This window comes from Desulforamulus ruminis DSM 2154, from assembly GCF_000215085.1.
Taxonomy (GTDB): domain Bacteria; phylum Bacillota; class Desulfotomaculia; order Desulfotomaculales; family Desulfotomaculaceae; genus Desulfotomaculum; species Desulfotomaculum ruminis.
Genome location: NC_015589.1, coordinates 2,824,879 through 2,880,282, shown reverse-complemented (window position 1 = coordinate 2,880,282; position 55,404 = coordinate 2,824,879). Strand labels below are relative to the sequence as shown.

Here is a 55,404-nt window from a genome sequence, read left to right as displayed (position 1 = left end):
TGACTATATTCTCAAAGGCATTGAGCAGTCCGAACAGACAGAGAAAAAAGCCAATGCTGGTATATTTGTCATAGTGGCTACCGTGCTTAATTTTATCGGCTTGGTCGTATCTGCCGCAGTTTGGTATGAAGAACAAGTGCCGATGGCTCTTGTGATTGGGCTGATTTTTATGGCACTTGGTTGTATGGTATTTGGCATCGGGATTCTCAATTCTTCGGAAAGTACAAAGAAAAATGCAAAATACTACTTTGGGTCAATCAATATTTGGTTGTTGTCATTTATTCCGCTTTCATTTATCTACAATGTTTTGCTTACAGGCATGATCGCACCATATCCATTAATTGTTTCCCCTATCATTGCGTTCCCCGTATTTTGGGTGATTTATATTGCAGTATGTCTGGGTGTTGACCTAGTCATTGCAAGAGCAAAGCGTAGGGTATGAGGACGATACCTCACCGTGGGAAGTGCATGGGGAGGATTTTGGGGGAGAAAAAGATAACGCCAAATAAAAAGGACTGAGCCCTGTACAATACAGAATTCAGTCCTCACAAGCTGCTTAATTAAATGTCTAACATTTGGGGTGCAGTTCACTGAGCGGGTGGTCATGATTTTGTACCCTTAAAAGGGTTTACCCAGCGGTAGGGTTATGAATATTTTCGTAGTATAGGGCTGGAAAGCATATGCAATAGAGTAGTGATAAAGGCGGTGGCAAAGGCCAGGGAGAAAGTCGGCAGGGTAAGACCTCTTACAAAGAAATCGGTCAATACCACAAGAAAAGCATTGATGATCAGGGTAAATAAACCTAGGGTAACAAGGTTAATGGGCAATGAAATCAGCAGGAGCAGGGGACGGAGAAACAGGTTTAACAGCCCAAGGAGGAAGCCTGCCCAAAAAACCCCCTCCAGCCCGGAAATAAAAATGGCAGGAAAGAGCAGCGTGGCGATGTAAATGCCAATCATATTGATAAAACATTTTATCATAAAATTTAACATGATGACCTCGGCTCATTATTTAAAGTCAATGGAGATTCGGCTGTCACCAAAGGAGACTGCCATCAGTTGCCACGGGCCTATCTGGCGTAATTCCTGCAGTATATTCATCAGGGACCTCATGATGATACTGGGTAGTTTCTGGCGGGGAAAGGCCCGGGTTCCTAGTTCAACCAAATCGTTTAGGGACCAGAGTAAATCATAAAAGACGAAAAGCGGGACCGGCAGAATAAAGCGAAAAGACCGGTGGCGAACTCCCAGTAGCATGAAATGCGTGCGTCCTTTAGTCCACATAGATTTCCACCTTGGTGGGCCCTTCCTTGGGATCGTCGGCGTCCACGTCAACCAGTTTTCCATCCACTAAGCCCTGGTCAATCAGATGCAGCAGTTCATCAAAGTCAAAGTCAGATAAATCAATCCCCTTTTTCTTCATTTCTTGATGCGCTTCTTCGGGAATGAACTTCATGCCGACCCCGGCAAATTTGGTTGCAATCTTCAGTAGTTTCAATGGAACATTGACATTTACTTTGTTGTGATGACCATTGGTGACACGAATGCGTAAAAAGCGGTTGGTGTTGGTGGAATTTTCAACGCATTGATCCTTTAAGTCTCCCAGTGCATTTAATAATTCCAGACCTTCGGCAGCAGTAAGCTTACCTTCTTGAATCATTTCTAAAATTTTAATTTTTTCATCGCTCATGAAACAGCCTCCCAATCCTTTATCTTTTCATCTTGCGCAGTTGCTGGGTTGCCTGTTCGGGGGTAATTTCCCCTTTTTCTAAGGCCCTTACAATCTCCTGGCGACTTAAGTTTTCCTGCCGGTTTTCTTCTTTATCCACTTGGTATCCCAGTGCCTGGAGAAGCCCGTCAAGGCGGTTGCGCACGGTTGGATAGGAAATTCCCAATTCTTTTTCCACATCTTTTATATTGCCACGGCATTTAAGAAAGGCTTCAAGGAATTGAAGCTGATCATTTGGCAGGCGGCAAAATTTGCATGGAGAGAATTCCCCTTCAATTTTGGTCTGGCAGTGATCGCAAGCCAGCTTGGTGATAGTCAGGCGATGGCTGCAGACGGGGCAGAGGGTTAACATTTTATGGCTAATAACGATCACCTCTCTAATATTTACGTTTATAACATAACATGGTTAAAAACAAATATCAATATAAAAATTAAAATAATTAATTTTTATATGTTATTTAATTAAATAAATTAATATTTTTATAATTTTAATACCGATAAATGGATTTTGCTTGTTTCTCTTTTACTCGTCAAAAGCCCTCCTACGGGTTATTTTACTCTACCATAGGAGGGCTTTTGCTGGGTTTCTGTGACTGTTTTGGGTTAACTTTTTAGGCTTAGAGATGCTTTTCAATAATATCCGAAAATTGTTCCAGGGAACGGGCGCCCACCACCACTTCCAGGATGCGGCCCGAGCTATCGACTATGATGGCCTGGGGTACGCCAAAAATGTGCCGAGCAAAGCTTCCGTCATCCTTCAGTTGAGGGAAGGTGGACCCTTCTTCCTTGAGGATTTCCCGGGCTTGTTTCTCCCGGGATGGATCCAGCAGCACGCCAATGACGGCAACCTTTTTACTTTTATATTTTTTGTTTAATTCCTCCAGCACCGGCAGTTCCCCGATGCAGTACCCGCAGGTAGTGGCCCAGAAGTTAATCATGGTTAGTTTATGTTGAGTAACCATGGAAGAAGCGGTAACGCTGCCCCCTGCCAGGGTGGGCAGAACAAATTCCGGCAGGGTATCCCCCTCATTTAGAGAAATCGGTCCTTTAGGAAGTGTCGGCTGACCGGGCGTTTTAGGTTCCTGGGGAGCGGAACCGCTGCCGCTGTTGGGGGACGCAGGCGCTTCAACGGCGGTGGAGTCTGCGGACACCGGATCCGGTGTGGTGGCGGGGGTTTTCACTTCTCCGGGATTTGCGGTGGGGGTTTCCGGTGCCCCCGGTGTTGCGGCCTTGCCGGGCTCCGTGATGCCAGGGGTGTTTTGTGACGATTCCGGTTGGGAAGGAGCATTATCGCAACCGGACAAACCAATGGAGAATAAGACGGCAAATATTAAAAGGGCAATTTTTTGTCTCAAACCAAGACCTCCTATCCATGAACAACTAATATTTGGTAATAGATTTTCGACATGAATAAAAGCTTTCCTTTATTAATAAATTGTTAAAAATTAGAAACCGGTGGATAGAACGAAAAATCCATAATAAAAGAAAAAATGAGCCAGCTTGATTTATTTTACGATTTCCTTACTTTTAGGGCAATTTTTTAGAAGGAAAGTTAAAACAGAGATAGAAAATAATAAGTTGGTGTTTTTTATCGTATCTTTAGGAGGACATCGTGAGTTTATATACTTTTGACGGACAAGGCTTAAAAAGGATGATTCTGGGTGGGACTCTGCTGCTGGCCCAACATAAGGCGGAGATCGATGCGCTGAATGTGTTTCCTGTTCCTGACGGGGATACGGGGAATAACATGTATTTGACACTGCTTGCGGCAGCCAAAGAAATACAGGATATGGAGTCTGTACATATTGGTGAAATTGCCGAAGCGGCGGCTCAGGCCTGCTTAATGGGAGCGAGAGGAAATTCCGGTGTCATCCTGTCGCAACTGGTCCGTGGTTTTGCCAAGGCCCTGGCAGGAAAGGAACGGGCCAATGCCCTTGAGGTGGTAAGGGCTTTGGAAGAGGGGGCCGACCTGGCCTATCAGGCGGTCATGAACCCCGTTGAAGGCACGATTTTAACGGTTATGCGCAGAAGTGCCAAGGCTGCCAGAAGCGCTATCCAGAAAAACTATGACCTGCTTAGAGTGATGATTATAACCCTTAGGGAAGCAAGGATGGCTCTGCGGGAAACGCCGCAACTGCTGCCTGTGCTTAAGGAAGCCGGGGTGGTGGATGCCGGAGGCAGGGGATATGTCGTCATTTTGGAGGGCATTTTACACGCCTTAAAACAGGCTGAAGATATCGGCTTGTTAAAGAACTTTGCGGCCTATCAGGAAAATAAAATTTCCCAGGGCAGCCGGATGTCAAAAGAAATTGATGCGGAAATACATTATACCTACTGTACCGAATTTTTAGTGAAAGGATCCGCCATTCCCCTGGAGACCCTGCGCCATGAGCTGGTTCCTTATGGAGACTGCCTGATGGTTGTGGGTTCCGGTGAGGTGGCTAAGGTCCATATCCACTCCAATCATCCCGGATTGGTGCTGGAAAGCTGTTTAAATTACGGTTCCCTGGATCAAATAGCCATCCATAACATGAAAGAACAAAACCAACAGTTTAATAATGATCCCGCCCCCGAGAAGGAAATGGGCATCATCAGTGTGGGCAGCGGTGAGGGGATTGTAGATATAATGTATAGTTTAGGAGCGGATGCGGTGGTGGTTGGGGGTCAGACCATGAATCCCAGTACCGAGGAAATCCTCCGGGCCATGCAAGGAGTAGCGGCCCGCAGCATCCTGATCCTGCCGAATAATAAAAATATTGTAATGGCGGCGGAACAGGCGGCCGCTTTAGTGAAGGACCGGGAGGTTAAAGTGATAGCCACCCGCACCATTCCTCAGGGGCTAAGCGCCCTATTATCCTTTAACGCGGAAAGAGATCTTGAGCATAATTACCGGCAGATGACCGAGGCCGCTCAGGCGGTACTGACCGGAGAGGTAACCAGGGCGGTTAGGGAAACGACATCCAGCGGCATAAAGATTCAGCAGGGCGACCTGATCGGCATTGCCGAGGGGGCCATTGTGGCGGTGGGAAATGAACCGGAGCAGGTTATTCAGGAGATGCTGGCTAAAATGCTTACGGAAGAACACTCCCTCGTCACCTTGTATTATGGTGCCGATATAGGAGAACAGGCGGAAAAGATTGTGGAGGGGTTAAGAAAGAGCTTCCCCGAGATTGAATTTGAGCTCCATTATGGGGGACAGCCCTTATACCATTTTATTCTATCTGTCGAGTAACTTGCAAAGCAGGTGAGGAAATGCCGCCAATACGGATTGTAACAGACAGTACGGCCGATTTGCCGGAGGAAATATACCAACAATATGGAATTACCAAGGTTCCCTTAAAAGTGGTATTTGGCCAGGAAATTTTTCGGGATAGCATTGATATGAATATCGAAGAGTTTTACGCCAGAATCGCCCGGGGCGAGATGTCTACAACGTCTCAGCCTGCCCCCGGCGAGTTTGCGGAGGTTTTTCAGAAGTTAACCTCCAACGGTTCTCAGGTGCTTTGTTTAACCTTATCCAGCCAGATGAGCGGGACGTATCAGTCGGCCTGTCTGGCCCAAAATATGGTTGAGGGCGATGTTGAAGTAATCGACACCCGATCGGCTACCTGGGGAATCGGCATGATGGTCATGGCTGCCGCCAGGGCTGCGGCTGAAGGAAAAACCAAGGGTGAAATTAAGGGGCTTTTACATCATTTAATTGCCAAAATGAGGTTTTTCTTTTTGGTTGACTCCTTGGACCATCTGGAGCGCGGGGGCAGAATTGGCAAGGCTCAGGCTTTTCTTGGCACTCTGCTGAATATAAAGCCCCTATTGGGTGTCAAAGATGGAACGGTTCACCCTTATGAGAAGGTAAGGGGTAAACAAAAGGGAATTGAGCGCCTGGTTCAGATTGTGGAGCAGGACACCGGGGGCGCTGAAATTGTATGCACGGTTTTGTCCGGCGGGGACCCTGCCGGACGGGAGGCTCTTTACCAGAAGATCAGCAACCGGCTTCACTGCCGGCAGACTTACCTGGGAGACATTGGCCCGGTCATCGGCAACCATGTGGGAATAGGAGCCTGCGGAATCGTTTACTATACAATATAAATGCAGGAAACAGCCTTTAAACAAGGCTGTTTGTTTTTCCGCTCTAGGATTTTATATCATGGCGAAGCGGGTATTCTTTCGTAAAGGGTGGTTTTCCAGGTGACGGATTTTATCCAGGGAATGATCCGGGCGCCTTTCTGGGCGGCCTTAAGACACCGAAATTTTCGGTTATTTTATTGCGGTCAAATGATTTCCTTAATCGGCTTTTGGATGCAGAATATGGCTTTATCCTGGGTGGTTCTGGAATTAACCAATTCCGCTTTTCTCCTAGGGCTGGTCACTTTTGTTCAGTTTGTACCGAATCTGGCCTTTTCTTTGTTTGCAGGGGTCATTGCCGACCGGGTGCCCAGAAGACCCTTGATTATTATTACACAGATGATGTTTATGCTGCTGGCCGTTATTTTAACCGCATTAAGTTTTACCGGGCTGCTCCAGTACTGGCATATTGTTTTGCTGAGCGCTCTGATGGGATTATTTCAAGCTTTGGATATTCCTGCCCGGCAGTCCTTTTTGGTACAAATGGTGGGCCGGGAGGATTTGACCAATGCCATTGCCCTTAATTCCACGATGTTTAATACGGCCCGGGTGGTGGGACCGGCCCTGGGGGGAATTGTACTGGCTTATCTCAGCGCCACCACCTGTTTCCTGTTGAATGCCGTCAGCTTCCTGTTTGTTATTCTTGGCCTGCTGGCCATGAAAGGGGTTCCCGGGAGTCCGGCGGCGGAAAGGAAAGATATGCTCGGACAAATCAAGGACGGCCTGGTTTACATCTGGAGTACGCCGGAGGTGCGGATCCCCATGGCTTTGCTGGCCTCCCTGAGTATTTCCGCCTTAAATTTTGGCGTCTTGATACCGGTTTTTGCTAAAAATGTGCTGCATCAGGGGCCGGATGGATTTGGCCTGCTGGTTTCTTCCCTGGGATTGGGTTCTCTGGCCGGAGCTTTATGTTTAATTGTTTTTGGCCGCAGAAAGCACCAGGTTAAATTTCTCTGGGGAGGGGCTGCCGGAATCATTGTTTTTCAACTGCTGCTGGGGCAGATGCAGTTGTATTGGCCGTCGGCGCTGCTCCTGGTAGGTTCCGGCTGGAGTATGGTCAGTCTCTCCGCCTCGGTCAACAGCCTGATTCAGATGCAGGTTCCGGATTGTCTGCGGGGAAGGGTGATGGGCGTTTATTCGCTGTCCTTTATCGGCTTGTCCTCCCTGGGAGGAATGTTCGCCGGGGCGGTGGCACGGTGGTTTGGTCCGTCAGCCGCTTTTACCTGCGGCGGGCTGCTGGCCCTGCTGGCGACCATGGTACTGGCCAAAGGCTGGCGTTCCCGCAAGGCAAAAGCCATTTAGAAATAAGAGGATTTTAAGCTTTTTATGGAGAAAGCTATTCTTAGGATGCTTAATGACGGAGAGGAATCTTTAAAATGGATCAAATGAAAGATTTCATGAATCATTTTCAGGAAAAGGATGAACTGGCCAATTACCTGGGCATCAACTTGGTGGAAGTAAGGCCGGGGTATGCCCGGGGGGTTATGCGGGTAAAAAAAGAACTGCTGAACGGTTTGGGCGTAACCCATGGAGGCTCCCTTTTCAGTCTGGCCGATGTGGTTTTTGCCGCGGCCAGCAATTCAACGGGGGTGCCCGCCCTTTCACTAAATGTATATATTTCTTTTTTAAAGGCCTCTGTGGAGGGGGAGGTTTTAACCGCAGTAGCCCTGGAGGAAAATACCACCCGGAAAACCGGTCTCTATCGGATGGAGATCCGGAACGAACAGAACGAGCTTGTAGCAACCGCCCAAGGCCAGGTCTATCGCCTCTCCAACCCGCGCCCATTGACAAAATTATAAACTTTCGATATATTTTAATTAGTTAAAGGGGAGTAGCCGGCTTAACGAGGTCAACAGCACGGTGTTGTACACTACACCTGGCATCGTTATGGGATATTCCAACGGTAAGACCTTTAACACAATGCTCTGGCTTAGAGTCTTGTGTTAAAGGTCTTTAATTTTTGCCGACTAAAACGATATTTAGGAGGTGAAAGGTCATACTAAAGATTAAGAATATTTTAATGAAAAATTAAGGCAGGATTATTAAAATGTATTTAGAATACAAATTTCTAAATAAAGCACATTAAAAAGGAGGGAATGAATCGGCATGAACAATCTTAAGGCCATTACTTTAATGGGTATTTTAAGTGTGATTCTGATTGTTCTGGGCGGCGCCTACGGCGGTCCCCGGGGAGCAACCATTTTTCTGTTCATTTCTTTGGCCATGAATCTATTCAGCTATTTTTATAGTGATAAAATGGCCATCGCTATGACTCGTTCCCAGCCGGTTTCCGAGCAGGAGGCCCCTGAGCTCTATGCCATTATCCGCAATCTGGCCAAACGGGCCAGACTGCCGATGCCTAAGGTGTATATTACCCCATCCCAGCAGCCCAATGCCTTTGCCACCGGACGTAATCCCCAGCATTCCGCAGTGGCTGTTACGGAAGGGCTGCTGCACCTGTGCAACCGGGATGAACTGGAAGGCGTGCTGGCCCACGAACTGGCTCACATTGCCAACCGGGATATTCTGGTCAGTACCATCGCCGCAGCTTTTGCCGGGGCCATTACCTGGATTGCCAACATGATTCAGTGGGGAGCCATCTTTGGCGGTATGAGAGGAGGAGACAATGAAGAAGGCGGCGGGATTGGCGCTCTGGTACTGGCTATCATCGCCCCCATTGCCGCTACCATCGTACAATTGTCCATTTCCCGTTCCAGGGAATATGGAGCCGATGAATTGGGCGCCAGAATTGCCGGAAGCCCGGACGGTTTGGCCAATGCTCTGCTGAAACTAGAACGTGCCGCCCAACAGATTCCCATGCAGGTAAACCCTGCGGCGTCTCACATGTTTATCACCAATCCGTTGTCGGCTCGATCCGTCGGGAGATTGTTCAGCACTCACCCGCCGATTCAAGAACGGGTTCAGCGGTTGCGCCAGTTGAGATTTTAATCAAAACATGGGCACCCCCAGGGGAGCCCATGTTTTCATTTCATGCAAAGAGGAGATGGGCAACGTGATTGTGGGCTTAATGACGGTAGAACTTTTCATTGGGGAGGCCAATACCCTCAAAGACAAAAGAAGGGTTCTCAAAAGTATTATTGATCGAATAAGAAGCCGGTTTAACGTCTCCATTGCGGAAGTAGACCATCAAGACCTCTGGCAGCGGGCAACCCTGGGGGTGGCGGTGGTAAGCAATGAAACAAACCATGTGCACCAGATGATGGATACCGTCATAAGGTCCATTGAATCCAACGGTGGAGCGGAATTGATTCAATATTCGACGGAAATTTTATAAGGAGGAAGCCCATGACCCGGATTGAAGAGCTGGTAAAGGAAATTGAGCAATTGCCCTTAAAGCAGCAGCAGGTCTTATTTAATCTGTTGTCGGACACCTTGGACACCCTGGGGTGGTTTAAATTAAACAACATTGTGTTTTTTGGCGAGGGTGAAGATTAGGGAGGTAGGAAGGAATGTCTAAGGTTTATTTTGCCGATACCAGGGCCAGTGTAAAACAAAACCTGCTGAACAAGCTGCAGGTTTTGTTTGAAAGGTCGGGGATCAAAGAGGTTGTGGCGCCCAAGGATCTGGTGGCCATTAAAGTGCACTTTGGGGAGAGAGGCAATACCGCCTATATTCGTCCGCAGTTTGTGCGGCGAATTGTGGATCGGGTAAAAAACCAGGGCGGCAATCCTTTTTTAACGGACGCCAACACCCTGTATGTGGGCAGCCGGGCCAATGCGGTGGATCACCTGCAGACAGCCATTGAAAATGGCTGGGGTTACTCGGTAGTCAACGCCCCGCTGATCATTGCCGATGGACTGACAGGCAAGGAATACACCAATGTGGAAGTGAACTTGAAGCATTTTAAAGAAGTGAAGATTGGCTCCGGCGTTCTGCACGCGGATGCCTTTATTGCCATCAGCCATTTAAAGGGTCATGAGTTGACCGGGTATGGCGGCGCTCTGAAGAACATCGGCATGGGTTTGGGTTCCCGCAGCGGCAAACAAATGATGCACTCGGACGTCCGCCCCACCATTAATACCGAACAGTGTACCGGCTGCAGTAAATGCCATAAATGGTGTCCCGGCGGGGCCATTTCCGCCGGAGAAAATAAAAAATCCTTCATCTCGGAAGAACACTGTATTGGCTGTGGCGAATGTACGGTTAGCTGTCCCTTCGGCGCCATTGCGGTAAACTTTAAAACGGAACCTGATATTATTCAGGAAAAGATCGCCGAATATACCCTGGGGGTGCTGAAACATTTTCCCGGCAAGGCCGGATTTATCACTTTTGTCAACAATATTTCACCGGAATGCGACTGCTGCGGCTGGAACGACGCCCCGGTGGTCCGGGATATCGGTATTATGGCCTCTCTGGACCCGGTGGCCCTGGATCAGGCCTGTGTTGATTTAATCAATCAGGAACATGGTTTGCCGGGATCCAGACTGGAGGGACAACCCCACGGCTCGGATAAATTCCGCGCCCTCTGGCCCCATGTGGATTGGCGCAAGGGCTTGGAGTACGCTGAGAGCATCGGACTGGGAAGCCGGAAATACGAACTGATAAAAATCTAACCGTTGATCCAAAAGGGCAGCCTTCAATGAGAGGGCTGCCCTTATTATTTTATATTATTTAGGTTCCACTTCATATTTTTCAACAACATATTCCCGGGCCTTGGCCTCGGTGGTGAAGCCGGTTACCCGGTGCGTATCGGTAATGTTTTGCCAGGCCTCCACGACATCCTGGATGGATTGGCCCGAGGGCACAATCTGGCACTGATAGTTAAGATGACCCTTTAAACGGTAGCAAATGATATCAAACATTTTACCACCCTCCTTTGGGAAAATTATACCATAGAGGAAGGGTGCGTGGAGTAACGTAAATTTCCCGTAGGGCTCTAATTTTATAAGGAAATTTAAATACATCAAACCAAAAGTTATAGATTGTTTTTGCGTTATGAAATATTGTAATGATTTATATAAAGGTATTTAATAGTTGGCGTGAAAATAAAGTATTTTAGACAAATTTATTAACCTGGAGGAATGAAGCATGCGTCCGGAAACCATGAAAGTGTTTGATGATCTGCGCAACCTAAATGTTCTTACTGTACAGGATGCCAAGCAAAAAGGAGAGAAGGTGGTTGGCTGCTACTGTACTTATTCTCCCCAGGAGTTGATTTTAGCTGCGGGAGCTCACTCCGTGACCTTGTGCGGCACCCGCCAGGAACCGGTGGCGGCGGCTGAACGGGATCTGCCCAGAAACCTATGTCCGTTGATCAAGTCCAGCTACGGTTTTGCCGTTACCGGCAAATGTCCCTATTTTGAAGCCGCAGATTTGCTGGTGGCGGAGACCACCTGTGACGGCAAGAAAAAGATGTACGAATTGATGAGCAAGATTAAACCCATGCATACCATGAATCTGCCCCAGAGTGTACAGGCTGAAGACGCCCTGGAAGCCTGGACCCGGGAAATGCATCGGTTAAAGAACTGGCTGGAGGAAAAATTCGGGGTAGAGATCACCGAAGAAAAAATTCGTGAATCCATTAAACTGATGAACCGTGAACGGAACGCCCTGCGCCGTCTGCATCGGGTGACCCAGGTCAAGCCCGCCCCCATTACCGGCGTGGACCTGCTGGTATCGGTTTGGACCAAAGGCTTTAATATTAACAAGGAAGACGGGATTAAACTGGTTGAGGAGCTCATTGCAGAAATTGAGGAATTAACCTCCCGGGGCAGCAGCCCCTTTGCAGCGGATGCGCCTAGAATTTTGCTGACCGGCTGTCCCGTTGGCTTTGGCTCTGAGAAGGTGGTTAAATTACTGGAGGAATGCGGCGCTTCGGTGGTGGCCTTTGAAAATTGTTCCGGCTACAAAGCGCTGGACCGGCTGGTGGATGAGGACGAAAGCAAGGATGTGATGGTGGCCCTGGCCGAAAAGTACCTCAATATTCCCTGTTCCTGTATGGCCCCCAATGAAGGCCGGTTGGATTTAATCGGTCGGTTGGCCAGTGAGTATCAGGTGGACGGGGTTGTGGATTTAACCTGGCAAGCCTGCCATACCTATAATGTGGAGGCCTTTTTTATCCGGGATTATGTACAGGGTAAGCTGAACCTGCCTTATCTGCATCTGGAGACCGATTACTCGGAGTCCGACGTAGAGCAAATCAGGGTCCGGGTTCAGGCCTTCCTGGAATTAATTCAGGAGTGATGGCATTGATTACCGCTGGTATTGATGTGGGCTCGGTTTCCACCAAAGTGGTTCTGCTGATGGAGGATGAAATCAGGTATTTGGTGCGCCCCACCGGCTGGAGCCCCAGGGAAGCCGGGCTTAGCACCTATCAGGAACTGCTGGAGAGAGAGGGTTGCCCGGAGGAAGAAGTGAACTGCAAAGTCGGAACCGGTTATGGCCGCATCGCCCTGGGCTTTATCGACAAGGCGGTTACAGAGATTCACTGCCACGCCCGGGGCGCCCACCATTTGCTGGGCCGGGGCGGGTTGGTCATCGACATCGGCGGTCAAGACAGCAAGGCGATTTTGATGAACCATCGGGGCAAGGTGCTGGATTTTGCCATGAATGACAAGTGTGCGGCGGGAACCGGGCGGTTCCTGCAGGTTATGGCCGCCGCCCTGGGGGTGGACGTCAGTGAACTGGGGGAACTGGCCTCGGGAAGAACGCCCCTGGATATTAACAGCATGTGTACGGTTTTTGCCGAATCGGAAGTGATCAGCCTCCTGGCCAAGGGGGCGGATAAGCGGGATATTATTGCCGGGATTCACCGGTCGGTGGCCAGACGGGTTTGGGGGATGGCCAGCCGCTTTGGACCGGCGGAGCAGGTGATTTTTACCGGCGGCGTAGCTAAAAATAAGGACATCAAAGATCAACTGTCCCTGGAAGCCGGCTGCACCGTGGTGGTGCCGGAGATCAGCCAGGTGGCCGGGGCCCTGGGAGCCGCCCTTTACGCTCGGGAACTGGCTGGGCATAAGCAGTGATTCTAAAAAGTCACCTTCTGAAGGTGACTTTTTAATTACAATATTTGTATAGATTTGGATACTTAGGAATGATAATATAGATGGAGATGTGATTCTTGGACTTGAGGTGAAGAAATTGTTGCAAGGTACTTTGATTAGGCACCTGGGAAAACATGTGGGAGAGGAAGTAACCCTTCAGGGCTGGCTTTACAACAAGCGATCTTCGGGTAAAATTCAATTTCTGATTTTAAGGGACGGAACCGGTCTGGTTCAGGGGGTTCTGGCCAAGAATGAAGGGCCTGAACTTTTTGAAAAGGCCAAAGGAATAACGCAAGAATCCTCATTAACGGTAAAGGGAATTGTCCGGGAGGAGCCCCGCTCCGTGGGAGGATACGAGTTAACCATTACCGGACTGGAGATCATTCACCTGGCGGAGGAATACCCCATTACGCACAAAGAACATGGCGTGGATTTTCTGATGGACCGGCGCCACCTGTGGATGCGGACCCCCAGGCAAACGGCCATTTTGCGCATCCGGGCCGAGATTGAACAAGCTGCCCGGGATTTTTTCCACGAGCATGATTTTACTCTGGTGGATAGCCCCATCATTACACCGGCAGCCTGTGAAGGAACCACCACTTTATTTGAACTGGATTATCACGGGGAGAAAGCCTACCTGTCCCAGAGCGGCCAGCTTTATAACGAGGCTTCGGCCCTGGCGGTGGGCCGCATGTATTGCTTTGGCCCCACTTTCCGGGCGGAGAAGTCCAAAACTCGCCGGCACTTGATGGAATTTTGGATGATTGAGGCTGAAGCCGCTTTTTTTGACCACGAAGACAATATGAAACTTCAGGAAGAAATGGTTTATTTCATTGTCCGGCGGGTGCTGGAACGCCGGCGCAAGGATCTGGAGTTTCTGGGCCGGGATATCAGCAAGCTGGAAGCGGTCAAGCTGCCCTTCCCTCGTTTAAGTTATACTGAAGCGGTGGAACTGCTTAAAGGTAAAGGAGAAGAATTTACCTGGGGCGATGACTTTGGCGCCCCTCATGAAACCATCATCTCGGAAAGCTTTGACGCACCGGTTTTCATTCACCGTTTCCCCACGGAGATTAAAGCTTTCTATATGAAACCCGACCCGGAGGACCCCAGGGTGGTACTGGGAGCAGATTTGATTGCGCCGGAGGGTTATGGAGAAATGATTGGCGGCGGCCAGCGCCTGGATGATTTGAAACTGCTGGAGCAGCGCTTAGAGGAGCACAAGCTGCCCAAGGAAGCCTTTGAGTGGTACCTTGATTTGCGGCGCTACGGCAGTGTGCCTCACTCGGGTTTTGGCTTAGGTTTGGAACGGACCGTGGCCTGGATTTGTAAACTGGACCATGTCCGGGAAACCATTCCTTATCCGCGGATGTTGTACCGGGTATATCCTTAGAAAAGAAAAACCGCTCCGGGAGGATTACTCCTGGGGCGGTTCTTTATGCAAGCCCTGACCTTTCAGATATTGATTTCCCCATTGACACATGGCGCTTAACACCGGCTTTAATTTTTCGCCCCAGGGGGTAAGGGAATATTCCACCTTGGGGGGAACCTGGGCATAGACCTTGCGGTTAATGAGCCCGTCCCTTTCCAACTCCCGCAGTTGCTGCGTCAGCATCTTTTGTGTCAGTTTGGGGTGTAGGCGTTTTAGTTCACTATACCGCATGATCCGGTTATTATCTAAATGCCACAGAATCAGCGCCTTCCATTTGCCCCCGATCAGTTCAAGGGTCACTTCCATGGAACAGCGATACTCTTTGTTTTGAAATTGAATCATTGTGCCAACCTCCATTAATTTAAAAAATCATACTTAGTTTCTAAAAGGTATGTATAAAACAAAAAAGTACATACTTTACAGATTCCTATATACTGAATATTATAATAGCACAGATTAATAAGTTTTGCACCGGGGAAATGCCTGGGCATCACGCATGGTTCCTCAAGAAAAAAGACGGGAGTGAAAAAATTGAACCTTCTTTTTAGTCCTTTTCAGTTAGGCGGTAAAGAACTAAAAAACAGAATGGTCTTTCCACCAACCACCACCAGCTTTGCCACCCCAAAAGGCGAAGTGACCCCTAAATTGGTAGATTATTACCGGCAGCGGGCGGCAGGGGGCGTAGGTACCGTGATTATGGAACCGGGGGTGGTAAACCCCAGAGGCAAATTGACCTCTCAATCCATGGAAATTTATACGGAGGAGTCTGTTACTTTCTTAAAGGAGATTACCGGAATTTTTAAAACTAACGGGGCGGCTGCCTTTATTCAATTAGCCCACTCAGGCCCCCGGGGAAGAGCTTCCTTTTTAGGTGAAAGGCCGGTATCCCCCTCGGGAATTCCATTCTTCCAGGATGAGCCGGTGGAGGAACTGACCCGGGAAGGGATTGACCGGGTGGTGAAGGATTTTGTGGCCGCTGCTTTGCGGGCACAGCAGGCCGGATTTGACGGGATTGAACTGCATGGAGCCCACGGCTACCTATTGAGTTCTTTTCTGTCACCCATCATGAACCGGTGTACCGATGAATACGGCGGTTCCAACCGGAACCGGGCCAAGATTATGGTGGATATCATCACCGGCATCCGGGAGCAAGTGGGAAACAAAATTCTAATTGGCGTGCGCTTAAATGGCAAAGAGTATGGGGAGCAGGGTTTGGCCGACAGCGATGCAATAGAATTGGCCCGGATTTTTGAAGCTGCCGGGGCGGACCTGCTGCATGTTTCGGCACTGGAGGTAGAAGTGCCTGCCCTGGTGGGAGTGGCAGCCATACCGGCCACCTCCGCTCCGGGCAGGAATGACCCCCACGGACCCTTTCTGCGTTACGCTCGTCAGGTAAAGAAAGCCGTTCATATTCCGGTCATTGCCGTAGGCAAATTAGACAACCCGGAGGTGGCTGAAAAGGCACTGGCGGAAAAGGACTGCGATCTGGTGGCCTTGGGACGCAGCCTTATTGTGGACCCCAACTGGCCCAATAAAGTGAAGGACGGCAGTACCCCGGATCAATGCCTTTACTGTAATACCTGTTTTAAGGGCATTGCCCAGGGTGGTTTGATCTGTGCGGTAAACCCAGAACTAAAAGCAAAAAAATAAAAGCGTAAGTTTAAGGGAGTGGCGCTTTAAAAAGCGGGCCAGAACAGGCAGATAACACAACGAACAGGCGGTAATAGGAATAGAACAAGGTTGAACGGATAATATGGATTTGCGCGGATTTTAAATTATAAGATTTAAAAAATCCGTGCGAATCCGTGGAAATTCGTAAAACCCGTGTTCTATTCTCTTTTATTTTTATGGGGATTAACAGCTATAAGTTCTGAAGACTTTAGCTTAAATTTTTTCGTAAAAATAATAAAATAAAAAGGAAATTCCAAAAATAAGTTGAATAACTAGTTTTAGAACATATGTTTGCTGGAGGGGTAACCGGTGGAATTAAGGGAAAAATTAAATATTCTATCGGCGGCAGCTAAATATGATGTATCCTGTTCCTCCAGCGGCAGTACCCGGAAGAGCAGCCGAGGGGAACTGGGCAGTGTGGCCCAGAGCGGTATCTGTCATAGCTGGTCCGATGACGGACGGTGTATTTCTTTGCTGAAAATTCTTTTGAGTAATTACTGCATTTACGACTGCGCTTACTGTGTAAACCGGGTCAGCAACGATGTTCCCAGGGCGGCTTTTTCCCCGGAGGAAGTGGTGGACCTGACCGTTGGTTTCTACCGCAGGAATTACATTGAAGGCCTGTTCTTAAGCTCAGCCATCCACCGGAACCCCAACCACACCATGGAGCTTCTGCTGCAAACCGTGAAGAAATTAAGGCTGGAATACAGATTCAACGGATATATCCACCTCAAGGCTATTCCCGGCGCCGATTACCGTTTAATTGCCCAGGCCGGCGCCCTGGTAGATCGCATGAGTGTGAATATTGAACTCCCATCCAGTGAAGGGTTAAAGCTGCTGGCGCCTCAGAAGAAAAAGGAAGCCATTATCAAACCCATGGGCCTGATCGGCTCGCAAATTTTAGAGACCCGGGAAGAAAGGAAGCGCAGCAAAAAGGTTCCATCCTTTGTTCCCGCCGGGCAGAGCACCCAACTCATCGTAGGGGCCACCCCGGATCCGGACCTGCGCATTATTAAACTTTCGGAAAGCTTATACCGGAGTTATCATTTAAAGCGGGTGTACTATTCGGCCTATGTTCCGGTCAATAGCAATCCCCATCTGCCAAGCCTTAGCGGACCGCCCCTGCACCGGGAGCACCGGCTTTACCAGGCGGATTGGCTCTTGCGTTTTTATGGTTTCGGAGCCGATGAACTGCTGAATGAAAGCCATCCCAATTTTGAGCTGCAATTGGACCCGAAGTCGGACTGGGCTCTCCGCAACCTGCATTTATTTCCCGTGGAAATCAACCGGGCCGACCATGCGGTGATTCTGCGCATTCCGGGCGTAGGGGTAAAGTCCGCCTGGAAAATTATTTCCGCCCGGAGATTTCATTCCCTTGATTTTGAAGACCTGAAGAAGATCGGGGTGGTCATGAAAAGAGCCCGCTATTTTATTACCTGCAAGGGAAAATATTATGGAGAGGTTCCCTTTAGGGAAGATACCATTAAAACCCGGCTGATTGCCAAACCGAAAGCGGATGCCCAATGTCAGCAGCTCTCCCTGTTTTCGGACCCATTGCCGGGAGCTGTTGCCGATGCTTCAAATATAACAGGAGAGTTATAAATTGATTGTTTATCTTTATGACGGAAGCTTTGAAGGACTTCTAACCGCCATTTACCAAGCCTATTATCAAAAGCAAAAACCCGATCAGATCCTTCATCAGCAGGAATTTGAACCCAGCTTGTTTTGTCAGCCTTTTTTTATCGAGACCGATCCGGTTAAGTTTCAGAAAGTCTATAAGGCCATTGCAGAAAAGATCTCAACCAATGCTTTAAACAATGTTTTCTATGCTTTTCTTTCCGAAACCCAGGGAGTGGGGACCCTTATTTATCATTACCTCCGCCTGGGCTGGCAAAAAGGAGGAGAGATTGACGGGCACTTGTCCGACCAGCGGGTTATGGAGATCCAGAGGCTGGTTCAAAAGGTTGCCGGCGAGAGGCACCGCATGTTAGGCCTGCTTCGATTTAAGGAATTAAAAGGGGGGCTTTATTATGCCTCCTTTGAACCGGATTATAACATTGTCGCCCTGATGGCCCCTCATTTCACTAAACGCCTGTCTGATCAAAACTGGATCATTCACGATTGGAAGAGAAAACTGGCCGCCCTGTATAACCGGCAAGAATGGCTGGTAACGCCCCTGGATCCTCCCAAGGAAGTACTTCTTGAAGAAAATGAAGGCTTCTTTCAAGACTTGTGGTGTCAATATTTTTCCAGCGTGGCCATTTCAGGCCGGATTAATCCCCGGCTGCAGCGTCAGTACATGCCGGTGCGTTACTGGCGGCACCTGATTGAGAAAGGTCCGGAAAACAAGAAAGCATAAACCAATAAGGTTTTGCCTACGGAGACCTCTATTAGGCTCAAAGACAGAAAAGGTCCGCACTAAGTGCAGACCTTTTATTATTATGATTTTTATTCTTTTGCTTCATCCCGCTCCAAATGAAAATGATTGTGGTGAATTTTAACTTTATGTTTAACCCTGCATACCGGGCAGGATATTACTTCGCCGTCTTTATACCTTACTTCGCCGAGGTGTTTCCCGCAACAAATTACCTCAATGCCAATAAGGGAGCCGTCATTTCGCTGATTAACCCTGTAGCCAGAGCATGTTTTTTGATTTTCCATGTAATCATCCCCCTTTGGGTTACTTTATTATTTCTTCGCCATAACCAGATGAATTCCTGCCTTTCTAGGATGTTGAAATGAGTTTTGGTATAAAGTTAATAAAATATACATTTTTCTGGTAAAAAAAGTAATTTTTGATTTTAAGTATGGGAGAACCATGAACAAAACTTTTAACTTTATTTAATCTAAAAATACTAAAAAGCCTCTTCTAAAAATTATTTATTAATGTTATTGATATACCAACAATAAACTTGCGAGGGAGTGATAAGTCTGAAATAATCAGTTAAAAGTATCAGCAAAGTAAAGTGAACACAGCAAAGCAAGCCATCGGTTGATGACTAAAAAAGATCTGGATTTTGCAAAAATCAAGAAGCAGCGCGAATCCGGTAACCTTGTGTTCTAGCCAAAATAATCGCTTGTTCTACGGTGATTTCGCGGCTTACTGGAAGAACATCTGCCTTTCTATATAACTCAGCATTATACGATTCTTTCTTTTTCAGGATGTTGTAAATAGCGGTAAGAAGCATTCTCGCAATAGCAATAATCGCCTTTTTATGACCACGACGTTGCTTAAGTCTCAAATAGCGGTTGCGGATTTCAGGATGCTTCTCGCTTTTAACTACAGCGGTTGCACATTGTACCAGAAGCGGCTTAATATAACAGCCAGCTCTTGAAATCCTTACTGATTTTTTCTTTCCAGCACTTTCGTTATTCGTAGGTGTAAGCCCTGCCCAAGAGCAAAGATGCTTAGCTGTCGGGAACACGTCCATATTAACACCTATTTCTGAGATCACTGCGATGGCTGAAAAAATGTTCTTAAAGGACGGAACAGTTAAGATCAGGTCAATTTGACCGGTGTAGGGCTCCGAAAGAGAAAGGATAATTTTTTCCAGGTCAGCTTTTCGTGACTCAAGATCTTTGTAGTGCCGCTTAATTACCTTAAGTTTTTCAGCTTGTTCAGGCGTGATAAAACCGTCAATGGCCAGTTCTAATTCAGGAAGTTTCTCCTTCATAGAAGCGTGAACGAGTGGTTCTATGTCGAAATTATTGTCCAAAGGATTCTCCAAAAGCTTGTTAATGATGTTCATAGAACTTTTGCCAAAGGTATCAGAAACAACATTTCCAAGCTGAATATTGGATACGGTTAAAGAATTTTGCAGACGGTTTTTCTCGCTTGACATAAAGTTAGTCAGTTTAAAGCGGTAACGCATAAGGTCACGAAGCTGCCTGATTGCAAGAGGAGGCATAAAGCTTCCGGCTACAAGATCATGCTTGAATAGGTCAGCAATCCATTTAGCGTCTTTTTTGTCAGTCTTCTTACCGCGGATAGCTTTGACGTATTTAGGATGAGCTAGGACGATGTTGCAGGAGTCTTCAAGAACATTAAACACGGGAATCCAGTACTTTCCTGTGGATTCCATGCAAACATCCTTGCAGTCGTTTTTACAAAGCCACTGTGACAGCTCTTGCAGACCTTTTGTGTAAGTAGAAAAGCGATGGCTTTTGTAGGTGGTAACCCCTTTGTTGGTAGTAGCAATACAAGCAACTACGAAGGTTTTGTGGACATCAATACCACAACAGACTTGGTAAACGATCTTTAAAGCCATAGGGGAAACTCCTTTCAAAGAATTGCAGGGATAAACAGCATTGACTGATTGCCTGGCAATAAACGAGTAATGTTTAAACAAAGATAAGTCTGCGTGCTCGAAGACACACTTATTTGTGCTTGGAAAGGCAATCCACACATATATAAATGCGGTCACTCCAGAATGGAGCAACCCACTCACCTCCTCGTGATTTGTAGTTAACTGTTATCCCTAGGAGTTTAGAATAATAAAAAAATCGTTCAAAACCAACGTATTTCATTACGTTTTGTGCCTTGAGCGAAGCGAAAGGTATGACTATATAAATGAAAAAAGCGCTGATTAATCCTTACGAAGTGAAAATGATTAATAGCAATGTGGCTGATGAACCGGTACCGGGTGTACAAGTGAGCTTTTACGTTAATAATGAACTGTCCACCGCTTACGTTAGCGATCAGTTTTTAACCATCAGCCGGAGGGAAATCGATCGGGTGGTACTGGGAAAGTTAAAATACCTATTGTTTAAAGCTCCTGACCGGGACCTCACCAAAACCATTTATATTCTCACAGATTCCATTCCGCAAATTGATTTCTGGCCCAAAGTAACCAACGGAGAACTGGAACTCTGGAAGGCCTATAAAAAAGTCTCTCTTTATCACAGCCCGGAAACCATTCAGGACCATCTGCTAAAATGCCTTTTTGAACAGGAAAAATATGAACCGGGCATGGCCATTAGTGTCGCTAACCTGGCCGCTAAGATGAACACCGGAAGAGACGTGCTAAAGTCCGAAATCCAAACCCTCGAAGAGATAGAAATGATTCAGCGAAGCGGCGAAAAATTTTTCGTTCATGCTTCCGATTGGATTAAATTAACTCAGGCCGGTGACCGTTATGTGGATGAGAATTTAATTATTGGCTGCATGAAAGTAAAACTGACCAAATAATTCAGCGGATGGTTTTGTAAAAATATATGATTGAGGTCTGGGGATTATATCCTGATTTAGCAGCCATAAGCTGCTTGCTTTTTTGCGAAATTATAGTATAATGTATAACGCCGCAGGAAACTGCGGCAATTAGACAAGTCAAAGTACAGCGAGTAGTCGCTGTTTCGCAAAAACGAAGCAGAGGAAAGTCGAGACACGCACATCCGACAATGCCCAAAGGCAAAGTCCGGATGTAAAATGGTGCCCGGTGTAAGCCGGGGCAGGGCGACCTGACGACGGTGAAAGCAACTCCTTGAGTTGCCGGTAACCTTAAAGTGCCACAGAAACAAAGTCACCGGGCGACCGGTGAGTGCAAGGGTAAACTCCACCAGCGTGCAACCCAAATAGGCGGGGGCGTTTGCCACCCGCGGGTAGGGGCACCTCGCCCCGGCGAGGAAGGAGAGGGCATCTCCTTAGATAGATGACTACTGAAACAGAATCTCGCTTACGGCTGTAGTTTGACCAATGTCTAACTTATTTAAAAAATTGATGGCATCAAGGACTTGCGTACTTTATCATCTTGTGCTACAATAATTTTCGTCGGAGAAATCCGGTCAACCAAATCATCCGGGGGTATAGCTCAGCTGGGAGAGCGCTTGAATGGCATTCAAGAGGTCAGCGGTTCGATCCCGCTTATCTCCACCAAACCTTATTTCTCAAGGGTTCAGAGGTATTTTACTTCTGAACTCTTTTTCTATTTACCTCTTAATTGGGTGTAAAAATATTATCTCTTAATTCTCACCATTTCTAAACAATTAAAATGTCATTTACCACTAAATAAAAACTAGGGAGTGGTAAAGAATGACTAACAAAGAATTGGTAAATTATTTCCTCATGTATTGTGAATCCAAAAATCTAACTTCTAACAGCATTGATTGGTACAAGTTAATGCTAGACAAGTTCTTAGAATACTGCCAGCAGTGACCTGCTCCCCGAAAACTGGTCCAAAGGAAATGTTAGTCCTGATGTAGTATAACTAAGTCAGGAGGGGACAGTTATGAGAAAACGTTTCACCGAAGAGCAGATCATTGGAATACTTAACTCCCATGAGAATGGGATGCCGGTAGCTGACATTCTTCGGCAACATGGCATTAGCGAACAAACCTTTTATCGCTGGAAATCTAAATACGGCGGAATGGAAGCAAGTGATGCGAAGAAACTTAAGCAGTTGGAAGAGGAAAACCGCAGACTTAAGCTACTCGTAGGTGAACTAACCCTCGACAACCAGGCTCTAAAGTGGGTTATTGAAAAAAACAAGTAAAGCCTGCTCGCAAGCGAAAGCTTGTTAAAGAACTCCAAGATACTTTTGGTATGAGTGAACGCAGAGCGTGCAGGCTTGTTGGTATCGGACGCTCCAGTCATAGATATGTTCCTTCTACTTCAGAAGAGAACGAGGCATTGAAAACGAGAATATCTGAACTTGCCTTTAAGTGGCGTCGCTTTGGATATAGACGAATCCATGCCTTACTTCAGCGTGAAGGACAGAAAGTTAACCACAAGAAAGTATATAGGCTATACCGGCTTGCTGGACTCGCTGTCCGTCGCCGCAAAAGAAAACGTGTTCTCTCTGGAAGGGGCCGCCCCCCCACAGTTACGCCTCAACCGAATGTAAGGTGGTCTATGGATTTTGTTAGTGACTCAACAGCAACTGGGCAGCGATTTAGAGTTTTTGTAGTGATTGATGAAGCAACTCGAGAGTGTCTGGCCAGCGAAGTGGATACTTCAATAACAGGACGGCGTGTGACAAGAGTACTAGATAGAATTGCTATTTACAGAGGTTATCCCAAAGAAATCCTCTCTGATAACGGACCTGAATTTGCAGGACTGACCTTGAATCAATGGGCTTATGAACATAGGGTTATCCAACTGTTTATAGACCCCGGTAAACCAATGCAAAATAGCCATGTAGAAAGCTTTAATGGAAAACTCCGAGATGAATGCCTTAATGAACACTGGTTCAGAGGCGTAAGTGAGGCTCGTCGAATTATTGAAGAGTGGCGTCATGAATACAATACAGTTCGTCCACATAGCGGACTGAGCAACAAAACACCAGTAGAATATGCTACAGATCTGGCTAAAAAAACCTGTGAACAAATTTCGTGACTAACATCCCCTGTGGTACAAAACCTGGGGGCAGGTCATTAGGATTCACGATAAATAATTTGTTGTTTAATTTCTCAGATAATACGAAGGTTACGATACCGTAAGGAGTAACATATCTTTCAGTGTCAAAGCCAAGGAACATATCTCTAGCCAAAAATTCAACATTACTAAAACTGTTTAATGAAATTTTCATTTGTGCAGGAAGGAAACATATCATTTCATCATTAACGCCTGCATCATACATTTTGCCAACAACTTCCTCAAATTTTGCTTTAGTGAAGGAGGTATTGTTTACTTGGTTGGCAGGGTTAATTTGTGCCAAAATGCCATCAGTGGTATAGGTTTTAGTTGCAGAAGTATATCCCTTGGTTCCATTGATTAAGATATTTTCCATTTTCATTTTTATTGCCTTAGTTTTTTTTATGGTTTCATGAGCAAGTAAATCAGAGATACCCTTTGCAGTTGTGGCTTGGGCAGTATTAGAAACAGTTGCAGTAACCCCAATCAACTCACAATGGTTACTAATAAGGGAGAGAGTATCATCTACAGGGTTAGGAGCATCTGCACCTTCTCCGAGTGTTACTGCGGCATTTTCGTTGATTGCTTCCTCAATCCAGTTAAGCGTTACATTTTCGGCTTTTACTGTCTTTGGAAGCAACATAGTGGTAAAGGGAGTTAGAATAGGGGTAGTTTGAATCAAAACGTCTTTCATATCAATAGATTGACCTGCAACAAACTTATCTTGTGTAAACATTAATATCATCCTCCATTAATTTTTATTTTTACTTGCTGAATAATGCTTTCACCATGCCAAAGGTGTCATTGTTTTTCTTGGCTTGGGTGTAAGAATCTGTTTTTCCCTTGTGACCATCAGGAACATAAGAATTATTAAATTTTTTGACTTCGAGGATCTTATTGAGTTTTTCAATATCTCTGTTTAGTTGTTTAATGTTTGTGGCAACAAAAAAGTCCGCAAATTCATGCAGACCATTCTCCTTGAGTATTAAGTTTTTCTCCTTTTGCCATAATTCAATTTCCTTCTGCTCTAATGCTTTTTCTTGATCTGATTTTATCTTGGGTCTATATTGTTCTAATTCCTTAACCTGGGCTTTAATTGGCTCTAGTTCATCGTTAACCCATTTTTCCTTTTCATCAGTAATTAATTTGTTTATGTAATTTTGTTGTTCCTCTGTAAACTCCATTAATTATTTTCCTCCTTAGAATTTGATTTTATGTTAAACAGAATCAAGTCCCTTAGGGATTTTATTGCTTCTGTATTATTTTCTAATTGTTGAACTAATTTATCTTCTCTTGTTTTGCTATCATGGCGTTCATTTATCATTAGCCAAACAAACAGCAAGCAAAATACACCATTTGATACTGCTACTTTAATTAATTCTTGCGAAAAATCCATTTTAAATCACTCCTTTGCTTTAGATTTGATAAATAAATCTTTTTCATTCAAAAATTTTAATAAAAAAATATAAAAGAGAGGGATAGACCTCTCTAGTTCTATGTATAGATTGCAACTTCCCCAAAAAGCAAAAGTCACAGTAAATACACTCAATGGAATGTACTTAATGTGACTTTGATGTTAACATCTGGTCTAAAATGAACAAAAACGCCGGGGAAAATCTTTTATATTTATATTATTAAAGTGGAGTTTCTAAACTTGGACTTATCTCTCCCTTAAAGAGTATTATCTTTTTTAATAGCAAAATCGTCATTAAACACTTGAATCTACTATATTTATAGCCATTTTATTTTATATTTTTATTATTTTTAAAATAGAGAAAACCCTTGTAAATCAAGGGTTTAAGAGAAGTTTCTATTTGTCTAGCAACCTATATCTGTCTTTATTTTTATGCCATGTTTTCTTTTTAATTTCATTATGTATTTTTCTTGCACACTCATCACAATATTTTTGACGATTATTGGATGGCTTTAATAATTTGTTTATTATCATTTAAAATAAAATTATAATAGTATTATGATAATATTATTTGATAGACTACTATACTTTAATTGTGTATTGGTAATATTTGAATGATTAACTTTATACTTTGAATTTTATATTTTACATATTAATAATATAAATATTAACATACAAATTATATTAATAATTTATTTATAATTATTATTGATATGGTCTGGTTTGTGTAGTAAAATATAGATATAGTATTAATTAAAATTTAAACAAGGAGAATCTACTATGAAAAAAATTACTTTAGAGGAAATGCAAGAGGTATTTGAGGAAAGAATTAATGGAAGATGTGTTACAGTAACCCATGAAACTGAGAATGGAATTTCTCCAGCAACATTTAATAACATCGAATTGGTACTCTACAAAAATGGAGAAATACATTTTTGTGAACAAGATGAAGAAGCACATTACTCCAAAATCTTTAAATCTTCTAATATAGAAGAAATTGACTTTCTTGATTACACCAATATGCCAGGGCAGACAGGCGGTCAAATATTGATCCACTATAAAAATGGCGATAAATTAGATATTACAGCGGATTTTTAAAGGAAGTGGAGAAGCCATGAGTAAACTATATCAGTTTCCTATTTGTGTCACTCAGTGTCACAACCAATAGTCAGAGCCAGAACAAGATCAGGTTAACATTCCAGATAAAGTTTTATGCTAATTTTAAACATTTTAGGTGGGTAGCAAAACATAGGAGAGTATTTGAGGATTTATGAGAGATAAATCAGGGTTTTATACTTATTTTATTTTCTTATTTTGGTATAGATTATTGTACTGTCAAGAGGTATAAATTATAATAAAAATACAGTGGAAATGACATCTTAATTGTGCTTAGAATACTTGATTGGAAATGGCGTAAGCCCTTGAAAAATAAGGGATTGTGATAATGGGGATACCTTGTGAATGGCATTCAAGAGGTCAGCGGTTCGATCCCGCTTATCTCCACCAGAAAATTTGATGAAACCCTTGGAATCATTGAGATTCCAAGGGTTTCTTGTTTTCTTGGGAAATGCCCTAAAATGCCCAAAAAACTTAACGGTTCAGAATCGGTTCAGAATTCTACAACGCGTCTACTATTTTTCTTAGGCCTGCTAAGTCGGCATCTTAATAGTGCCGTAACATTTCGTCAGTGGTGTGTCCAATTAGAGCAAGCTTATCCTTGTCTGCGCCTGACGCATTTTTCATTAGGTTAGCAAATGTGTGGCGGCAACAGTGTGGCGTGAGCAGGCGTGCTTCTCGTTCTTCACGACTGATCCCGATAGCTTCTATAATCGGCGCAAAGTAATCCTCGCGGAACCGGCGTAGATTAAATCGGCCGCCGTTCTGATCACAAAATACATAGCCGCCAATTTTGTCCTTTATGAGTGCATCAACATACTTCTGTATTTTTGGAGAGACCGGGACGATTCGATCTTTTCCAGCCTCAGTCTTTGCCCCACCGGTAAAGTATCTTTCGGCCCGATTGTAATGCTCAAATTGAAGGTCAAGGAATTCGCTGGGACGGAATCCGAGGTAGCACATACAGTAGGCGTAATCCGCATATGGCACGGTGCCGATGATCTGCCGCAGCCGTTCCAACTCTTCCATAGTAAGTCCTGTTCTACGGCTCTCTGCGGCTTTTTCGTTTATAACCAAGTATTGGGATAGGATCAGATCTTTAGCTACGTACTGGCGCGGTACAGCATATTTATAAACCAGGCCGCAAAGAGCCTTCATGTTCTCCTTCGTCCGCTTGCCTTTCGGGCAATCGTCTATGCATTCCTGCAGATCATCTACATATATATCGTCCATTTTTTGATCGTGAACAGGTGCAAAATATTTGTAGGCAGCCTTGTAGTTGCCTATTGTGGATTTGCCTGCTCTATGTGTCGGCAGCCATGCCCTCATACACTTCCGCAAAGGTTTCCGGCCTTTTTACTGGCTTAGTTTTTCCCTTACCGGGCGGTGCTTTACCCCATTTCTTGTAACCCTCATCCCGGAGTGTAGGGATATAATCGGAGGCGAGATGCTTTTTCGTAAACCCGGACTTAGAAACTGTTTTTGGTTTCATGCAGTCTTTTTCTTCGTCCTAGTAATACCACAACACTACCTCAGCAAGCCACGACCCATTCTGTAACTTTCTAACGCTACCTTCGCCGTTTGCTAGTTTGGTAGACTTTGCCTTTTTGATTTGCCTCTTACCGCAGTATGCGCAGAAAGCTGCACCTGGTGGCAACTCACGAGAGCAGTAGATGAAAGACATACAATCCTCAGTTACGGAATGTATGTTTGGTTTGCAAGATAAAAAATTTTTTTGCCATATCAGCTTTAGCCTAATTAACGATAAAGGTAATTCCAGAGCGGAAGAAATTTGATAGATATCGCAATGCTTTAAATCCTCTAATATCTCATCTGAAATTAATAGCTCTGCAGCAAACTTGTCTGCTTGTATTTCATATTTGTTTATCACGAAAAAAGTATTATTAGACAAAAATAGTTTGTTTGTGCTTAAGGGTTATATGCCCTAACTCGTGTGAACAAACTATTTCTTTTTGCTTATCGTTAATGCCTTCGTTGATGTAAATTGTTTTAATCCTAAAACTCTCCGTATAAAAACCATCAAGTGAACCCAATGGGACATAATGAATGTCTATATCCTTTTACCTGCAAATCTCAAATGGGTTGTTGGTTTTATATTTTCTGACTAAAGACTTTACGATCTCCTTAATCTCCAACTCAACCCACCTCGCATTATTTATTTTTTGTAGGGTCAAACTTTTTCTTTGCTTTAAGTTTACTTACCTTTACTGCGTGCTCCAGGGCACTCTTTAGTAGTTCTCTCGTTTCGTCGTCCAGGACTTCGCCAGACAGCATAAGAGTTGCTGGTTGGCAAGATCAACCTCTAACTGCTCAAGCCTAATAGCTATGTCTTTTTCATCCTTCGTGGTTATAGCAGGGGAGGGTATTGGTTCGCCCATAGCATCTTTGAATTCAGCAGTTCTAAATTTCACGTAGGCTATAGCCATTTCAGTTTCGGTCATACCTTGCTCTTGATAGTGATGTAATAATTCTAGGGGGATATCCTCTAGTAAATCTGCACTTGTCTCTTTTAGATCGTATCCTGCTGCTTTAAACAATGCTTCAGCACTGGCCACCAATTGTTATTATTACTAGTTGCAATCTTCAAAATCACATCAACAGGAGGCTGTTTGTATTCAACGCCCGAGCAGAGTCTATTTAGATAAAATTCATCTATGCCAGTATCTTTTGCGAATTCTTTTATAGATCTCCGGTATCGCATTAAGTTAACTATTGTTGTCAATTCTGCTTTGTCGAAACCGTAGAGTAAATAATCCATAGATACGTTAAAATACTCTGCCACTCTCTGCAGTCTATCTGCTGAGGGAACGGCTTTTTCCCATCTTCTAATACTGCCGTTAGCTAGACCTGTTTCTTGCTCGGGCCTAGCTATTGATACATTTTTCCCATCACATAATGCCTTTATCCGATGCAGTAAATTCATAAAATAGCCCCCGGTCTAATTTATACTATCCAATTTCCCGGGGCGGCCCTGGTTACGGTTCATCTGCCCAAGGAGCAGTCAAGCGCAGTGATATTGGAAGCTTCTCAAGGAAAAGCTGGAGGTGCCCATTGGTACTGGGCGTTATCCCACTGCCGGCGGCCAGGTCCTGGGCGTATTCAAGACCCGTCCCGAGGTGATCCGCAGCCGGACGGCCAACGACCTGCCCACCATTGCCCACGAGGTGGGGCATGTTCTGGATAAACGGCTGGGGCTGCAGAACCCGGTCCATGATGTGTGGAACTCATGAAGCTGGGACGGGCTTCTTCCCGGTCCTCGTACACACCCGAGCAGGTCCGGGCCGAGGGGTGGCGGAGTTTATGCGGCTGTACCTGACCAACACCGTCCAGGCGGCGAGATTGGCCCCGGCTATTACCGGGCCTTTGAAGGGGTAATGGCGCAAAATAAAGATATTCATAGAGTACTGCAGCAGGCACGGCAGGGCATTGAAGCTTGGTATAACCAATCACCCGAAGCAAGAGTGGATGGCGTGATCTCTTTCAGTGAGAAAACCCTCCGGCAGCGGAAAGCCCCTTTGAGCTAGCCAGAACGGCCCGGGGCTGGGTGGAAAAAGCGGAAACCTTCCTCAATTATGGCGTGTTGGATGGAGCGGGGAATAAAGTAGGCAAGGGGCTCAAAGAAATCCTAAGACCGGTGGAGAAGGATTTAGCCGGGTTCCGTCGGTACATTGTAGCCAAGCATGCCCAGGAGATCAACACCCAGAAAATGTCCACCGGCATTCGAAAAGAGGATGCCGATGCGGTGGCGGCTGGTGCCCCATTTCAGTACCGGCAGACGTTGGAGGATTTAGTTAAATACCAGGATGCAGTTCTAAACCAATTGGTCGAGGCCAGAGTAATGACGCCTCAGTCCGTGAAGGCCATGCGGGAGAAATGTCCTAACTCGTACCCTTTTACCGGGAGTTTCCGGAGAACCCGGAAGCGGCCCCGGGCTTTCTGACTGGGAAGGGGTATACCAACCTAAAGAATACAATTAAAAGGATGAAAGGCAGTCAAAGAGATATCATTGATCCCCTGGAGTCCATCGTCAAAAACACCTATCTGTTTACGCAACTGGCAGAGAAAAACAAAGTAGGCCGGCAGTTGGCCGAACTGGCCGAGAAGCACGAAGGAATGGGCTGGCTCATTGAGAAGGTGGGCGGCAACCGGTCCGCCAAGGAAAACGTGTTGACCATCTACCGCAACGGCCTCCGGAACAGTATCAACTGCAGCCGGACCTCTACCGGGCCATGTTGGCGCTGGATACGGAAAGCATGAGTACGGTGGTAAAGCTGCTTGTCTTTTCCGGCCAGTACCCTTCGGGCCGGGGCAGTACTGTCGCCGGACTTCCCCGTCCGAAACATGGTTCGAGATCAGTTTTCCGCCTTTGTGAATTCCAAATACGGCTTTGTCCCCGTGGTGGATACCTTACGGGGACTTTTTCATGCGGTGAAGAAGGATGAAGTGTACTGGCAATGGATGAATTCCGGAGGGGCTATGTCCACCCTGGTCAGCCTGGACCGGGAGTATTTGCAAAGGAACCTCCGGCAGCTCATGCGAAAGAGCGCCAAGAACATTGCAGCCCTGTCCTTTAATCCCAAAAACTATATCAATCTTCTCCGCACCCTGACAGAATACGGGGAGTTGGGAACCCGGCTGGGGGAATCGGATTTACGGAAGAAGGAACGGGAGATTCAGAATAACCGCACCATGACGCCCGAGAGAAAACGGGCAGCCCTGAACGCGCTGGATAAACAGAGTGTAAATGTCGCCCGAAAGGCGTTGAAAAGAGAGGGGATTTAGTTTTTTCATATTCAAGGGCATCTTCGATATAATCTATTAATAACCGCTAAAGGAAATTTTTGTTTTATATTGAAGCTTAAGAATAAAAAATATAAGGAGGTGAACTTAAGTTATTTATTAAAAAATAAGGAGGAGAATCAATTGAAAAAAAGTTGTTTGATTATTGCTGTTACAATCATAAGTATTTTAACAATGTGTGCTACTGCTTTTGGATATTCTAACAATTTAATTAGTGAAGTTGTGTCTGTGCCACTTTCCAGTGAAAATGTTGAGCTAGGGACAATCACGATTCAAGAGGACAGTGCTTTTTCAAATGATTTCGTGGATGGCAATATTTTTATTATTAGTCTACCTAATAGTCTAAGCTTCGATCAAGATAAGACAATAATTGAAGATGCGGAATACCGATACGTTACTAACTCTAGGATTGAGATAACGATGACCAATACAACTCCCTCTGTAGATACCATTGCAATTCATCCGGTCATAAATATTCTTCCGAAAGCGGAGGCGGGGGATTTTCGTGTAAAAATTGATGGTAGAGACTCTGCCGTAACTACTGGAGAGTACTTAATATTGAGACTATTGCCGTAAGATAAACTTATAAAAATATATGTAATTTTAATAGCGCCCTATGGGCGTTATTTTTATGCCTATTAAAAGGGGGTAGAAGAATATGGATTGGAGTAAAATTTACACCGGTATTGCGGGTGTCAGCGGAGCTGCCGCCTCTTATTTCTTTGGGGGTGGTCAGCATTGATTATTGTATTGGTTGGCATTGTTGTTCTGGATTACATTAACGGAGTTCTGGCAGCCGGCATTGAGGGGAAACTTTCCAGTTCAGTGGGCTTAAGGGTTGGCCAAGAAGGTATTAATCTTCTGCTTGTAGCCACGGCCCATTTGGTTGATATGGCCATTGGGAAGGGTGATATGGTGAGGGATGGGGTTACCTGGTGCTTTATTGCAAATGAGGCATTGAGCATCATTGAGAATGCTGGCAGGACCGGACTAGTATATGTTCCTCCTGTTCTTCGGCAGGCGGTTGAAGTACTAAGGAGTAAAGGAGGAAGTCCCAATGCCTAAAATCGTCATGATTGACCCCGGGCACGGAGGGGAGCCTGTGGCCCTACCGGACTACAAGAGAAAGCGGTCACCCTGGCGGTAGCCAAATTGGTGGCTGAAGTGCTTCAGGGGGCGGGCATCGACGCGAGGTTGACCCGAGACAGCGATATAGCCCTTGGCAGCACCACTAGTGCCGACCTCTCCGCCATGGCCAAGTTGGCCAACCTGGCTGGGGCAGATGTCTTTGTATCCATCCACTGCAACAGTGCCACCGATAAGACCGCCAAAGGCACGGAAACCTATCACTATCCAGGGAGTATACAGGGCAATGGGCTGGCTAAGGCAGTACATGAGTGTGTGATATCTGCCTTGCTCCGGTCGGATCGGGGGATCAAAACCGCAAATAGGTGTTAACAGGTATTCTGGTGGATGATCGGTCCTACGCCCCGGCGCGGGCATTGGCGGAAGCCTTGGGCAGGACGGTGGAGTGGAATGAAAAGACAAAGACAGTGAGAATAGTATAGGTGAATGGCCCCTGTCGTGAGGTGGGGGCTTATTTTAATTTAGTATAAAATTTTTTATTTAGATAATTACACAATTCGACACAATGATTTATTGAATTATATTATTGAGATATTATAATTATTTATATATAAAATTAAAACTAAAGGAGGATAGATGTAATTAGAATTTTTATTTAAAGGGGTGTATCTAAATGAAATTCAAAAAAACAATAGCTACCTTATTATCAACTATATTGCTTATGGGTCTATTTGCTACGTCTGCTTTCGCATATATGCAACCAGTAAAGGAAGGTGAGCCTAATAATACGCAGACAAGCGCTAGTAGTAAGAGTTTTAAATATCCATATTACGATAATCTGAATGTATATGGAACTTGTAATTCGAACGATTTACAAGATTGGTATAAAATTAGGCTTACCGATGCTACCTATCCTGCAGTAATTGCTTATTCTAACTTTACTGGGGTGCCTGGATGCACATATAAATATACTATATATGATAATAATATGGTTGAATGGGGTCATGTTACATCTACAAATGCTTCACAAGAATCTCTTTCTGATTTTACTCTAGCATACAACGTACCTTACTATTTTCAGGTTGAATTAATTAGTGGCACTCCTACAGAACCATATAATTTCAGTCTTAATGTTTCAAGAGTATATACTTCAAAAGAGGGAGCTGAGATATCTGAACTAACTCAAGATGAAATTGCCGAATTAACTGAAGAGGTAACTGAATAAACTTGATAGAATATCAATAATATTACCAAGCCCGGATCTCTTGTAGGTCCGGGCTATTATTCTTTCCGGACATATTTCCGACACCTCTCCGCCGGCTTATCAAACACCCTCCCCATGCCGAACCCAAGCAGGAGCGCCAGCCGTTCACCGTCAATGGGCCTTTCCCACTCCCGTGGAATATGTATCCCCTCCAGACAGGCCATGCGGTATCTGCGGCCCCATTGTACCTGATATAGGTGTCGGCACCTTTCGCAATCCATGAGATCACCCCATGGGGTAGTATGCCCATAGCGGCTACTGGAGAAAGACTTCAAACCAAAAACCCCTGGAGATATCCAGGGGTTTCGATCTTTACTTCTCTGCACTATATCCACCAAAGCCGTGGCCTCCGAGAAGCAGCAGGATAAGAATTAAGAATACGATGAAAGCACAGCTATCACCGCAAGCGCCGCCAAATCCATATCCCATTACACATTCTCCTTTCATATAGGATACTCCATAATATGGAAAATTATAAGAAGTGTTACAAGAGAAAAAGCAAACCCCGGCCGAAGTGCTAGGAGTTTGCTTTGGGGGATGGTTACTACACAGCGGCAGCGACCTTACAATGGTATAATATGGTTATTTAGTTTTAAATGTTACAACTTGCTTCAGATCCAACCCTATTTAAAGTATTCTCCGGCAACTCTGATAAGTGCCGGGGCTGTTTCTGCTTTTGCGATCGTCCCCGAATCCAAATTTGGATTCGGCCCTTTTTCAAGTAGCGAATACATTGCAGTTTAGGGTGGCAAAAAGGTGACGGTTCAGAATCGGTTCAGAAAAAAAGCATAAAAACCCTTGGAAAATAAGTGTTTTACTCTGATGGCATTCAAGAGGTCAGCGGTTCGATCCCGCTTATCTCCACCAGAAAAACCAAGGCTTCAGAGATTTCTTCTGAAGCCTTGGTTTTTGTTTTTTAAATAATTTCTAATATACACAACAAATAATTAATGATTAAAAGTTGAAAACAAAAGTACCTTATTTGGTAGCAAGGGTGTGATAAATTTTAAATGATAAAATGATTATGTAATGTCCTAAGTAACTGCTTTGCAAAAATGTGCATTACGATTAATATTATGGAAGACTGAAGACAAAAATATCTTTGAGATTTTCTAAGATAGACTGAAGGCGGTTTTGAAATTCATGTTATTTAAAATTAACAAAAACCAATGGTTAACACTATTTTTAATCGCTTTATCGGCAACCATATTTAGAGTAATCCTACAGCCTTTTATCCCTTCAAGCGATAGTATCTCGTTTCCCCCAAGCATAATCGTTAAAAAGGGTCTGTTAATTCCCTCATTTATAATTTTTGCACTGATTACCTATACTTTACTAGCGGCAGTATTCGTTAGGATACAGCATGGTCTGCCTGGAACAAGGATTAAAAAGGGGTTGCTGTTTGGAATTTTATTTTGCCTGATGTGGGTTGCGTATTTGTTTGAGCCTTTACCTCATGTTTCAAACGCCTCATTGAGGAACGATTAGCCTATCCAGCAGTAGATGGAATATCACTTATATTTTTAGGACTGCTATTAGGGAAGTTCGTTGCTAGAGACTCCGACGGATTGGGGGAGGAATATAGAAGGTTTAACCCTGTAGTAGCGTTAGTAACGATCCCTGGATGCTTCCTGGTACTGCGGATTTTTAGCTATAAGGCGGTTCATATTGATTCTTCTTTTACGACTAATCCGTTCGGAACAATGATATGGACGGTTGTAACAGGCATTTGGCTGGGAATAATGTATTTGCTGCTCAGGTCAGGTATTGAGATAGAATCTTCGATGATGAAAGCATTGTTTTTCAGTATGGTGGTTTTTGGTATAAATCTTTTTTTCTTTAATTTTTTTGTAACTTTAGTATTCGAATCAAATATTACGGATCTGATTATAAGAACGATGGTAGATATCTTATCTGTACTTGTAGGAGTTTTTATCTGCGAAAAAATAAATCCTTTCGTTAAATCGCAACCTCAATAGTATAGCCTTCATCAGATACATCAGTAACAAGCCCCAAAGTAGGTATTTAGCACATAAAAAGGAGACGCTGCACGGGGCAGCGCCTCCCAAAATGGAGGTATGGTATAAAAAGGCTGGACACATTTACTAGTTTATATGCCAAACATTAAAGGAGTATTAAAATAGCCGTTAGATTTATAAATATAGCAATAATAATTTTTAATTAAGCCAAGCTGTTTAGGATTAGCCTTTAATTCACTTGCCATTTGCTTTTTTAGCTTGTCGGCTTAACATTACTGTAATGGCCGAGGATACTAGGATGCCGGTAACTAGACATTGGTACATATTTTTAAAGATTACACCTAACACTAGACCAATAACCACGCCTATACTCATGATTGAAACTCGCTCTCTTTGACTCATGCTTTTAATCCTCCATCTTTTTCAACAATACATTCACTTTATGAAGGGCAAAATTTAAATCCAATTTCTCTTCATCACTTAATTTAGTTAAATTTTTACTAAACTTTTGATAAATTCCCGTCCATTTTTTATCTACAATTTCTTTACCTGCAAGCGCCAATGACACCAAGACTGCGCGTCGATCCTTAGTATCAGGCACTTTCACCACATAGCCCCCCACTTCTAAATCACCAATGATATTGGTTAGCTGCTGTTTTGCTATATCTAAACCGGAGCTGATTTCTTTAAGATTCAAAGCTCTTTGTTGCATATACATAAACTCAATTACATGATTTTGCATATGGGATAACTCTATTGAATCCCTGTTCAATTCGCTAAAACTATTAAATAAATTCGGCAGCAAAGCAATATATTCTTTGGCAATTTTTTCGTTCATTTACAAGCTCCTTTCTTGATAGTAATAATTATATTACTATTAATGTGAAAAATCAATTTTAAAAACGCAATATAGTAAATTTTTATTTACTATATTTTGAGTTTATTGCGCACGAACTACCTACGACGACATACAAAAATTCCATAAAAAAGAGGCGCCGCAGGACGGCGCCTCCTAAAACGGAGGTGATGAGAAGTCGATCAATTATTAATTTAACGGATGAACATTAAAGTAACATTAAATTTAAAAAATAAATAGCAAGGAGATCAGGCTTTTGCCTTGCGCTGGGCTGCCCTGGATTCTACGTGGTGCCGATTGGGAAGATTAAATCCTTTGGATAATATTTTGATTTAATCCATCATCCTTTGAACAAATAAATAATGCCAATCACCATACCGGGAAGACCCAAATAAAAAAATTTACCGGCCCATTTGGAACGTTCCGCCCGGTCGGCATTCGGAGTGGCGTGATAATGGGCTCGTATTCTATCTCCACTACCTGCCGCACCGCCGTTAATAAGCCCGGAGATCAACCAAAAGGCCAGACCCATATAAAAAGAATAGTTGATCAATGCGTCCATAGAGCGAAATAGGAGGGCAATAAAAAGGGGGATGGCTATTCCAATGAGAAGGTATATCTTCATTTAAAAACCCCTCTCCGAGGATATTCATTTACACATACAAATGACCAGGAACCACCTAGAAAAATAAAAAGACGCCTACTTATGCTGTCGTCTCTTGTGTACACGATCTAAATTATTCACTTTAGTAAATATCCTGCTGATGATTGAAATTTATTTAGTGAATTTTATCATGCAGAAGTCTTTATGACAATATAAAATGAGTATTACAGAGGATCTGAAAACAAAGAAAACCCCGGAATTAGCCGGGGTAAACTGATTTAGTAGCTATAACCGTTCATCATATTCCGGCCATATCCCATGCCGTAGCCGGGGCCGCCCATGGGGCAAACAAAACCGTTTTCTTGGTGGAACTGATACATCTGATTAAATTGCTCCTTATAAGCCTTACCTTGTTCCTCCGTCAGTTGCCCGTCTTTCACAGCCTGGTCCACTTGTGCTTTGTGGAAATCAAACATTTGCTGAAACCAGCTTTTGGCACTGTTGTTGTCGCTGGTGTCGGCAGCAAAGGCCGGAACCACAAACATGACCGCCATGGCCAGTACCAGCATCATCCCTAAAAATTTTTTCATTTTTCGGCACCTCCGTAATATTTGTTGACTTAAATATACCAAGGCGCTTTTACAATCCTGTCACGGAAGTTTAACATTTTTGTGATATTTAGCTGTTTTTGTATTATTGCTTATGAATTTCTAAAACGGCGCCTTTGTTTCCGGACGTAACCAAGGCAGCATATCTGGAAAGGTATCCGGTTGTGATTTGAGGCTTTCTTGGCTGCCAGTTTGCCCTGCGTTTTTCCAGTTCGCCATCACTGATGATAAAGTTAATTTCATTGGCCATAATATCAATTTGGATCATGTCTCCATCTTCAATCAAAGCAATATTGCCTCCAACCGCTGCCTCAGGAGAAACATGGCCGATAGCCGCGCCCCTGGTTGCCCCGCTGAATCGTCCGTCGGTAATCAGTGCGACGCTTTCGCCAAGTCCGCATCCCATAATGGCAGAGGTAGGATTTAGCATTTCCCTCATGCCCGGCCCGCCTTTCGGGCCTTCATACCGGATTACAATAACATCGCCTGAGGTAATTTTGCCCGAATGAATTGCCTGCATGGCATCTTCTTCACAGTCAAATACTTTGGCCGGGCCCTGATGTTTCAGCATTTCGGGGGCAACGGCAGAACGCTTGACAACACAGGAATCGGGAGCCAGATTTCCTTTTAATACTGCAATTCCGCCTGTTTGGCTATAAGGATTTTCCACAGGCCGGATGACCGACTTATTTTTATTGATGCAGCCTGCAATATTTTCCCCAACCGTCTTGCCTGTGCAGGTCATCAAATCGGTATTGAGCAAGCCTAATTTATTGACCTCATTCATCACGGCGTAGATACCGCCGGCTTCGTGCAGATCTTCGATATAGGTAGGTCCGGCAGGCGCCAGGTGGCAGAGATTCGGCGTTTTGTCACTGATTTCATTGGCCAGATCAAGATTTAATTCCATGCCGCATTCATGAGCGATGGCAGGCAGATGCAGCAGGCTGTTGGTACTGCAGCCCAAGGCCATATCCAGGGTTAAGGCATTTTTAAAAGCATCCTCGGTCAGAATATCCCTGGGACGGATATTCCTTTTCAGCAGTTCCATTATCTGCATGCCTGCGTGTTTTGCAAGCTGAATGCGTTCCGAATAAACTGCCGGAATGGTGCCGTTGCCCTGCAGCCCCATCCCCAGCACCTCTGTCAGGCAGTTCATGCTGTTGGCCGTATACATGCCTGAACAGGAACCGCAGGTGGGGCAGGCTTTGTGTTCAAATTCCAATAGTTTTTCCCTGGAAATTTTGCCGGCCTGGAAGGCGCTGTCTGCTTCTGAAACACTGGAAAAGCTGATTTTTTGACCATCCACTTTACCTGCAAGCATTGGCCCGCCGCTGACAAATAGGGTGGGGATATTCAATCGCGCGGCAGCCATTAACAACCCCGGAACGTTTTTATCACAGTTCGGAACCATGACCAGAGCATCGAAGGCATGGGACAGTGCCATGGCTTCAGTGGAGTCGGCAATCAACTCGCGAGTGGCCAGGGAATATTTCATTCCCTGATGGCCCATGGCCAGGCCGTCACATACGGCGATGGCGGGGAAGACAAGGGGAGTTCCCCCGGCCATGGCCACCCCCAGCTTTACCGCATCCACAATTTTATCCAGATTCATATGTCCTGGGACTACATCGTTTTGGGAACTGACGATGCCGACCAACGGTCTTGCCATTTCCTCATGGGTCAACCCCAGGGCGTGGAATAATGCCCGTTTGGGGGCACTTTGGGTTACTACGGCACTGTTCATTATTTAAGCACCTCACTACAAAAATAAATGTTGTCTAATTATAATATAGGTTGTATGATGTCTTATGTCAATAAAAAACTGTCTTCATTACTGAAAACAGCCCGGGTTAAAAATTATTCTTCTGTAATTCCAAAGCCCCTCATGGCGTGAAGGATATGCAGCTTCATGGCGGTTTTTGCTCCTTCCGCATCCCGTTTTGATAAAAACTCCATAATCATCCGGTGGTCATGCAAAGTATTCTGCACTATTTCTTCATTGGTGTCAGATAAAAGGACCCCCTTGTCAATGGCCTGGTAAAGGATGGGCATCAGCCGGTTCATAAACTCGTTATGGGTTGCCTTGGCAATGGCTTTATGAAAGGCCTGTTCAGCCTCGGTCCGATCTTCCTTTTTCAAAATCTGTTCCTCTTCCAGTCTGCCATAATACAGAATACGCTCAAGCTCTTTGTCTGTCGCACGCTTTGCGGCATAATAGGCTGATTGCGGCTCAAAAATCAGACGCATCTCATATAAGTCCTTTACATCCATGGGGAAGGTGGAAAGCCCCTTTAAACTAAACTCCTCGTTTAACTCCCGGTTGTTTTTTACATAGGTTCCTTTTCCCCGTTTAATTTCTAAAACATGGTGAGCGACTAAAATACGAATGGCCTCCCGCAGGGTGGTGCGGCTCACTTGTAAATCCGCAGAAAGCTCATTTTCATTGGGGAGCTTGTCTCCATAGTTAAATTTTTTATCAATGGTAATCATGGCTAGAAGTTCGTCCGCCACATTTTCAGCAAGAGTTCTTCCTTTTTTGGTCACAGGGGATCCTCCCTATAAAAAGATTAACTCTATTATACTCTGCAGACATCATTTTTCAAACAAGATGTCTGATGTCCCGATGGGACACAGCACTTAATGGGCATGGACATGGTGAATATCCGGTGTGTGGCTGTGGACATGCACCAGTTCTTCATGGGTGTGCAGGTGGCTGTGTTCTCCGGTTACAGGCTCATCATGCACATGATGGTGATGCCCGTCGGCATGGCTGTGTCGATGCTCATGGGATATAAACGGGTGTGCATGGATGTGTTCATGCTTTTCCGTTGAAGCAAAGTAAGCACCCGCAATCATGATCAGCAGAGCCAGCCCAAAGGAGGCCGTAGGCGTTTCCCTTAACAGGAGAAAGGAGAATCCAACACCAACAAAGGGCGCAATGGCGTAATAAGCGCTTGTTCTTGCGGCGCCCAGTTCTCTTTGGGCGGAAACATAAAAGAAAATACTGAGCCCATAGGCAAAAAAGCCCAGTAAAAGTGCCGTCAGGATATACCCCATAGGCCCAGGTTGCTCCTTTAGCCATAAGGCAATCAATAATGAACCGAGGCCGGAGCCAAAGCCTTTGATAATGACTACTTGCATGGGGTTTTTTAACGACAGCATTCTTGTGCAGTTGTTTTCAAAACCCCAGCAGATACAAGCCAGCAGGACAAACACTGAGCCAAGGGAAAAGGAAAAGCTGTGCAAATCCTTCACGGATAAAATCATACTGGATAGGGTAATGAGAGCAATGGCAATCCAGAGCCGTCTGCCGATGGATTCTTTAAAGAGAAAGAGAGCAATCAGGGAAGTGGCTACAATTTCAAAATTGTTCAGAAGGGAGGCGTTAGCGGCCGTGGTCAGGGTCAATCCTACCATTAAAAAAACCGGGGCGGCTATGTCCAAAACAATCATTGCCAAAACAAAGGGAATTTCTTTTCTGGTAATCTTGGCTTCCCTTTGTTCTCGGGCCCTTACCTGTCTCAACAGGCTAATGAAGGAAATACCGATTCCTGCACCAAGGTAAAGCAGCGCAGCCATCAATGCCGGTGGTATTTCCGTGAGTAACATTTTGGAAACGGGCGAACTGACGCCAAACAGTACGGCCGCCAGTATTGCTGAAAAGATCGCGGGCTGAGTTTTTGGTTTCAAAACAACCTCTCCTTTGCGCTATTTAATAAATTGATCAATAGCGCGGTTTAAATCATCTAAAACTTTTTTGTCCCCTGTCTCAACCGCGTTGACGATGCAATGACTGATGTGATCCTGGAGAATTAGTTTACCAATATTGTTGACAGCGGATTTTACAGCCGCAATTTGTATTAAAATTTCACTGCATTCTCTACCGTCTTCCACCATCTTTTTTACGGATTCCAAGTGACCAATGGCTCGTGAAAGCCTGTTGATAATCAGCTTTGTATTTTCATGGGCATGGTGGTGATGCTCGTTCATATTAGACCCTCCTTATTTTCTTGGGTAAAAGCATCCCCTTATCCCCCTGGGGGGGATAAGGGGATTATAGCATTCCAAATTTGGAAAATCAATGTTTGACAAAATTATTTGGTTAATTTATAATGACTAAAGAATCAATGATTATGGAGTCAATAAAATGAAAAAAACTAACCGGCAATTACAAAAGGAACAAACCAGGGAAGCGCTCTTGGAAAAGGCTTTTGAGGTCTTTGCCCAGCGCGGCATCATGAATACCCGCATGTCGGACATTGCACAGGCTGCCGGCGTTTCTCACGGCACCGTATTTGCCCATTTCCGAACGCAGGAAGTGTTGATTACCGAGGTGATTGAAACCTACGGAAGAAAAATTGCTTTACGCACCCATGAACTTGCGGATTCCTGCGAGCATATGGAGGAGGTTTTAGCAGCCCATTTGGCGGGAATTATGGAGTTTGAACCATTTTATACCCGGCTGGTGATAGAAAACCGATTGTTGCCCCTTGCCGCAAGAGATGTTTGGGTTTCGGTTCAATCCGCCATATCCTTTCATTTTAGTCAGGTTGCTGAACGTGAAAGACAAAGGGGCAGGGGTATTGATATCCCCACCCATCTGCTTTTTAATATGTGGGTAGGACTGGTGCATTATTATCTTGCCAACAGCGACTTATTTGCTCCGGAAGGACATGTAATAAAACGATATGGTAAAACGCTGATTGACAATTATAGCAAGTTAATTCAAAGGTCACCGGAAGAAAAGTAATAAGGAGGGAGGATCATGCCCTATTAATCTTTCACCGTGTTATAAACCATTTTTGTTAAACAATGACCGCGCCGCTGCAAAGGACATAGCCTATTGTCCCGTTACCGCATTGGAAGCTTATGAAAATGCTTAAGATAAAAGGAGGAAATTACTTTGAAAACATGCATTGCCTGCGGTATGCCAATGACCAAGCCGTCTGATTATCCGTTAAAGGATGAAAGCAAGGATTACTGCATCTATTGTGCGAGACCGGATGGTTCCATGCAGTCTTACCCGGAAAAGCTTGAAGGCACTACAAAATTTCTCATCCGTACACAGGGTCTGGATGAGGAAGCGGCCCATCAGATGGCCATTCGTACCTTGGCCAAACTTCCTGCATGGGAAAGCAAGCAGAACGGATAATAACACAAAAGGAAGCGGCGAGGAGATGTCTGCCGCTTCCTTTTAACAGCGTATACCATTCTCATGTTTTTCAAGAGTACTAGAAGGGTCTTGAGTAACATGATAAATGCGATTTATTTTTTTACAACAGGAATCCAAATCTCACTTTTATAGTTGGGAAGACTGGTATCCTTACTTTCGTTCCACAATATCTCCGGTCCGCCGGTTAATTCATAACCGGATGTGGGAAACCATTCGGAGTAGATTTTGGCCCAGGTGTCCTGTAAAGCTTTAGGAAATTCCCCTACTGCGGTAAACACGGCCCAAGTAGACGCCTCTACCGGCATAACACTCCAGTGTTCCGGAGTAGGCTTTGTAGTGGCAACCCCGATGTACTGATCGAATTCCGTACCTTCAACAACCCGTTCCTCAAAGTTTGCGGAAACACATAGAATTCCCGTTGGTTCTATATTAGACATTGTTTTGAGTTCTTTTATATCCTCCATGGTCAAACTTTGCCACATCGAATCCATTTGCGGATTAACCCCCTCGAAAATTAGGGTCATCCGCTTTTTAATACCAACGATTTGAAAAGCGCCCTTTTCTTCAATACGATAGTTCATTTGATTCCCTCCTTTGATTGTTAACTGGAAAGTCATTGGTGGAACAGCTTTTAATGAAGCTCCGTTTCTTCTTGCCTCCTTGGGAGTTAGGCCATGAAATCCTTGGAATGCCCTGGTAAAGGAATCCGGTGAATCATATCCATATTTAACGGCCAGATCAATGACTTTAATGTTGTGATTATGAAGTTCCAATGCGGCCAGAGTAAGCCTTCGGAGACGGATATATTCACCAAGGGTCAGGCCGGATAAGAATGAAAACATCCTCCTAAAGTGATATTCCGAGCAGCAAGCAAGCCTTGCCACTTGCTGGAGGTCAATTTCTCCGGCTAAATTTTCTTCAATATAGTTCATGGCCAGATTCATCTGTTTTAGCCCATCCATATCCATGACCTCCTTCTGTTTGCATTGTATCAAGAATTAAATTATTATATCCGACTTTACCGGTGCCGGTTTTGCATGGTTTTGTAGGAATACCCGCGGCTAATTTATAGGCGATGAAAACAGTGCAGGATTGATAAAATGGGAAGCAAATCTCCTTGCTTCTCATTACGTTCAATAAGGAAAATTAATATTTTTCACTTAGATAGTTGTATATAACCAAGCCAATAACGTATTGAAACACTAAAAGCCCACCTAAATATAAAATCATCAATTTAGAGTTTGTTATAAGGTTTAAACTGCCAAGGATTGAAAAAATAACGATGGAAACGGAGATTACAGCTAATCCGATAATATAAGCATATCTTCCGGATTTATCCCGCAGCATGGTTTTTCTTTCGTCTTTTAAATGGATGGCTTCATCCTCTAGCTTTTCTTGGTATTTCACTTTGTTTTCCGGTTTTGTCCAGTAATAATATTTCCATATCATCACGGATCCACCACAAATACCTCCGCCTGCAAATCCAAATAATAGGTTTGCGAATTCCAACTCATATGATAACGCAATGATTAAGCAAATAATGCCAACCAAAAGATAGCACAATCCAACCAGTAAATTATTTTTTTTCATTACTTTTTCCCCTTTCATAAATAAAAATGTCCTCAATGGTTTTATTAAAAAAATCTGCAATTAAAAAGGCCAATTCCAAAGATGGATTATACTTACCCGTTTCAATAGAACTAACGGTTTGTCTCGACACTTTAATCTTTTTGGCAAATTCCTCTTGATTTAATCCCATTTCTTTTCTAAATTCTTCAACCTTGTTTTTCATTGAATCGCCTCCATTTTGACAAGGTTCCTTTACATTAACAGCATACCATAAAGACCATTTAATGTAAAGTTTACTTTACATTTATTAAAGAAGTGCTTTATTAAAGATTTTAAAAGCAGCAAAAGCTGGTTCTCCAAGCTCGGGAACCAGCCTTTTGCTATCTGTTTAAACATCAGAAATGTAGAAGTTAAGAATCCTATGGGAGACGGCTTCTTTTTAGTATTTTCAAAAAGCCTTTCAAGCCGGTGCGGGCCTCAGATCTGTTCAGTAATTGTTCAGTGGCCTTTGCTATACTGAAAAAGTTAGCAATCATTTTCTAGGAAACACGAAAAAGGATCCAGTGGGGCAATCATGTATTGGGAAGGTGATGGAACATGAAAAGAGTTAAAAAGGGGTGAAGACGTACGCTGTGATTATCGAAAAACGAGCGCGATTCGGCTTAAAAGAAAACAGAGATTTCCTTTAGCGAGCTACTTTAAGAGAAATTCTGTGCAGCATTTCGTTTACGAACAATTCGGTCTAAGAAGGGGTCTTTTTAATGAAATTGAATTGTAGAAAAATCTTTTCCTTACTGCTCAGTTTGATGATGCTGATAACAGCCATCCCTATGGCCGGTGCGCCTGCATATGCAGCTTCCGATGATGCAATACCGATTAGCACTCCGGAAGAGTTGGATACTTTGGTAAGGGCGAACTTGTCGGGTAATTTTATATTGACCCAAGACATTAACCTGACCGACTACCTAAGCGCGGGCGGGCCAGGTTATAATGGCGGTGCGGGATGGCAGCCCATTAACAACTTCAGAGGCATTTTGGACGGCAACGGTTATACAATCAGGGGACTTTATATTAACCGTCCCAGTGAGAGCGGTGTGGGATTGTTCGGCGTTCTTTATGGTGGAGCAAGAATCCACGACTTGGGGATGGTGGATATAGATGTTAGAGGTAACCAAATGGTTGGCAGCCTGGCGGGGGCCAGCTCTTCTTCCAATGATAATATTTTCAATTGTTACGCCAAAGGCGAAGTGGCAGGCTTGGCAACTGTCGGCGGCCTGGTAGGCCAGAATTATGGCCTCATAAGACAGTCTTATTCCTCATGCAATGTGTCATCAAGTGGTAACCCAAATGTCGGCGGCCTGGTAGGTTCAAACTATGGCCGGATCTGGGAGTCTTACGCCACGGGTAATGTGACGAGCACCTACGTTTACACTTATGCGGGAGGTCTGGTGGGCAGAAACTACATTGATGCGAGTATTCTCGACTCTTATGCTACAGGAGATGTATCGGGTAACGCCATGCTCGGCGGTCTGGCAGGCTACAACCAAGGCAGTATTGTCAGTTCTTACACTACAGGCCGAGTGGAGAAGCTCAGTCCGATGGGCTATAGTCTCGGTGGCCTGGTGGGGGGCGTTTCCGGCGGAACGATAGAGAGATCCTACTGGGACATCGAAACTTCAAATCAGGACGGGAGTCCCGGGGGTGCCGGTAAAAGCACGACGGAGATGAAGACACAAAGTACCTTTGAGGACTGGGATTTTACCGATGTCTGGTCTATGGACGAAAACCCCGACAGCTACCCTTATCTTATATGGCCGGTTACACCAAGGATCTATTCACAGCCCGAAGACCAGACGGTAAATGCAGGGGAACCGGCAAGTTTTAGTGTTAGAACAAATACGGCAGCAGGGGAACCTGTGAGTTATCAATGGAAAAAGGACGACGTTGACATCGCGGAGGCCACTTCAGCGACGTTAACCATTGAAGCGGCCGAAGGGTCAGACGCGGCAACCTATACGGTAGAAGTCAGCAACGGAATACGAAAAGTCACTAGTCAGCCGGCAACCTTGACGATTAACACAGGGACAGATCCGGTAGCGCCGAGCATTACGGGCCAACCTCAGAACCAGACGGTGACCATAGGACAGACAGCAACCTTCACAGTAACCGCGGCAGGTTCGGAACCGTTGAACTACAAATGGAAAAAAGACGGGAGCGATATAGCCGGAGCTACCTCTGCGATGTTAAACATCGTCAATGCCCAGACTTCGGATGCAGGGACCTACACGGTAGAAGTAAGCAACGACGCAGGCAAGATCATTAGTGATCCGGCAACCTTGACCGTCAACGAGACGGGGGCCTTAAACCTTCTTTTAACGCCTGGCGACCGTTTTGTACGTTTGGATTGGAGCGAAGTGCCTGAAACAGTATCCTATTATGTGTATCAAGACGCTGCACATGTGGAAACGGTGGCAGGCAGCGTTTACAGTCATGAAGTTACAGGCCTTACCAATGGACAGACATATACCTTTGAAATTCGGGCCATTGACGATAATGATGATGTCATCGCTACTTCCGGTAATTACAGCGCCACGCCGAGAACCGTGCCCGGGGCGCCGACAAACGTAACGGCCACAGCCGGAAACGGACAAGCCACAGTGAGTTTTAGCGCTCCTGCAAGCAACGGCGGCAGTCCGATCACCGGCTATACCGTAACGGCAAGTCCCGGCAATATTCGTGCCACAGGCACAAGCAGTCCGATTACCGTTACCGGTTTGGACAACGGAACGAGCTACACCTTCACCGTAAAGGCAACGAATGCGGCAGGAGACAGCGCGCAGTCAGTGCCGTCCAATTCCGTAACGCCATATAAGTCTTCCGGTGGCGGGAGCAGAGGCGGCAGCACGCCGAGTACGCCGCCGACAACGGGATTGAACATCACTGTCAACGGCAAAGAGGGAACCATAGGCACAGCCGACACAACAAAAGTAGGTGACAAGACGATCATCACCGTCACCATAGATGATCAGCAACTGGCAGAAAGACTGAAGCAGGAAGGAAGAAAGGCTGTTGTAACGATCCCGGTGACAACCAAAGCGGACGTGGTCATCGGTCGCTTAAACGGCCAGACTGTCAAGAACATGGAAGGCCAAGAAGATATCCTTGAGATTACAGCCAATAATGTAAGCTATGTCCTGCCTGCGGCGCAAATCAACATCGACAGCGTATGGTCCCAATTTGGCCGGCAGGTTGAACTTAAGGACATCCTGATTGATGTTAAAATCGCCGCAGCCAGCCAGAAGGCAGCCGCTCAAAACAACGATCAAATGGTAGTTGATCCCATAGAATTCGTGATAACCGCTGCAAATGCCGGTAAGACAGTGGAGATTAGCAAATTCAACGCCTACGTAGAGCGGATCATCGCCCTTCCGGAAGGAGTCGATGCGAGCAAAATCACCACAGGCGTCGTGCTTAACCGAGACGGAAGCTTTTCCCACGTTCCGACGGAAGTGTTTGAAAAGGATGGAAAATGGTATGCCAAACTGAACTCTCTGACGAATTCAACCTATTCAGTTATCTGGAACCCGGTAACGGTAAGTTCGGTGGAGAATCACTGGTCGAAAGCCTATGTAAACGACATGGCATCCAGGCTGGTCATAAAAAATCCTGAGAGCTTCACCCCGGACGGACAGATCACGAGGGGAGATTTTGCAGAGTATGTTGCCAAGGCCCTCGGTATATACAGAACGGGAGTAGCCAAAGCGGGAGAGTTCTCTGATGTGTCGAGTGGCAACGAACTGGCCGATGCCATTACGATGACGGCCGAATATGGAATCATCGCCGGATATCCCGACGGAACCTTCAGACCGGAAGCGAAAATCACCCGGGAAGAAGCCATGATCATGTATGCAAGAGCCATGGACATTGTAGGATTGAAGGAGAAGAGCAACAACAGAATCGAAAACTATCTAGACAAACAGGAAATAAGTGGCTGGGCCTATGAGGGCGTCAAGAAAACCGTCAGCGCCGGAGTATTTAACGGCAAAACGGAAGCGACCATCGATCCGAAGGGAATGCTCACCTATGCGGAAGCGGCCACAGCCATTCGCAACCTCCTGACAGAAACAAAAATGATTAATAAGTAAAAACTGTAACCGTAGCGGCAGGTCGCGGCGCATTGACCGGTTTGCTATAAAATACAAAGAAGTCTTCTGATAGTGAGTGCAATTTGCTGTCAGAAGACTTTTTTCTCCTATTTCCAGGGGCGGAATAAGTTTCCGGAGAAATAGCTGACCCAGTAATTGTTCCGTGACGGCAGAGGGAGAAATATTGCTGACACAAGAATAAAATGGAATCCAAAATAACCGGGGATAAGCCTGTGAATGAAGTGCTTATGGAGTTTTTTGTTTCCAAATAAAAAAGGAAGAATACATATAAATATTGAAATAAACAAGTAAAAATTTGTTTTAAAAAATAGTGAGCGCTTGTGAAATAGATGCCTGGATGGGCAGTGTTTTTGAACAGACTGAGAGACTCCATGCAACAGTGAAGAGGATGCAAAAACACAGGCCGGCTAATCATTTTGCCTGCAAATAATGAGGAGACTCGATGTGACAAAAAGAACGATTTATTCTTTCTTGAGCGTGGTTTTTTCCCTTGCCATCGCCCTGGGATTGCTTTTTTTTGCCCTTGAGCGGGATGGTTCGAATGAGCCAAGAGCTGTTAAGGGCGTACTTGACGCCAGAGAGTATGATTTTGACGCAGAAGGCCCCCTTCAGTTAAATGGCGAATGGCAGTTTGTGGCCGGCAAGCTGGCAGATACTGCCTATTTTGATCAGCATCAAGACATTCCCCACTACGTACCCGTTCCTTCCGAATGGACCCGCTATGAAACAGACGGGCGCCCGATGCCCCCTTACGGCAGCGCCACCTATCGCCTGCGGGTGCAATTGCCGGAGATGAACGGGGTCATGGGTGTGAAGACGAATAATATTCGTATGTCCAACGCTGTGTGGATCAATGGAGAAAAGGTAGGGCAAAGTGGAATCCCGCAAGAAAACGCTTCCTATCAAGCCCGTAACACACCGTACGTTGCTTTTTTTCCGCTCGAAGGCAATGAACTGGAGATCATTGTTCAGGCAGCCAATTTTCACTATGGCACGGGTGGGGGCATCATCAGTTCTTTGTATCTGGGTGATGAGCAAAGCATTCTCCGGACCCTGGATCTTCAGCGCATGTATGATTGGGTGATGCTGGTATCTTTTCTGACCATGGGAATTTATTTCTTCAATTTTTACTTCTTTTTAAGGAAATACAGAGAGTTGCTGTTTTTTTCCTTAGCCTGTTTTATGTTCGCTCTTTACACCGCCACCCATGGCGAGAAACTGTTGCATGCCTATTATCCTCAACTGCCTTATATTTTGTTTTTAGGATTACAAAGGCTCTCGGGCGTCCTCATGGGCATATTTCTTTCTTTGTTTTTTCATTTTCTTTTTCCCCGTCTTTCCCATCAGAAAATTCTTTATGCCGTCCTGTTGATCGGCGGCTTGATACTGGTTTTGATTTGCAGTCCTGCTCGTTTCAACATGGGCGCTCAAGTGGAGGTGCTAAAACTCAATATCCTTTTCCCGCTTGCCGTGGTCATTCACATTTTCTATATTCAGGTAAAAACCGTGCAAGCGGGGGTGGCGGGAGCTTCTTTTCTCATGGTTGCTTCCTCGGTCACGATCCTGTATATCGCTGTGGGCATTTTGAATGTGTACAACCAAATGAACCCTTCAATCCTTCCGCCCCTCATACCCTTTATTTACATGCTGCTGCTTTCCTTGTACATGTCTAATCGCTTTGTGAGCATCTACAAACAAAATGAGGCGCTATCTGAGCGGCTTGTGCAGGCGGATCGATTTAAAGACGAATTTTTGGCTAAAACATCTCATGAGTTCCGCACACCGCTGCATGGTGTTATGACGTTGGTTCAATCCATGCTCACAAGCCCTGCCTCCGGCTCCCTGACCCCGGAACAAACCAATAAACTGTCGCTCGTTAAGGAGATCTCCAAACGATTGGCCTTTTTGGTGGAGGATATTGCGGATCTTTCCAAACTTAAACAAGGGCAATTGAAAATCCGGCCGCAAAATGTGGACTTGCACACGATCTCCCATCTGGTGACGGAAGTTTTCGCCCATGTCCTGCCCGGTCACATGACGCTGCGCAATCAGGTTTCTCCGCACATTCCTTACGTGCGGGCCGACGAAAACCGGCTCCGGCAAATTCTGAACAACCTGATTGACAACGCAGCCAAACATGCCGGCGCCGGTGGTGAAATTGAACTTTCGGCCCAGGAACAAGCCGGCTTTGTGGTGGTGTCCGTCAAAGATGCGGGACCGGGCATTGCACCGGAAGAATTGGAAAAGGTTTTTGAGCCTTACCAGCAAGGGGCAATTCCGTCCCAGAGGCCTGGAGGCGTCGGCCTGGGATTGGCCATTGCCAGGCAATTGGTGGAATTGCAGGGAGGACGCATCTGGGTCCAATCGGAACAAGGAAAAGGCGCCGTCTTTTCCTTCACCATCCCTGTGGCAGCCACGGAAAAGGTCCGCCCAATTGACATTTCCCTCCAGGAGACAGCAGATTTCCGGACGGCTCCGGTCTCATTCCCGATGTCCAGAATGGTTGAAAAGGGCCACGGCAAAAAAATCATCATTGCCGATGACGACCATACGAGCTTGCGCGTGCTCATGGAAGCGTTGGAACCGGAAGGGTACTTTCTCATCGCCGTCGACAATGGCCAGGCTGTGTTGGATCTATTGGAGCAGCGCGCTGATGTGGATTTGATCATTCTGGACATCATGATGCCGGGTTTGTCGGGTTATGAAGTATGCCGGAAAATCAGAGCATCCTATAGCATTGCCGAATTGCCCGTGCTCATGCTGACGGCGGCCATTTTGCCGGAAGACATGGTGGCTGCCTTTCAATCGGGGGCCAACGACTTTCTGCACAAGCCTTTTGATCTGACGGAGCTGAAAAGCCGGATGAGCAGCTTGCTCAACCTGAAAGAAGCCGTCGCCACAGCCTCCAGGATGGAAGCGGCTTTTTTACAGGCCCAAATCCGCCCGCATTTTCTCTATAATGTGTTGAATTCCATTTTGTCCTTAAGCTATATGGACATTGAAAAGACACGCAAGCTTATCACTGAATTCGCCAATTTTTTGCGAGGCAGCTTTGCCTTCAGCAATACCAGCCAGTTTGTGCCGTTGGAAAAGGAACTGGCCCTGATCCAATCCTACATCACCATTGAAGAGGCGCGTTTCCCCGGGAGATTTCAGTTTGAGCTGGCTGTAGAGAAAAACCTGCGCTGTTACTTACCGCCTCTCTTGTTGCAGCCCCTTGTGGAAAACGCTGTCCGTCACGGCCTGGCCAACCGGCAAGAGGGAACGGTATCCCTTACCGCACGGCGGGATGGCAACGGTGTTATCTTTCAGATCCGGGACAATGGCGCCGGCATGTCCAAGGCGCAAGTGGAAAGCATCCGACAGCAGCAACCGCTTCCCGGGGGCGGGGTGGGCTTGTTGAATCTATGCAAACGGATCAAGCAACACCCGGGATTTTCCGTTGCCATCCGCAGCGAGGAAAATATGGGCACAAGCATTGTCATCACGGCGCCTTATAGAGATAGGTTTTCCGAAAAGGAAACAGCCGCCCGTGAAGAAGCCTGAAAACGAGAAGCCGCTGTCATCATTGCCGTGAGAGAAAACCTTTGCCTTTTTCCGGCGCCTGGTAAAGTGATTTGTTCAGAAATTGTTCAGCAGCCTTCGCTATAATTAAACAAGCGGAATAATTTCTCAACTCTAACTTTTTTTATTTGCTTTGCCAAGTCTTACGAGATCTTTTCCTGTTGGCAATGCTGTTTCTATTATTTTGATTTTTTGAAAGAAGGAAAAATTATGCTTCGGGCCATAGCTGTGGATGACGAAATCCTGGCGCTGCACTTGCTGGAAAATCTATTACAAGAAATAGGCGGCGTCAATTTGATTGGAACTTTCACCGATGCAACGCGGGCCTTGGCAACCATTGCCGAGGAAAAGCCCGACATCGTTTTTCTGGACGTGGAAATGCCGAATCAAAACGGCCTTTCTATGGCCGAGCGACTGACAGCCCTGAATGATGAAACCAGCATTGTCTTTGTCACCGCCTATGAGCACTACGCGCTGCAAGCTTTTGACGTCCGGGCGGCGGATTATATTTTGAAGCCCATTGAAAAAGACCGGCTTGCTAAAACCATCCGCCATTTTTTAAAATGGAACGGGAAAGTTTCGACGCCTTATATTGAGAAGCGCTGTTTCCAGGCGCAGTTTTTGGGAAATTTCAGTCTGCGTGATCCAAGGGGAGACTTGATTAAATGGCGCACCAAGAAGGTAAAGGAGCTTTGCGCCTACCTGCTGCATCATCGCCAACCGGTCCACCGCAGCCAAATTATCGATGATTTGTGGCCTGCCGTGGCTCCGGATAAGGGGAGCAATCTGTTGCATAGCACGGTTTACCAATTGAGAAAGACTTTAAAGTCTCTAAACTGCGAGAATCCGATCCTTTACGCCGGTGAATTTTACACGCTGTGCCTGGAAGCGGAGAGCGATGTGCACGAAATTGAAAAAATACTCACTGGCCTGTCTCCGGCGAACGAACAAGCCATTTTAAACTTGCTGCAACACGCCAATAAAGATTATCTGGAACAGGAAGACTGGCCCTGGTCTCTAGGGGCCAGGGAGAAATTGCGCGAAGCCTACAAACATTGCCTGGAGGGCTATGTTTTTTCCACGCCCGCAACCTGCTCGAAAAAGGGTGCGCGCAGGGAGAGCTTGGAAAAATTGATCCACATGGAGCCATTCGAAGAACGCTATATTCAAGAATTGATCCGTCATCATCTGGCTTTGGGCAATAAGAGGAAGGCGTTGGAGACGTACCGGCAGTTGGAAAAGCTGCTGGCGGAGGAATTAGGAGAAAAACCGCAGATTGAGACATCCAGTCTGGTACAAAACCTGTTTTAAACGGAGTCTGATGAACGAGATTGAGAGACCGGGAGCCGCATCCTTTAATGCGGTGTTTACTGACCCAGGGACTTAAAATATTTTTATATACTGTGATTAACCAAGAGTGAATGACCTGTATTCACTAGAAAACCTGTGCAGAATCCAGGGGGTCATTACAAAAGGCTGGTTTCCCAAGCTTGGAAAACCAGCCTTTGAAATTATTCTAAAAATGGAAAGTTAGAAATTAAAGACTGTGTCCCAATCAAAATCTCCGGATGTTTCCACATTTTTTGGCCAATGGGCACACCATTGCGGTACAATCGGATTTTCTACTCTGTCAAGGCTTGGCGTGTAAGGCTTAATATCTAACACAGGAGTTCCATCCTCTGCGTCTATAAAAGCCAAACCAATGATTCCGTTTTGGCAGTCAAGATAGGTAATATACGCACAAGTAAGAGCTATGGGATTTGGGCGCTCCGGAGAACGTGTTGCAAAGGTACCCAAGGTCTCCGGTGAACCTTTATATGGGCTTTTCTCAATTAATTTTGAGCGAGAGTCCAAATGATCGTTTTGATCAAACCACCAAAGAACGTGAATGTAACCAAAACCCTCCAGGTTAGTGAGGGCAGGAATGAACTCCTTTTCCAGTTCTAAGCGCATTCCCTTATTGTCTACACGAACTTTCCCAATTGATTTTATTATAAATCGTTCCATAAATAAATCTCCTATTCGTTTTATTTACGGCGCCGTTATATTCAGTATACCAATGTGTTTTTATACTACAAGCGTTTTTAAAAATAGTTTCAAACCAATAGTTTATTATATTTCGATCTTTTGGAATTAGAAAGGATGAATTCTAGAAAACAAGGCTCACTGCAGGCTGAAGGAATACCTGACGATAGACCGTGAAAACAGCGAAGGATGACATGAAAATAGGAAGTGGTGAGTTTAGATTCACGACTTCCTATTAAGCAAGCTATTTAGCGCAACCCAATATATGGACTGAAGTTATAGCCCTTAGCAAAATATTTAAGATGACAGGACGATGTATCTTCACTCAGCTTGGAGGCACATTTGACCCTGTGGTATGTCCTATTCCGGTGCGTTCAATTTTTCTTCCCACAGATGACGACGTTCCTCAAAGCTGACCTCCCGGTGGACTTGATGCAGCATCCATAAGTAGCCAAAGGGATCGGCAAACATCGAGTTGCTGACACCGTAATCAGCCATCTCCGTTACTTCCTGCACCGTTACGCAGCCAGCTTCCAGTGCACTTTTATGTACCTTACGAATGTCCGGCACCATTACATTGAACCAAATCGGTTTGGCATCGTTAGGCTTTGGGGCGATGAGCTGGAACTCAGGATTTTCATCTAGCATATGAAAACGTGTACCGTAGATGGAAAACACGGCTTCATTTTGACCCTTTGGGAAATCGGTTACTTCAATACGTTTTACCTCGAATATACGCTCGTACAATGCCAACGCCTTTAGACTATCAGTAACCACAAAATCAATTTCTACTCCTGTCATCGTCTTCCTCCTTATTCATTGATAATATCATAGTGCCCCTGTAGCCTGGCAAAAAGCTGGTATACGCTTTATCCTGCAGATATCTTCACTGTCTATAAATAATCTTGAAGATGTAGCTTACTGGTTTGAGCCAACTGAGAATGAATGGCACAACGGAAATCCGACATAAGGTTTTTGCAAGGTTTTCCGGCCACTTTATCCGCAGGAAAACCATCGGTTTTCACACAATATAAAGAAACGCAACACATCCGCTGCATTTCACACAATCTATGGTTAGTTTTTAAGTTACAATATATTTATTATTCGCTTCGCTTTTAATCATTCCCCACACCACCTGAGATTATATCAATAATAAAAATGTAGTTATCATACGAAAACCACAAACTCATTCGTTTTTAAAAACTTACTATACCATAAAATTTTCTAAAAGTTAATTGTTGGTCTCCAAGCCGTCATCATTGTGACGGCTTTTTACATATACCAAATTCAAGTGAAAGGAATGAACCTCTATGCAAAGAAAAGCAAGACCTTAACCCGACCTACAGGAGGACAAAGATCCAAGAATTTCTAGACATGATAGCGCCCTTGGTTATCCAATTCAATACCGACCACTTCATCTGCGGCAACCTCAACTTATAGACCATAAAAAGACAAAAAATGATATATAAATTAGGAAGCAGTGAGATATAAACCCACTGCTTCCAGTCGAAACTATCCTTTTGTCAGGTGAAGGCGCCGGTCTTCAATTGTATAGATCCTGTCGGCCACGTTTTCCAGCATTCTCTGGTCATGGGAAATGAACAAGATGGTGCCACCATAATTTTTCATTAATGCTTCTAACGCCTCTACGCTGGGTAAATCCAGATAATTACTGGGTTCATCCATCAGCAGAATGTTGTAGCGTCCCAGGAACATTTTAGCCAGCAGCAATTTGATTATTTCTCCGCCACTTAGCACCGATAAATTTTTCCGGATGTCATTTTGTGAAAAGCCCATGGAGGCCAGCACAGAGCGAATTTCAGACTGCTGGTAGTCGCAGTTTTTTTCCAT

At 45.2% G+C, this 55,404-nt stretch carries 66 protein-coding genes, 2 tRNA genes, 1 other RNA gene and 2 pseudogenes (2 of these 71 cut by a window edge); 39 read left to right on the top strand and 32 right to left on the bottom strand.

All coding sequences use genetic code 11. The annotated features are described in order from the left end of the window. On the top strand, window positions 1-442 hold the 3' portion of the coding sequence (locus tag DESRU_RS14255) for a helix-turn-helix domain-containing protein (protein WP_238446306.1). Its footprint begins 239 nt before the window's first position; the window shows 442 of its 681 coding nt (coding positions 240-681); the start codon falls outside the window, past its left edge; it ends in the stop codon at window positions 440-442. Between the two features lie 202 nt (window positions 443-644). Here the strand turns inward: DESRU_RS14255 and DESRU_RS14250 are convergent, their stop codons facing one another. From DESRU_RS14250 to DESRU_RS14230, 5 genes are all read right to left on the bottom strand, one after another. Next, entirely contained in the window at window positions 645-980 is a 336-nt protein-coding gene (locus DESRU_RS14250) for a phage holin family protein (protein WP_274376991.1), read from the bottom strand. 27 nt (window positions 981-1,007) lie between these two features. After that, window positions 1,008-1,283, bottom strand: coding sequence for a hypothetical protein (locus tag DESRU_RS14245; protein ID WP_041275439.1), 276 nt, complete (start codon window positions 1,281-1,283; stop codon window positions 1,008-1,010). Further along, window positions 1,273-1,689, bottom strand: a complete 417-nt coding sequence (locus DESRU_RS14240) for an SHOCT-like domain-containing protein (protein WP_013842778.1) — start codon at window positions 1,687-1,689, stop codon at window positions 1,273-1,275. Before DESRU_RS14240 ends, DESRU_RS14245 begins: the two co-directional genes overlap by 11 nt. A gap of 19 nt (window positions 1,690-1,708) precedes the next feature. Next, window positions 1,709-2,080, bottom strand: coding sequence for a DUF2089 domain-containing protein (locus tag DESRU_RS14235; RefSeq protein ID WP_013842777.1), 372 nt, complete (start codon window positions 2,078-2,080; stop codon window positions 1,709-1,711). A 265-nt stretch (window positions 2,081-2,345) separates the two neighbouring features. After that, window positions 2,346-3,083 carry a TlpA disulfide reductase family protein gene (locus DESRU_RS14230; protein ID WP_013842776.1) on the bottom strand — a complete coding sequence of 246 codons (738 nt, stop codon included), beginning with the start codon at window positions 3,081-3,083 and terminating at the stop codon, window positions 2,346-2,348. A 257-nt stretch (window positions 3,084-3,340) separates the two neighbouring features. Here DESRU_RS14230 and DESRU_RS14225 point away from each other — a divergent pair, with 257 nt between their 5' ends. The 8 genes from DESRU_RS14225 (at window position 3,341) to DESRU_RS14195 (ending at window position 10,427) form a co-directional block, all read left to right on the top strand. Then, entirely contained in the window at window positions 3,341-4,960 is a 1,620-nt protein-coding gene (locus DESRU_RS14225) for a DAK2 domain-containing protein (RefSeq protein WP_013842775.1), read from the top strand. Between the two features lie 20 nt (window positions 4,961-4,980). Then, window positions 4,981-5,817, top strand: a complete 837-nt coding sequence (locus DESRU_RS14220) for a DegV family protein (protein ID WP_013842774.1) — start codon at window positions 4,981-4,983, stop codon at window positions 5,815-5,817. A gap of 99 nt (window positions 5,818-5,916) precedes the next feature. Next, window positions 5,917-7,155 carry an MFS transporter gene (locus DESRU_RS14215; protein ID WP_013842773.1) on the top strand — a complete coding sequence of 413 codons (1,239 nt, stop codon included), beginning with the start codon at window positions 5,917-5,919 and terminating at the stop codon, window positions 7,153-7,155. Window positions 7,156-7,229: 74 nt separating this feature from the next. Next, window positions 7,230-7,652: a PaaI family thioesterase gene (locus DESRU_RS14210; protein ID WP_013842772.1), complete on the top strand. Its 423-nt coding sequence runs from the start codon at window positions 7,230-7,232 to the stop codon at window positions 7,650-7,652. Window positions 7,653-7,959: 307 nt separating this feature from the next. Continuing rightward, complete coding sequence (locus DESRU_RS14205; RefSeq protein ID WP_013842771.1) at window positions 7,960-8,802, top strand: zinc metalloprotease HtpX; 843 nt, start codon at window positions 7,960-7,962, stop codon at window positions 8,800-8,802. A 64-nt stretch (window positions 8,803-8,866) separates the two neighbouring features. After that, entirely contained in the window at window positions 8,867-9,148 is a 282-nt protein-coding gene (locus DESRU_RS14200; protein ID WP_013842770.1) for a DUF503 domain-containing protein, read from the top strand. Window positions 9,149-9,159: 11 nt separating this feature from the next. Then, on the top strand, window positions 9,160-9,309 hold the full coding sequence (locus DESRU_RS20945) for a hypothetical protein (protein ID WP_013842769.1): 150 nt from the start codon (window positions 9,160-9,162) through the stop codon (window positions 9,307-9,309). 14 nt (window positions 9,310-9,323) lie between these two features. Then, window positions 9,324-10,427 carry a DUF362 domain-containing protein gene (locus DESRU_RS14195; RefSeq protein ID WP_013842768.1) on the top strand — a complete coding sequence of 368 codons (1,104 nt, stop codon included), beginning with the start codon at window positions 9,324-9,326 and terminating at the stop codon, window positions 10,425-10,427. A gap of 54 nt (window positions 10,428-10,481) precedes the next feature. Here the strand turns inward: DESRU_RS14195 and DESRU_RS14190 are convergent, their stop codons facing one another. Then, window positions 10,482-10,676 (bottom strand): hypothetical protein, encoded by a 195-nt coding sequence (locus DESRU_RS14190; RefSeq protein WP_013842767.1) that lies wholly within the window; start codon window positions 10,674-10,676, stop codon window positions 10,482-10,484. 226 nt (window positions 10,677-10,902) lie between these two features. Between DESRU_RS14190 and DESRU_RS14185 the strand changes: the two genes are divergently transcribed. The 3 genes from DESRU_RS14185 to asnS all read left to right on the top strand — a co-directional run bounded on the left by DESRU_RS14185 (window position 10,903) and on the right by asnS (window position 14,247). Further along, on the top strand, window positions 10,903-12,057 hold the full coding sequence (locus tag DESRU_RS14185; RefSeq protein WP_013842766.1) for a double-cubane-cluster-containing anaerobic reductase: 1,155 nt from the start codon (window positions 10,903-10,905) through the stop codon (window positions 12,055-12,057). A 5-nt stretch (window positions 12,058-12,062) separates the two neighbouring features. Next, window positions 12,063-12,839 carry an acyl-CoA dehydratase activase gene (locus DESRU_RS14180; RefSeq protein ID WP_013842765.1) on the top strand — a complete coding sequence of 259 codons (777 nt, stop codon included), beginning with the start codon at window positions 12,063-12,065 and terminating at the stop codon, window positions 12,837-12,839. A 115-nt stretch (window positions 12,840-12,954) separates the two neighbouring features. Then, window positions 12,955-14,247: an asparagine--tRNA ligase gene (asnS, locus tag DESRU_RS14175; RefSeq protein ID WP_013842764.1), complete on the top strand. Its 1,293-nt coding sequence runs from the start codon at window positions 12,955-12,957 to the stop codon at window positions 14,245-14,247. 24 nt (window positions 14,248-14,271) lie between these two features. On the opposite strand, the gene DESRU_RS14170 is transcribed toward asnS, so the two are convergent. After that, window positions 14,272-14,628, bottom strand: coding sequence for a winged helix-turn-helix transcriptional regulator (locus tag DESRU_RS14170; protein ID WP_013842763.1), 357 nt, complete (start codon window positions 14,626-14,628; stop codon window positions 14,272-14,274). 189 nt (window positions 14,629-14,817) lie between these two features. Here DESRU_RS14170 and DESRU_RS14165 point away from each other — a divergent pair, with 189 nt between their 5' ends. The 3 genes from DESRU_RS14165 (at window position 14,818) to DESRU_RS14155 (ending at window position 18,316) form a co-directional block, all read left to right on the top strand. Further along, a complete protein-coding gene (locus DESRU_RS14165) occupies window positions 14,818-15,936 on the top strand; it encodes an oxidoreductase (RefSeq protein WP_013842762.1) in 1,119 nt (372 codons plus the stop codon). A 330-nt stretch (window positions 15,937-16,266) separates the two neighbouring features. After that, complete coding sequence (locus tag DESRU_RS14160; protein WP_013842761.1) at window positions 16,267-17,559, top strand: putative DNA modification/repair radical SAM protein; 1,293 nt, start codon at window positions 16,267-16,269, stop codon at window positions 17,557-17,559. Window position 17,560: 1 nt separating this feature from the next. After that, a complete protein-coding gene (locus tag DESRU_RS14155; RefSeq protein WP_013842760.1) occupies window positions 17,561-18,316 on the top strand; it encodes a TIGR03915 family putative DNA repair protein in 756 nt (251 codons plus the stop codon). A gap of 89 nt (window positions 18,317-18,405) precedes the next feature. Here DESRU_RS14155 and DESRU_RS14150 read toward each other — a convergent pair whose 3' ends face one another. Continuing rightward, complete coding sequence (locus DESRU_RS14150) at window positions 18,406-18,618, bottom strand: hypothetical protein (protein ID WP_013842759.1); 213 nt, start codon at window positions 18,616-18,618, stop codon at window positions 18,406-18,408. Between the two features lie 365 nt (window positions 18,619-18,983). After that, window positions 18,984-20,225: an IS110 family RNA-guided transposase gene (locus tag DESRU_RS14145; RefSeq protein ID WP_013841643.1), complete on the bottom strand. Its 1,242-nt coding sequence runs from the start codon at window positions 20,223-20,225 to the stop codon at window positions 18,984-18,986. Window positions 20,226-20,527: 302 nt separating this feature from the next. Here DESRU_RS14145 and DESRU_RS14140 point away from each other — a divergent pair, with 302 nt between their 5' ends. The 4 genes from DESRU_RS14140 to DESRU_RS14125 all read left to right on the top strand — a co-directional run bounded on the left by DESRU_RS14140 (window position 20,528) and on the right by DESRU_RS14125 (window position 23,287). After that, a complete protein-coding gene (locus tag DESRU_RS14140) occupies window positions 20,528-21,145 on the top strand; it encodes a hypothetical protein (RefSeq protein ID WP_013842758.1) in 618 nt (205 codons plus the stop codon). Window positions 21,146-21,289: 144 nt separating this feature from the next. After that, window positions 21,290-21,637: RNase P RNA component class B (rnpB, locus tag DESRU_RS20350), an RNA gene on the top strand. A 116-nt stretch (window positions 21,638-21,753) separates the two neighbouring features. Then, window positions 21,754-21,829, top strand: a tRNA-Ala gene (locus tag DESRU_RS14135). A gap of 352 nt (window positions 21,830-22,181) precedes the next feature. Further along, window positions 22,182-23,287, top strand: a protein-coding gene (locus tag DESRU_RS14125) for an IS3 family transposase (RefSeq protein WP_143758753.1) whose coding sequence is annotated in 2 segments (ribosomal slippage) — window positions 22,182-22,431 and window positions 22,431-23,287 — 1,107 coding nt in all. Because the reading frame shifts where the segments join, the coding sequence is not laid out codon by codon here. Here the strand turns inward: DESRU_RS14125 and DESRU_RS14120 are convergent. From DESRU_RS14120 to DESRU_RS14110, 3 genes are read right to left on the bottom strand one after another with little or no spacing between them, the layout of a single operon-like run. Continuing rightward, window positions 23,259-24,041, bottom strand: a complete 783-nt coding sequence (locus DESRU_RS14120) for an SU10 major capsid protein (RefSeq protein WP_013842757.1) — start codon at window positions 24,039-24,041, stop codon at window positions 23,259-23,261. The two genes, DESRU_RS14125 and DESRU_RS14120, sit on opposite strands and share 29 nt — an antisense overlap. Before the next feature lie 28 nt (window positions 24,042-24,069). After that, window positions 24,070-24,489, bottom strand: coding sequence for a hypothetical protein (locus tag DESRU_RS14115; protein ID WP_013842756.1), 420 nt, complete (start codon window positions 24,487-24,489; stop codon window positions 24,070-24,072). Further along, complete coding sequence (locus DESRU_RS14110; RefSeq protein ID WP_013842755.1) at window positions 24,489-24,701, bottom strand: BhlA/UviB family holin-like peptide; 213 nt, start codon at window positions 24,699-24,701, stop codon at window positions 24,489-24,491. Before DESRU_RS14110 ends, DESRU_RS14115 begins: the two co-directional genes overlap by 1 nt. Before the next feature lie 798 nt (window positions 24,702-25,499). Between DESRU_RS14110 and DESRU_RS14105 the strand changes: the two genes are divergently transcribed. After that, entirely contained in the window at window positions 25,500-25,817 is a 318-nt protein-coding gene (locus DESRU_RS14105; RefSeq protein WP_013842754.1) for a hypothetical protein, read from the top strand. 334 nt (window positions 25,818-26,151) lie between these two features. Beyond that, window positions 26,152-26,225: transfer RNA gene (locus tag DESRU_RS20660), tRNA-Ala, on the top strand. Window positions 26,226-26,381: 156 nt separating this feature from the next. Here DESRU_RS20660 and DESRU_RS14100 read toward each other — a convergent pair. From DESRU_RS14100 to DESRU_RS19950, 5 genes are all read right to left on the bottom strand, one after another. After that, window positions 26,382-27,164, bottom strand: coding sequence for a tyrosine-type recombinase/integrase (locus tag DESRU_RS14100; protein WP_041275438.1), 783 nt, complete (start codon window positions 27,162-27,164; stop codon window positions 26,382-26,384). A 181-nt stretch (window positions 27,165-27,345) separates the two neighbouring features. Next, a complete protein-coding gene (locus tag DESRU_RS20940) occupies window positions 27,346-27,726 on the bottom strand; it encodes an ImmA/IrrE family metallo-endopeptidase (protein ID WP_187290577.1) in 381 nt (126 codons plus the stop codon). A gap of 13 nt (window positions 27,727-27,739) precedes the next feature. Further along, the gene (locus tag DESRU_RS21825; RefSeq protein ID WP_187290576.1) at window positions 27,740-27,889 is read right to left on the bottom strand and encodes an ImmA/IrrE family metallo-endopeptidase; all 150 of its coding nucleotides are present in this window, start codon (window positions 27,887-27,889) and stop codon (window positions 27,740-27,742) included. A 195-nt stretch (window positions 27,890-28,084) separates the two neighbouring features. After that, complete coding sequence (locus DESRU_RS14090) at window positions 28,085-28,393, bottom strand: hypothetical protein (RefSeq protein ID WP_013842753.1); 309 nt, start codon at window positions 28,391-28,393, stop codon at window positions 28,085-28,087. Continuing rightward, window positions 28,366-28,779 carry a helix-turn-helix domain-containing protein gene (locus DESRU_RS19950; protein ID WP_013842752.1) on the bottom strand — a complete coding sequence of 138 codons (414 nt, stop codon included), beginning with the start codon at window positions 28,777-28,779 and terminating at the stop codon, window positions 28,366-28,368. The genes DESRU_RS14090 and DESRU_RS19950 overlap by 28 nt, the downstream gene beginning before the upstream one ends. 121 nt (window positions 28,780-28,900) lie before the next feature. On the opposite strand from DESRU_RS19950, the gene DESRU_RS14080 reads away from it, so the two are divergent. The 11 genes and pseudogenes from DESRU_RS14080 (at window position 28,901) to DESRU_RS14045 (ending at window position 32,967) form a co-directional block, all read left to right on the top strand. Next, complete coding sequence (locus tag DESRU_RS14080; protein WP_041275436.1) at window positions 28,901-29,086, top strand: hypothetical protein; 186 nt, start codon at window positions 28,901-28,903, stop codon at window positions 29,084-29,086. Next, the gene (locus DESRU_RS20935; RefSeq protein WP_187290575.1) at window positions 29,028-29,231 is read left to right on the top strand and encodes a hypothetical protein; all 204 of its coding nucleotides are present in this window, start codon (window positions 29,028-29,030) and stop codon (window positions 29,229-29,231) included. The genes DESRU_RS14080 and DESRU_RS20935 overlap by 59 nt, the downstream gene beginning before the upstream one ends. Then, window positions 29,231-29,380, top strand: a complete 150-nt coding sequence (locus tag DESRU_RS20930; RefSeq protein ID WP_187290574.1) for a hypothetical protein — start codon at window positions 29,231-29,233, stop codon at window positions 29,378-29,380. Before DESRU_RS20935 ends, DESRU_RS20930 begins: the two co-directional genes overlap by 1 nt. 20 nt (window positions 29,381-29,400) lie before the next feature. Continuing rightward, window positions 29,401-29,796: a hypothetical protein gene (locus DESRU_RS14075; protein ID WP_041275435.1), complete on the top strand. Its 396-nt coding sequence runs from the start codon at window positions 29,401-29,403 to the stop codon at window positions 29,794-29,796. A 41-nt stretch (window positions 29,797-29,837) separates the two neighbouring features. After that, entirely contained in the window at window positions 29,838-30,113 is a 276-nt protein-coding gene (locus DESRU_RS14070) for a hypothetical protein (protein ID WP_041275434.1), read from the top strand. A gap of 18 nt (window positions 30,114-30,131) precedes the next feature. Further along, complete coding sequence (locus tag DESRU_RS14065; protein WP_041275433.1) at window positions 30,132-30,638, top strand: hypothetical protein; 507 nt, start codon at window positions 30,132-30,134, stop codon at window positions 30,636-30,638. Window positions 30,639-30,779: 141 nt separating this feature from the next. Beyond that, window positions 30,780-31,232, top strand: a complete 453-nt coding sequence (locus tag DESRU_RS14060) for a hypothetical protein (RefSeq protein ID WP_013842751.1) — start codon at window positions 30,780-30,782, stop codon at window positions 31,230-31,232. Window positions 31,233-31,385: 153 nt separating this feature from the next. Further along, window positions 31,386-31,721, top strand: a pseudogene (locus DESRU_RS14055) (phage holin family protein); the annotation flags it as partial. 72 nt (window positions 31,722-31,793) lie between these two features. Further along, window positions 31,794-32,114 carry an N-acetylmuramoyl-L-alanine amidase family protein gene (locus DESRU_RS21350; RefSeq protein WP_238446443.1) on the top strand — a complete coding sequence of 107 codons (321 nt, stop codon included), beginning with the start codon at window positions 31,794-31,796 and terminating at the stop codon, window positions 32,112-32,114. Then, on the top strand, window positions 32,108-32,224 hold the full coding sequence (locus DESRU_RS21665) for a stalk domain-containing protein (protein ID WP_273484864.1): 117 nt from the start codon (window positions 32,108-32,110) through the stop codon (window positions 32,222-32,224). The genes DESRU_RS21350 and DESRU_RS21665 overlap by 7 nt, the downstream gene beginning before the upstream one ends. Window positions 32,225-32,415: 191 nt before the next feature. Then, window positions 32,416-32,967 (top strand): hypothetical protein, encoded by a 552-nt coding sequence (locus DESRU_RS14045; RefSeq protein WP_013842749.1) that lies wholly within the window; start codon window positions 32,416-32,418, stop codon window positions 32,965-32,967. A gap of 56 nt (window positions 32,968-33,023) precedes the next feature. Here the strand turns inward: DESRU_RS14045 and DESRU_RS14040 are convergent, their stop codons facing one another. Together DESRU_RS14040 and DESRU_RS21535 are read right to left on the bottom strand one after the other, a co-directional pair. Beyond that, a complete protein-coding gene (locus DESRU_RS14040) occupies window positions 33,024-33,227 on the bottom strand; it encodes a hypothetical protein (protein WP_041275432.1) in 204 nt (67 codons plus the stop codon). Window positions 33,228-33,318: 91 nt separating this feature from the next. Next, entirely contained in the window at window positions 33,319-33,453 is a 135-nt protein-coding gene (locus DESRU_RS21535) for a hypothetical protein (RefSeq protein WP_274376990.1), read from the bottom strand. 1,121 nt (window positions 33,454-34,574) lie between these two features. On the opposite strand from DESRU_RS21535, the gene DESRU_RS20925 reads away from it, so the two are divergent. Beyond that, complete coding sequence (locus tag DESRU_RS20925) at window positions 34,575-34,985, top strand: hypothetical protein (RefSeq protein WP_041275430.1); 411 nt, start codon at window positions 34,575-34,577, stop codon at window positions 34,983-34,985. Between the two features lie 406 nt (window positions 34,986-35,391). On the opposite strand, the gene DESRU_RS14025 is transcribed toward DESRU_RS20925, so the two are convergent. From DESRU_RS14025 to DESRU_RS13995, 7 genes are all read right to left on the bottom strand, one after another. Further along, window positions 35,392-35,823, bottom strand: coding sequence for a MarR family winged helix-turn-helix transcriptional regulator (locus DESRU_RS14025; RefSeq protein WP_013842747.1), 432 nt, complete (start codon window positions 35,821-35,823; stop codon window positions 35,392-35,394). Window positions 35,824-36,181: 358 nt separating this feature from the next. Beyond that, window positions 36,182-36,403, bottom strand: a complete 222-nt coding sequence (locus DESRU_RS14020; protein WP_187290573.1) for a DUF5316 family protein — start codon at window positions 36,401-36,403, stop codon at window positions 36,182-36,184. A 320-nt stretch (window positions 36,404-36,723) separates the two neighbouring features. After that, on the bottom strand, window positions 36,724-37,035 hold the full coding sequence (locus DESRU_RS14015; RefSeq protein ID WP_013842745.1) for a DUF2680 domain-containing protein: 312 nt from the start codon (window positions 37,033-37,035) through the stop codon (window positions 36,724-36,726). A 103-nt stretch (window positions 37,036-37,138) separates the two neighbouring features. After that, window positions 37,139-38,800: a dihydroxy-acid dehydratase gene (ilvD, locus tag DESRU_RS14010; RefSeq protein WP_013842744.1), complete on the bottom strand. Its 1,662-nt coding sequence runs from the start codon at window positions 38,798-38,800 to the stop codon at window positions 37,139-37,141. A 113-nt stretch (window positions 38,801-38,913) separates the two neighbouring features. After that, window positions 38,914-39,600 carry a FadR/GntR family transcriptional regulator gene (locus DESRU_RS14005; protein ID WP_013842743.1) on the bottom strand — a complete coding sequence of 229 codons (687 nt, stop codon included), beginning with the start codon at window positions 39,598-39,600 and terminating at the stop codon, window positions 38,914-38,916. Window positions 39,601-39,693: 93 nt separating this feature from the next. Then, the gene (locus DESRU_RS14000; RefSeq protein ID WP_013842742.1) at window positions 39,694-40,746 is read right to left on the bottom strand and encodes a DMT family transporter; all 1,053 of its coding nucleotides are present in this window, start codon (window positions 40,744-40,746) and stop codon (window positions 39,694-39,696) included. A gap of 18 nt (window positions 40,747-40,764) precedes the next feature. Beyond that, on the bottom strand, window positions 40,765-41,046 hold the full coding sequence (locus tag DESRU_RS13995; protein WP_013842741.1) for a metal-sensing transcriptional repressor: 282 nt from the start codon (window positions 41,044-41,046) through the stop codon (window positions 40,765-40,767). Window positions 41,047-41,203: 157 nt separating this feature from the next. On the opposite strand from DESRU_RS13995, the gene DESRU_RS13990 reads away from it, so the two are divergent. Both DESRU_RS13990 and DESRU_RS13985 read left to right on the top strand, forming a co-directional pair. Further along, a complete protein-coding gene (locus tag DESRU_RS13990) occupies window positions 41,204-41,806 on the top strand; it encodes a TetR/AcrR family transcriptional regulator (RefSeq protein ID WP_013842740.1) in 603 nt (200 codons plus the stop codon). Between the two features lie 153 nt (window positions 41,807-41,959). Then, window positions 41,960-42,208 (top strand): zinc ribbon domain-containing protein, encoded by a 249-nt coding sequence (locus DESRU_RS13985; RefSeq protein WP_013842739.1) that lies wholly within the window; start codon window positions 41,960-41,962, stop codon window positions 42,206-42,208. 113 nt (window positions 42,209-42,321) lie between these two features. Here the strand turns inward: DESRU_RS13985 and DESRU_RS13980 are convergent, their stop codons facing one another. The 3 genes from DESRU_RS13980 to DESRU_RS13970 all read right to left on the bottom strand — a co-directional run bounded on the left by DESRU_RS13980 (window position 42,322) and on the right by DESRU_RS13970 (window position 44,021). Beyond that, complete coding sequence (locus DESRU_RS13980; RefSeq protein ID WP_013842738.1) at window positions 42,322-43,191, bottom strand: AraC family transcriptional regulator; 870 nt, start codon at window positions 43,189-43,191, stop codon at window positions 42,322-42,324. 184 nt (window positions 43,192-43,375) lie between these two features. Further along, on the bottom strand, window positions 43,376-43,819 hold the full coding sequence (locus DESRU_RS13975; protein WP_013842737.1) for a hypothetical protein: 444 nt from the start codon (window positions 43,817-43,819) through the stop codon (window positions 43,376-43,378). After that, entirely contained in the window at window positions 43,806-44,021 is a 216-nt protein-coding gene (locus tag DESRU_RS13970; RefSeq protein WP_013842736.1) for a helix-turn-helix transcriptional regulator, read from the bottom strand. The genes DESRU_RS13975 and DESRU_RS13970 overlap by 14 nt, the downstream gene beginning before the upstream one ends. A 538-nt stretch (window positions 44,022-44,559) precedes the next feature. On the opposite strand from DESRU_RS13970, the pseudogene DESRU_RS21820 reads away from it, so the two are divergent. The 4 genes and pseudogenes from DESRU_RS21820 to DESRU_RS13955 all read left to right on the top strand — a co-directional run. Then, window positions 44,560-45,294 (top strand): annotated as a pseudogene (locus DESRU_RS21820) (GLUG motif-containing protein); the annotation flags it as partial. A gap of 102 nt (window positions 45,295-45,396) precedes the next feature. Further along, window positions 45,397-47,943 (top strand): S-layer homology domain-containing protein, encoded by a 2,547-nt coding sequence (locus tag DESRU_RS13965; RefSeq protein ID WP_238446304.1) that lies wholly within the window; start codon window positions 45,397-45,399, stop codon window positions 47,941-47,943. A 465-nt stretch (window positions 47,944-48,408) separates the two neighbouring features. Next, window positions 48,409-51,510, top strand: a complete 3,102-nt coding sequence (locus tag DESRU_RS13960) for a hybrid sensor histidine kinase/response regulator (RefSeq protein WP_013842734.1) — start codon at window positions 48,409-48,411, stop codon at window positions 51,508-51,510. 228 nt (window positions 51,511-51,738) lie between these two features. Then, window positions 51,739-52,839 (top strand): response regulator, encoded by a 1,101-nt coding sequence (locus DESRU_RS13955; protein WP_013842733.1) that lies wholly within the window; start codon window positions 51,739-51,741, stop codon window positions 52,837-52,839. 219 nt (window positions 52,840-53,058) lie between these two features. Here DESRU_RS13955 and DESRU_RS13950 read toward each other — a convergent pair whose 3' ends face one another. The 3 genes from DESRU_RS13950 to DESRU_RS13940 all read right to left on the bottom strand — a co-directional run. After that, on the bottom strand, window positions 53,059-53,535 hold the full coding sequence (locus DESRU_RS13950) for an SAM-dependent methyltransferase (RefSeq protein WP_013842732.1): 477 nt from the start codon (window positions 53,533-53,535) through the stop codon (window positions 53,059-53,061). 378 nt (window positions 53,536-53,913) lie between these two features. Beyond that, the gene (locus DESRU_RS13945; protein ID WP_013842731.1) at window positions 53,914-54,354 is read right to left on the bottom strand and encodes a VOC family protein; all 441 of its coding nucleotides are present in this window, start codon (window positions 54,352-54,354) and stop codon (window positions 53,914-53,916) included. Window positions 54,355-55,065: 711 nt separating this feature from the next. After that, a protein-coding gene (locus DESRU_RS13940) for an Msr family ABC-F type ribosomal protection protein (RefSeq protein ID WP_013842730.1) crosses the window boundary here: on the bottom strand, window positions 55,066-55,404 show its final stretch. 1,128 nt of this gene lie beyond the right edge of the window; only the last 339 of its 1,467 coding nucleotides appear in the window; its start codon lies beyond the right edge, outside the window; it ends in the stop codon at window positions 55,066-55,068.

Excerpts from the sequence above, each read along its gene's own strand:
- DESRU_RS14250 (WP_274376991.1), bottom strand. The coding sequence starts at position 980 with ATGATAAAATGTTTTATCAATATGATTGGCATTTACATCGCCACGCTG.
- DESRU_RS14245 (WP_041275439.1), bottom strand. The coding sequence starts at position 1,283 with ATGTGGACTAAAGGACGCACGCATTTCATGCTACTGGGAGTTCGCCAC.
- DESRU_RS14240 (WP_013842778.1), bottom strand. The coding sequence starts at position 1,689 with ATGAGCGATGAAAAAATTAAAATTTTAGAAATGATTCAAGAAGGTAAG.
- DESRU_RS14235 (WP_013842777.1), bottom strand. The coding sequence starts at position 2,080 with ATGTTAACCCTCTGCCCCGTCTGCAGCCATCGCCTGACTATCACCAAG.
- DESRU_RS14220 (WP_013842774.1), top strand. The coding sequence starts at position 4,981 with ATGCCGCCAATACGGATTGTAACAGACAGTACGGCCGATTTGCCGGAG.
- DESRU_RS14210 (WP_013842772.1), top strand. The coding sequence starts at position 7,230 with ATGGATCAAATGAAAGATTTCATGAATCATTTTCAGGAAAAGGATGAA.
- DESRU_RS14205 (WP_013842771.1), top strand. The coding sequence starts at position 7,960 with ATGAACAATCTTAAGGCCATTACTTTAATGGGTATTTTAAGTGTGATT.
- DESRU_RS20945 (WP_013842769.1), top strand. The coding sequence starts at position 9,160 with ATGACCCGGATTGAAGAGCTGGTAAAGGAAATTGAGCAATTGCCCTTA.
- DESRU_RS14195 (WP_013842768.1), top strand. The coding sequence starts at position 9,324 with ATGTCTAAGGTTTATTTTGCCGATACCAGGGCCAGTGTAAAACAAAAC.
- DESRU_RS14190 (WP_013842767.1), bottom strand. The coding sequence starts at position 10,676 with ATGTTTGATATCATTTGCTACCGTTTAAAGGGTCATCTTAACTATCAG.
- DESRU_RS14185 (WP_013842766.1), top strand. The coding sequence starts at position 10,903 with ATGCGTCCGGAAACCATGAAAGTGTTTGATGATCTGCGCAACCTAAAT.
- DESRU_RS14170 (WP_013842763.1), bottom strand. The coding sequence starts at position 14,628 with ATGATTCAATTTCAAAACAAAGAGTATCGCTGTTCCATGGAAGTGACC.
- DESRU_RS14150 (WP_013842759.1), bottom strand. The coding sequence starts at position 18,618 with ATGGAAAATCAAAAAACATGCTCTGGCTACAGGGTTAATCAGCGAAAT.
- DESRU_RS14145 (WP_013841643.1), bottom strand. The coding sequence starts at position 20,225 with ATGGCTTTAAAGATCGTTTACCAAGTCTGTTGTGGTATTGATGTCCAC.
- DESRU_RS14140 (WP_013842758.1), top strand. The coding sequence starts at position 20,528 with ATGAAAAAAGCGCTGATTAATCCTTACGAAGTGAAAATGATTAATAGC.
- DESRU_RS14120 (WP_013842757.1), bottom strand. The coding sequence starts at position 24,041 with ATGTTTACACAAGATAAGTTTGTTGCAGGTCAATCTATTGATATGAAA.
- DESRU_RS14115 (WP_013842756.1), bottom strand. The coding sequence starts at position 24,489 with ATGGAGTTTACAGAGGAACAACAAAATTACATAAACAAATTAATTACT.
- DESRU_RS14110 (WP_013842755.1), bottom strand. The coding sequence starts at position 24,701 with ATGGATTTTTCGCAAGAATTAATTAAAGTAGCAGTATCAAATGGTGTA.
- DESRU_RS14105 (WP_013842754.1), top strand. The coding sequence starts at position 25,500 with ATGAAAAAAATTACTTTAGAGGAAATGCAAGAGGTATTTGAGGAAAGA.
- DESRU_RS14100 (WP_041275438.1), bottom strand. The coding sequence starts at position 27,164 with ATGAGGGCATGGCTGCCGACACATAGAGCAGGCAAATCCACAATAGGC.
- DESRU_RS19950 (WP_013842752.1), bottom strand. The coding sequence starts at position 28,779 with ATGAATTTACTGCATCGGATAAAGGCATTATGTGATGGGAAAAATGTA.
- DESRU_RS20935 (WP_187290575.1), top strand. The coding sequence starts at position 29,028 with ATGTTCTGGATAAACGGCTGGGGCTGCAGAACCCGGTCCATGATGTGT.
- DESRU_RS20930 (WP_187290574.1), top strand. The coding sequence starts at position 29,231 with ATGGCGCAAAATAAAGATATTCATAGAGTACTGCAGCAGGCACGGCAG.
- DESRU_RS14070 (WP_041275434.1), top strand. The coding sequence starts at position 29,838 with ATGAAAGGCAGTCAAAGAGATATCATTGATCCCCTGGAGTCCATCGTC.
- DESRU_RS14045 (WP_013842749.1), top strand. The coding sequence starts at position 32,416 with ATGAAATTCAAAAAAACAATAGCTACCTTATTATCAACTATATTGCTT.
- DESRU_RS14040 (WP_041275432.1), bottom strand. The coding sequence starts at position 33,227 with ATGGATTGCGAAAGGTGCCGACACCTATATCAGGTACAATGGGGCCGC.
- DESRU_RS21535 (WP_274376990.1), bottom strand. The coding sequence starts at position 33,453 with ATGAAAGGAGAATGTGTAATGGGATATGGATTTGGCGGCGCTTGCGGT.
- DESRU_RS14025 (WP_013842747.1), bottom strand. The coding sequence starts at position 35,823 with ATGAACGAAAAAATTGCCAAAGAATATATTGCTTTGCTGCCGAATTTA.
- DESRU_RS14020 (WP_187290573.1), bottom strand. The coding sequence starts at position 36,403 with ATGGACGCATTGATCAACTATTCTTTTTATATGGGTCTGGCCTTTTGG.
- DESRU_RS14015 (WP_013842745.1), bottom strand. The coding sequence starts at position 37,035 with ATGAAAAAATTTTTAGGGATGATGCTGGTACTGGCCATGGCGGTCATG.
- ilvD (WP_013842744.1), bottom strand. The coding sequence starts at position 38,800 with ATGAACAGTGCCGTAGTAACCCAAAGTGCCCCCAAACGGGCATTATTC.
- DESRU_RS13995 (WP_013842741.1), bottom strand. The coding sequence starts at position 41,046 with ATGAACGAGCATCACCACCATGCCCATGAAAATACAAAGCTGATTATC.
- DESRU_RS13990 (WP_013842740.1), top strand. The coding sequence starts at position 41,204 with ATGAAAAAAACTAACCGGCAATTACAAAAGGAACAAACCAGGGAAGCG.
- DESRU_RS13980 (WP_013842738.1), bottom strand. The coding sequence starts at position 43,191 with ATGGATGGGCTAAAACAGATGAATCTGGCCATGAACTATATTGAAGAA.
- DESRU_RS13975 (WP_013842737.1), bottom strand. The coding sequence starts at position 43,819 with ATGAAAAAAAATAATTTACTGGTTGGATTGTGCTATCTTTTGGTTGGC.
- DESRU_RS13970 (WP_013842736.1), bottom strand. The coding sequence starts at position 44,021 with ATGAAAAACAAGGTTGAAGAATTTAGAAAAGAAATGGGATTAAATCAA.
- DESRU_RS13965 (WP_238446304.1), top strand. The coding sequence starts at position 45,397 with ATGGGCTATAGTCTCGGTGGCCTGGTGGGGGGCGTTTCCGGCGGAACG.
- DESRU_RS13955 (WP_013842733.1), top strand. The coding sequence starts at position 51,739 with ATGCTTCGGGCCATAGCTGTGGATGACGAAATCCTGGCGCTGCACTTG.
- DESRU_RS13950 (WP_013842732.1), bottom strand. The coding sequence starts at position 53,535 with ATGGAACGATTTATAATAAAATCAATTGGGAAAGTTCGTGTAGACAAT.
- DESRU_RS13945 (WP_013842731.1), bottom strand. The coding sequence starts at position 54,354 with ATGACAGGAGTAGAAATTGATTTTGTGGTTACTGATAGTCTAAAGGCG.